The organism is Polycladomyces abyssicola, assembly GCF_018326425.1.
Lineage (GTDB): Bacteria > Bacillota > Bacilli > Thermoactinomycetales > JIR-001 > Polycladomyces > Polycladomyces abyssicola.
In genome coordinates this window covers 3,123,895-3,181,565 of the sequence record NZ_AP024601.1, presented here as the reverse complement: position 1 = coordinate 3,181,565, position 57,671 = coordinate 3,123,895, and the positions used below count along the sequence as shown (strand labels likewise).

Here is a 57,671-nt window from a genome sequence, read left to right as displayed (position 1 = left end):
TGGATCACCCTTCAGCCCGTCCGGACGGATTTGAGAGCGGAACGCCTAACACACCCGGGATCGCCGGATTGGAGGCCGGGGTACGTTTTGTCACCCAAACCGGCTTGGACACCATTCACCGCAAGGAGATGGCCTTGAACGATCGATTGCGGTCGGGCTTACAAGAAATGGACGGGGTCAGGGTATACGGCCCGGAAGATTCCTCATTACCGGTTACCTCCTTCAATTTGGAAGGGGTGGACAGTTTGACGGTGGCTGGTATCTTGGATCAACATTTCGAAATCGCCGTCCGTGCGGGATTTCATTGTGCGGCATTGGCACACCGCAGTTTGGGAACGGATAAAACCGGAACGGTCCGTGTCAGCCCAGGATACTTCAACTGTGAGAAGGAGATCGATGACCTGCTGGCGGCACTTCGGGAGATCCGAGAGGTGTTGTTGTAAATGAGCATCAACGATGATTTTTCTTGAGAAATGGAAAGGGAATGACAGGAGGATTTCACCATGCTGGAACGTTGGATCGGGTGGATTCATCAGGATCCTGCCACATGGATCATGGGTGTATTGATTGGACAAGTGGTATTGTTCCTTTTATTGTTGATAGGATGGATTCGTTTGTCACTTCAAAAGCGCAGATGGCGTAAACTGTCCCGTTATTTCCAACAGACCGATTCTATTTCTGGCCTGTTGGAATCCGGTGAGATGGATGCGGAACAGTTGCTGCTCTATCTCAAACGGATCGATCAGACACTCGCTTCTCTCAAGGGACGTATGGGATTGGTACGTTATAATGCCATAGGAGAGAGTGCGACCGACATGAGCTTTTCGTTGGCCATGTTGGATGAACAGGGAAACGGTGTGGTGATCAGCAGTTTATTCAACCGTCATAATCCGTCCTATATTTACGCGAAGCCGATCGTAGAAGGGGAGTCCTCTTATCCACTTTCTTCCGAAGAGCGACAAGCAATCCATCGTGCGCTCAATGGAAATCAAGATGGAGACACCACTGTGTTAACAGGAAAAAAAGTCAACGATGGAAAATGAGGATCAAAGGAAAAACCATCTGTACCCGTCTGGTGAAGGGTACAGATGGTTTTTTAACAACAGTTCCAAATCACGAACCACATGACGGGCCAAAGCGTATATATCAGGTTATTGACATAGTCCGCGGGCTCCGATTCCCCGTCTCCGCTCCGTACTAACAGCTAGAGTCGCTCGACGGGAAATTCGGACCCGCTACCCGATTAGAGGGTAGCCGTTTTCCCACGAGCGACCTTTGAGCTAGCGAAACAGGAGCGAGAGGGAAAATGGCGCACCCGGAAGCGCGAGTGGTTCAACACTTTGTCAGCAGTCTCATATATGTTTCTCTTTTTGATGATTGAGGCCCAGATGGTGATGGATGAGACAGTCCACAATTTCGTTGACAGAGCCGGCCCAATATTATTCCATTTGGGTTCAACGAGGCAAGGTGTGGTATTGACGCACGGCCAACTGTACTGCATCGGCGATCACTTCCGCCATTTTCATGACGACACCCAATCGAGTGTTTTGTAAAACGAAATATTCCATAAATCCAGCTACATTGACTATTCCCGTAACATGCACTTGGCCTACTTCGGGAAGATTTTTGTTCACTCCTGCACCAGGCTTTAACGGTCCCAAACCCAATTGAATCCATCCGACACTTTTCAATTGTCCCAAACAGGCGTCCACGGCGATGATGAACGGATGATGCAGCTCCTGATGGATGCGGTACAGTGTGGAACGCAGATTGACGGCATGAACAGGCTCGTCCAATGTACCGAAAATATGCAGGGAAGGTGGTGCGTGTTTCTCTAATAACGTTCCGACCAGCGGACCGAGCGCATCCCCGGTGGATCGGTCGGTTCCAATACAAACGCAAGCCAAATGGGTGAATGATCCGCTTGTGCGCAGGACTTGATGCAACCGCTCAGCGCATTCCTGTGCGGCATAAGGCTGTGTGTACTGTACGCGATACGGATAGGAGTAAGGTGATCCGGGTCTGGGAACCAGCTCGCGCATGGCAGTCGACCTCCGATATTTTTGATCCTTACCAGTATACGGATTAGAAGGTTGAAATATACATATAGGGACAACCCGCGACAAGCCTGGGAGGCGATTGGTGTGTGGGCATCTGTTTGGCGCTCAGTCAAAATCAGCATGACCATTGTAGGTACGACGATTGGCGCGGGTTTTGCGTCGGGTCGAGAAATATGGGAATTTTTCGGCGCTTACGGTGATAACAGCAGGTGGGGGATCGTATTGTCCATGGTATTGTTTTTTTTGGCCACTGTAACGATGCTTCAAATCTGTTGGTATCGCCGGACCCAGCATTACTCGGAAATGTTGATGCAATTGATGGATGGCCGGCTAGCCCGTTTTTTTGACGGGGTGATTCTGTTGTTTTTGTTGACTGGGACATTGGTGATGGTGGCGGGGAGTGGTGCGACGTTTGAGCAATGGAACGGATCTTACATACTTGGCGGATTGGTGCTGTGTACAGCCGTTTTTTTGGTGCTGTTGTTTGATCTGCGAGGGGTGATGACGGTCAATGCGCTACTGATGCCGGTTTTGACCCTTATCTTGCTGTTGGTGTGCAGTCACTTTCTGCAAACCGATGCCAAGGAGCCGGTGTCGGTTTGGCATCTGTCCACCATTACTCACCAAACCCCGTTATGGTCGTCGGCGATTACCTATGCGGCGTTTAACATCATTTCATTGTTGGCGGTATTATCCACGTTGGGGTCGGAAATTCGCCGCTCATCGGAAATTTGGCTCGCTGCTGTCATTAGTTCGGTTTGCCTGGGAGCAGTGGCGTATCTGTACAATATGGCTCTGCTTCAAGTGGCGCATTTGGTCCCTCAGTATGATATTCCCCTGTTTGCCTTGATGCGCCACTATTCCCCATGGTGGATGGGAGTGGTTTCCCTGGTGCTGTGGCTGGCCATTTTCACAACCGCCGTCAGCAATGTGCATGGTTTAATCTCTCGCTTGTCCGATCGGCTTCCGTTGCCCCGCTGGATGATCGGGGCGATGGTCTTAATCGTGATGATCCCGCTCAGCCGCCTGGGTTTTGCCGCCTTGATCCACATTTTGTATCCTTTGTATGGTGTATTGAATCTGTTTATTTTAATGATATTGCTGTTGCATCCGATCCGGCAACGGTTGATTTGATGCCGACGGGTGCCGGAAACAAAAAAAGACCGGTTCCTTCTGCCATGGGGCACAGGAATACGGTCCCGTTCCGTAGGGTTTCGGTAATATGTATCAGTCCTTGCAATCGATCAAGCCGATCCATCGAACCCATACTCACTTGATTACCCATTGCGGCTGAGGGTGGCCGATGATTGCGGAAAAATCGGGGGTTCTTTTTTTGTTGCCCTTTGGTTCCACCTTGATTCCCATCCGTTTGAGCCGCTCGACAATCATCTGCTCCCGCTGTTTGTCCAGCTCGCCGCGCTCCATGCGCTTGTCCCCCTTTTAATCGCTCTCACCATTATTATACGTGATTTGCTCCGCTTGGTGCATCTCCTGGGCAAATGCATGTGACAGCTTTTCGAAGTGCTCGGAGTGGTTTTCCTCTGCCAGGATGTCCGGGCTCAGTGTGAGCAAGAAAACATAATTCCCGCCTTTGATGCGGATGGTTTTGGTTAAATATACTCGTCCCTGCTTGTCGCTATTCCCATCATGCAAAAACGTGTAAAACCGGTCTTTCATCATGATACCCCGTAAAATACCGGTTCGCTTTCGGGTGTTGATTTTCCTTCTGGTTTCGGGATCGATAAACAGATCGAAATTGATTTTGGTCTCCAGGAGGTCGAGTGCGAGCTGGACGAATGCATACCGGATGGCCGTGCGATCGTCGATGCCATCCTTTCCTTCAATCTCCGGTTGATACTGCTGGATAAAATCCAACAGCGGATCAAAACGGTCTACTTCAAATGCCCGTACCGCCTGCTCAAATTGCTGGAACAACCGCGTGTCCACCTCATAGTATGCCTGCACCATCGCATTGAGGTCGATGTTTTCCCATACATAACCGTCCAAGTGGTTGATTTTGAAGACCACTTTCCGCCTTTCCCGCTTGACGGTGTATTCGTACAACTGGACGGCGAGCACGTACGGTTCGTTACGGGTGAACCGTTTCATGGCATGCAACAGACGCGCCCGCCATTTGAAATCCTTCAGCTCGTCATAGGCCTGCAGCAACATGCGGGCGTTGTCTGCCAAATCCTCCTTATATTCGCGGATTTGCTCGCGAAAATAGATATAAACAGACGAAAACAGCAGTGCCACGATGATGATTGGCAGTTTCCATTTAAAGATGAAGGCAAAATACCGATCGTACAGTGTTTGGGAATCATTTTCCGTCCACAAGTTGATCAGGAATGCAAAAACGGCGATGAAGGTAATCTCCGCCGGCACTTTAAGGCTTTTCCGTTTCATGCACCACTTCCCCTTTTTTCCTTCCCGACGGCTGCCAAATTCTACCCAATCTGCGGATCATGAGCCGGATCCTATACGCAAAAAACAAGAGGTTCGCCCATGATTGATCATGATTGAAATGGGGAATCTCCTTTTAATATTCTATCATTTCTAAATTGTAGCATCCACGCAGAGAAATCCGGTCGTTGACCGGTTTTTTCATATTCTACAGACGTGTTCTTCCAACGAAATCTTGGGTGCGCCAAATACGAAAAGTGAAATCTGCTTCCCGTCCAAACCCGGGCCGGAGAGTCTCAGTCTGATACAACCTTTTGGACCAGAATATGACTTCGAACAAGAGTGGCTTCATATTTCGGGAATCATTTCACATATCCAGCTGCTTGAGCGCGTCTGGTAAATCCGTGAAGGAGCAAATACTTTCCCAGGTGAGCTTTTGGGGGATCTGTTTTGTTGCAGGATTGATCAGATCGGTTATACTGGAATACGAGCAGATGACCGAGCCGACAGGCTATGAGCAGGAGCGTGATGGATGGTGTTGCAACGGAAAGAGTTCGCTTTGGGGGACATCGTAGAGATGAAAAAACCCCACCCGTGCGGAACCAATGCGTGGAAAGTGATTCGCATGGGGATGGATATTCGGATCAAGTGTACCGGTTGCGGCCACAGCGTGCTCTTGCCCCGGTCGCAGTTTGAAAAGAAAATGAAAAAAGTGCTGATACAAGCAGCCGAACAAGAAAGCAAGGAATGAACGTTCCGCCTGAAAAGGCGGATTTTCATGTGAACGAAAGATGGGAGCGATTTGATCCCGATCAGGGGGAGATGACAGTATGCCATTGACGACGGGGATTGTAGGCTTGCCCAATGTGGGGAAATCGACACTGTTTAACGCCATCACACGGGCGGGGGCCGAATCGGCCAACTACCCGTTTTGTACAATCGATCCCAATGTGGGCGTAGTGGACGTGCCGGACGAACGGCTGGACCGTCTGGCCGAGATGGTGAAGCCCCAGCGGGTGGTACCGACACACTTTCAGTTTACGGACATCGCTGGTTTGGTGAAGGGGGCCAGCAAGGGTGAAGGATTGGGAAACCAGTTTTTGTCCCACATTCGCGAAGTGGACGCGATCATTCACGTCGTCCGCTGTTTCGAGGATGAAAACATCACCCATGTGGCGGGCAAAGTGGATCCGGCCAGCGACATCGAAACGATCAATCTGGAGTTGATCCTTGCCGATCTGGAGTCGGTGGAGCGCCGGTTGGAGCGTGTCAGCCGGCAGAAAAAAAGCGGGGACAAGATGGCCACGTTGCAACATGCGGCATTGACCAAGCTGAAGGAAGCCCTGACGGAGGGAATTCCTGCGCGCCAGGTGGAGCTGTCCGATGAGGAGCGGGAGGCGATTAAGGGAACGCTCAATTTGTTGACGGCAAAAAAAGTGCTGTATGCCGCCAATGTGGGGGAAGAGGATGCGGCTGATCCGTGGTCCAATCCGTATGTGCAGGAAGTGAAACGGATCGCGGACGGAGAAGGGGCTGAGGTGGTCCCGATCAGTGCCCAGCTGGAAGCGGAGATTGCCGAGTTGGAAGGGGAGGAACGTCGGCAATTCCTTGCGGAGTTGGGTTTGGAGCAATCCGGGCTTGATCGGTTGGTGGCGGCCGCGTATCAATTGTTGGGACTGATCACCTATTTCACCGCAGGAGAAAAAGAGGTGCGGGCCTGGACGATTCGCCGCGGAACCAAAGCACCGCAGGCAGCCGGTGTCATTCACAGCGATTTTGAACGGGGTTTCATCCGCGCCGAGGTGATTGGCTATGAGGACCTGATGGCGGCAGGTTCACTCGCGGCGGCTCGGGAAAAAGGGTTGTTGCGACTGGAAGGCAAGGATTACGTCGTACGTGACGGTGATATCATGCATTTCCGGTTTAATGTATAAATCGTTTGGACAGGACTTCTTGCCACCATCCATAGATTCTGTTAGAATGTAGAATTGTGGTTTTGTGTATATCCACTCCTTGTTCCTGCCGACGGGCAGGGACCGTCAAAGTCCAAAAGGAGGTGTAAAGGATGCGGAAATACGAGCTGATGTACATCGTGCGTCCGGATCTGGACGATGAGAACCTTCGCGCAACGCGGGAAAAGGTGCATTCGGTGATCACCAACAACGGCGGTGAAATCATCGAAGTGAACGAAATGGGCAAACGTCGTCTTGCCTATGAGATCAAGAAGTTCCGTGACGGCGTGTACACCGTGGTGACGTTCAACGCCACCCCGGAAGTCGTCAATGAACTGGATCGCACCATCAAGATCAACGACAATGTGATCCGCCACATGATCATCAACCTGGAAGAGAAATAAGGGTAGGTCGTTTGAGAGAGGAATCGGCGAACAAAGGAGAGTTGTTACATGCTGAATCGGGTGGTTCTGATCGGTCGGTTGACCCGGGATCCCGAACTCCGTTACACGCCGAGCGGTGTCGCTGTGGCTTCCTTCACCATCGCTGTGGACCGTCGGTTCACCAATCAGCAAGGGGAACGGGAGACTGACTTCATCCCGATTGTCACATGGCGCCAGTTGGCGGAGAACTGCGCCAACTACCTGAAAAAAGGCCGCCTGGTCGGGGTGGACGGTCGTTTGCAAGTCCGCAGTTACGAGAATAATGAAGGACGCAGGGTTTGGGTGACGGAAGTGGTAGCTGACGATGTCCGTTTCCTCGAACCGGCAGGAGGTGCGTCCCGGAATCCCGGCATGGAGGGGGATTCCCAGCGCTTCTCGCCGAAGAGCAACAACGATTTCGACGACCCGTTTGCGGATGATGGAAAGCCGATCGATATCTCTGACGACGATCTGCCCTTCTGATACGGAATCGTTTTTTGAAATCCCGCTTACGCGAAAGGAGGATGGAACATGGCTCGCCGTCGTGGACACAAACGCCGCAAAGTATGTTACTTTACGGTGAACAAGATCGATTACATCGATTATAAAGACGTGGACCTGCTGAAGAAGTTCATCAGCGAGCGCGGGAAAATCCTGCCGCGTCGGGTAACTGGAACTTCTTCCAAATACCAACGGCAATTGACCCGTGCGATCAAACGAGCCCGCCAAATGGCGTTGTTGCCGTACACGACCGACTAATGCGACAGGGGCGCAATAGCCCCTGTTTTTTTGCATCAGGCGGTGGAGAAGGATGGAAAAGCAGGAAAAGGCGCGTGGCATGTTGAAATCACTCCTCAAAGTTCCCAAAGGAGTGTTTGCCATGAGCCGGCCGGAGCAACATGTACAGATTGCCAAAAGTGTGAAAGTGATCGATTGGTTGAAGACGGAGATGCTGGATCAGCAGGCCAATCTGTTCAAAGGGTTGCATCATGCCAATCAGCACATCATCCTTGACAGTCTGGCCAGTCTGGTTATGGCGACATATGTCATGGCGCGCCGTTTGGGCTACTCATACAGGGAAATCGATCAGGTTGTCATACATAAATTGCGCGAGCACATTCGTGAAGGACATCAATTGGAAGAATGGTACGGGGATCTTTCCGCACTGGACGACTATATCAACAAGAGGTGACGCGGTTTTGACGGGACCAACTGATCGGGTACGGGACGGGTTTTGGTTATGCGCGGCATTCATCCTGCTGTTCGCCTCGCTCTTTACCCCGTTCTCTTTTTTCACCATCTGGCTTTTTCCCCTTCCATTTTTCATTCACACCGCCAAACGCTCGTGGAATTTCACAGTTGGATTTGCGTCAGTGTTGGGATTGCTTCTTTTACTGCTTTTTCATCCGGTTGTGCTTTCGCTGGCGCTGTTCGGTATGGCTACGGGGATCGTAATGGGCGAGCTATACCGACGGCCGCGCATGCGTGCCGTGGACGTCGTGCTGGGCGGCTGGGTCGTGTCCGTGTTGCTCCTGCTATTGACATTGGTAATCGCCGAACAATCATTCCATATCATAGAAGCGTTTCAGTCCGAGTGGAAAAAACAACTGATGGAAACTGAGCGATTGATGAAGGGATACGATATCAACTACGTGATGCCGGAACTGCCACTTTCGCTCTTCCTGCCTGTAACCTTGGGCACTGTGACGTTCGGTGTTGTGTCAGTCAGTTTCCTCATTGGCAGAAGGTGGCTTGTCAAACGGGGATTGCCGGGTAAATCCCTTCCGTCTTTTGATCGGTGGCGGTTTCCCCGGTCTTTCTTTGTAGTCTATCTGGGACTGATCCTGCTCACCCTGTTGAGCAAGTACGGCATCGGTGAACTGGCTCCGGCATTACCTGTCTTTACGCTGCTCATCCTGATCCAGGGCTTTAGCTTCTTGGCGTTTATCTTTCGTCGTCGCGGATGGAGTCGATGGTGGGTTGTTGCCTTCGCTGTCCTTTCCTTTCCGTTCCCGCTTTTGTTGATGGGTATTCACCTGATCGGCATGATGGATATGGGATTTGATTTACGCGGAAAAATAAAGGCCAACGATGAGTGAACCGGAAAAGCGCGAGGAGCGAATTGCGGGTTAATACTGCGCCCTGAAAGGAAGCAGGTCATGGCCGCTCCGACCTGGAGCGCAGGATGCGGGCAAAGTGCGCTTCGCTTAGAAGAAGTTGCCCGCGATTTCATTCCTGCCCTTTCCGAGTCGTCGCTCTTTGAACTCGGTTTGTTTTAGGGCGTTGAAAACCGTTTTTTGCTTTTCCGGCGCTTTTGGTAAAATAGAACCAAACTGCGCGGAATAAGGTTAAGAACATACAGGAAGAGCGGGTCGAGGGGATGTGACGATGCCGAAATTTATCACTCAGCGCTGGCACGGGTTACACATGGTGCTGTCCATGTGTTTCAGCCTGATTTTGATCGCGCTTCTCTCCATCTACCGTTGGGAATACGGCGTAATGGGGCTCACCCTCTTTTTTTTCATCGCGCTGATGTTGGTGCGGGCGGAACGTGTGTTCCGACAAGAGTTTTCACAGTATGTGTTGACGTTGTCGAAACGGGTGAAGGGAGCCACCCAGGAAGCGATCGATCATTTGCCGGTGGGTATTTTGCTGTATGACCGCGAACGTCGCATTGAGTGGCACAATCCGTTTGTACGACACATGATCCAAAAAGAGGAATTGATCGGGACATCATTGGACGAGTTGTTACCTGTCCTCAAGTCAGCTGAAAAAAAAGAAGAGGAGCCTTTCACCGTCGAGATCGGCGACCGGACGTTCGAGGTGATCCACCGTCGGAAAGAGAGACTCTATTATTTCCGCGACGTGACAGAGTTGGCACGACTGCAGGAACGATACGAACAGGAACGGGTCGTCATCGGGTTGATGCATCTCGACAACTTCGATGAAGCGGGTCAAGGTATGAACGATCAGGAGCGGACCCTGCTGCTGACGGAAGTGACAGGTGCGATTTCCCGATGGGCGCTCAAGCACGACATCAGTTTACGCCGTTATGATACCGACCGGTTTTTGCTCATCTTGGAACAGCGCGGATTAAATCAACTGATGAAAAGCCGGTTTGACATTCTGGATGAAGTGCGGGAGAAGACGCGACAAAACAAGATCCCCATCACGCTCAGCATCGGGCTGGCCGTCACGGGCGACACGATGATCGAACGGACGCAAAACGCCCAAGCCGCGCTGGATATCGCTCTGGCGCGCGGAGGCGACCAAGCGGCCGTGCACAATGGTGAACGCATCGTCTTTTTCGGCGGCAAGACCAATGCCGTGGAAAAACGGACCCGAGTCCGTGCGCGGGTGATTTCGCATGCGCTTGGCAATTTGATCCGCGACAGTGAACGGGTGTTGATCATGGGACATACCGAGCCGGACATGGACGCCTTGGGGGCAGCGATCGGCGTCTTGCGCGCAGTCCGGCAAAATGACCGAACCGGTTACATCGTATTGGATGAGGACGACCACAACCCGGGGATCGAGCGGTTGTTGGAAGCGATTGAGAAACACGATTATCTGCGTGAACGGATCGTCACACCCGAGCGAGCGTTGCAAATGGTGAACGATACCACGCTCGTCATATTGGTGGATACCCACAAGCCCTCACTCGCAATCGAACCGCGACTGTTGGACAGAGCGGAGCGAGTGGTAGTGATTGACCACCACCGGCGCGGGGAAGAGTTCGTGCGAGATCCGGTATTGGTTTACTTGGAGCCCTACGCGTCTTCCACTTGCGAGTTGGTGACCGAGCTCCTGCAGTACCAGAAAGACCGGACCGTCATGGACACGCTAGAAGCGACAGCGCTGTTTGCCGGTATCGTCGTCGACACCAAAAGTTTCGCATTCCGGTCTGGCTCACGTACGTTTGAGGCCGCTTCATTCCTCCGGCAGCATGGAGCGGACCTGGCAATGGTGCAGACATTGCTCAAGGAAGACTTGGATCGCTTTGTCAAACGGGCGGAGATTGTCAAAAATACGGAAGTGGTATACGATAAAATTGCGATTGCAACGGGTGAGGAAGGCGAACGTTACGACCAGATTCTAATCGCCCAGTCGGCTGACACCTTGCTCAACATGCACGGGATTCGTGCCGCATTCGTCGTATGCGAACGGGATGATGGTAAAGTGGCCATCAGCGCCCGATCGCAGGGAGATATTAATGTACAGGTCGTCATGGAAGAGATGGGTGGCGGCGGTCACTTGACCAATGCCGCCGTTCAACTGGAAAACGTGACGATATCGGAAGCGCGCGAGCGTTTGCTCAAGATCTTGGAGAAGGTGCACGAAGAAGGGAGCGACGCTGAATGAAAGTCATATTCCAGCAAGATGTCAAAGGTCAAGGAAAAAAAGGGGAGATCAAGGAAGTCTCCGAAGGATATGCGCGCAATTTCCTGTTTCCACGGAAGCTGGCCGTGGAAGCGACCGAGGGCAATCTGAGAGCCTGGAAAGATCAGAAACGACGGGAAGAAGCCCGACAACAACAAGAACGGCAACAAGCCCAAGCGTTGGCTGAAAAATTAAAGGATCTTCAAGTCACCATCCGCGCCAAAGCGGGGGAAGGCGGCCGGCTGTTCGGTGCCGTGACTTCCAAGCAAATCAGTGAACAATTGAAACAGGCACACGGACTGAAAGTAGATAAGAAAAAGATCCTGCTGGAAGAACCGATTCGTTCGCTCGGCGTCACACGGGTTCCGGTGAAACTGCATCCGGAAGTGACGGCGACCGTGGCCGTCCACGTGGTGGAAGAATGAACCGTGCCGATCAGTGCTCCACGCGCGGGTGGGGCGTTTTTTTATGGCAGCGGCTGGAGGATGATGGAACATGAGTGAGTTGTTTGCAGACCGTCTCCCTCCTCACAATCTTGAGGCGGAACAGGCTGTTCTGGGTGCCATCTTGATTGATCCATCCTCGTTGGTGACGGTGACGGAGCGGCTTCGGCCCGAGGATTTTTACAGACAGGGGCATCAACGGCTGTTTCAGGTGATGATTGAGCTGTCGGAACGGGGAGAACCGCTCGATCTGGTGACGATCACATCCGAGCTGCAGGACCGGAAGCTGTTGGAAGAAGTGGGTGGTGTCAGCTATCTGACCGAGCTGGCCGAAGTCGTGCCCACATCTGCCAACGTGGAATACTATTCGCGCATTGTGGAGGAAAAATCGATTCTTCGCCGGCTGATTCGGACGGCGACGCAGATCGCTTCCGCAGGGTATTCCGGTGGTGCGGAAGTGGCCGAGATTCTCGATGAGGCGGAAAAACAGATCCTGGACATCTCCCAAAGACGTCACCGCAATGGATTCGTGCCGATCCACGACATCCTGATGGAGACGTATGAACACATTGAGAAATTGCATTACAAAAAAGGGGAATTGACCGGGATTCCCACCGGATATACTGATTTAGACCGGATGACATCCGGTTTGCAACCGTCCGATCTGATCATCATCGCCGCCCGACCCAGTATGGGAAAGACAGCGTTTGCCCTCAACCTCGCACAAAATGTGGCGATTCGCTCCAAACTGCCCGTCGCTATTTTCAATCTGGAGATGTCGGCACCCCAATTGGTGATGCGGATGCTCGCAGCGGAGGGCAATATCGACGCCCAGGCATTCCGGACGGGCAATCTGACGGAGGAGGATTGGGAAAAGCTGACGATGGCGATCAGCACATTATCGGAAGCGCCCATCTTCATCGATGATACGCCTGGGGTGACTGTGTTCGATATCCGTTCCAAACTGCGTCGGTTGCAGGCGGAACATGGACTGGGTCTGGTACTGATCGACTATTTGCAGTTGATCTCCGGTCGAGGAGGGGAAAGCCGGCAACAGGAAATCTCCGAAATCTCCCGCTCTCTCAAGTTGATGGCACGGGAATTGAATGTGCCGGTTATTGCACTGTCCCAGTTGTCGCGTGCGGTGGAACAGCGTCAGGACAAGCGACCGATGCTGTCCGACCTCAGGGAATCCGGTTCGATCGAGCAGGATGCGGACGTGGTGGCGTTTTTGTACCGGGACGATTATTACAACGAGGACTCCGAGAAGAAAAACATCTTGGAAGTCATTATCGGTAAACAACGGAACGGCCCCGTCGGCAAGGTGGAATTGCTGTTCCTCAAAAACTACAACAAATTTCTCAGCCTGGATCTGCGCCACGGCGAGCCGTCGATCTAGGATATGGCTCATCTACTACGTTCGTATGTATTTCCCCGAATATATTACTTTTATTGCGATTGGAATGTTCGGTTTTGAGATTGACACTCTGACTTGTATTGGGATAGACTATGTATTGTGTTCGGAAAACTGGTGGAAACCGCCGCGAAGGAGGAATGACCCATGTCGACGGTGGTCGTGGTCGGCACGCAGTGGGGAGATGAAGGGAAAGGAAAAATCACCGATTTCCTCGCTGAGAAAGCCGAAGTAGTGGCACGATACCAAGGCGGTAACAATGCGGGACACACCATTGTGTTCGGAGGAAAACGTTACAAACTGCACTTGATCCCTTCCGGCATTTTTTACTCGGACAAAATTTGTGTGCTGGGTAACGGAATGGTGCTCAATCCCGAAGCGTTAGTGGAGGAGCTGGATTATCTGCACCAAAATGGCGTGTCCACGGACAATTTGCGCATCTCCGATCGCGCGCACGTGATCATGCCGTACCATCTCAAATTGGATAAGGCCGAGGAAACGCGGAAAGGTGCGGGTAAAATCGGCACCACCGGTAAAGGGATCGGTCCTGCTTACATGGACAAAGCGGCGCGGATCGGCATTCGCGTAGCCGATCTGTTGGACAAAGACATTTTTGCCGAGAAGCTGAAACGGAATTTGGAAGAGAAAAACCGCTTGCTGGAGCGGTTCTACGATATGACCGGCTTTGATTTCGATGAGGTGTACCAACGGTATCTCGCCTGTGCGGATCGGATTCGTCCGTATGTGACGGATACATCGGTTGTATTGAATGATGCGATCGATCAAGGGCGTCGTGTGCTGTTTGAAGGGGCACAAGGTGTCATGCTGGATATCGACCAAGGGACGTATCCTTTCGTGACTTCGTCCAACCCTGTGGCGGGCGGTGTTTGCATCGGCTCCGGAGTGGGTCCGACCAAGATCCATCAGGTGATCGGGGTAGCCAAGGCGTATACCACCCGCGTGGGTGACGGCCCGTTCCCGACGGAATTGCACAATGAGATCGGTGATCGCATCCGGGAGATCGGGCGCGAATACGGAACCACCACCGGGCGTCCGCGTCGGGTGGGTTGGTTTGACAGTGTTGTGGTCCGTCATGCACGCCGCGTCAGCGGCATTACCGGACTGTCGCTCAATTCGATCGACGTGCTCACCGGTTTGGAAACAGTGAAAATCTGTAAGGCCTATCGATACAAAGGGAAAATCATCGAAAACTATCCGGCCAATCTGGAAGTATTGAAGGATTGCGAACCGGTCTATGAGGAATTGCCTGGCTGGAAAGAGGATATCACCAAAGTGCGCAGTTACCATGAACTTCCGCTGGCTGCTCAACACTACGTGGAACGGATTACCCAATTGACCGGAATTCCGCTGGCTATCTTCTCGGTGGGACCGGATCGGGATCAGACGATTCAGGTGCGACCCGTCTATGCGTGAACGCCTTCGGGCGTTCTTTTTTCATTTGTGATACGTCTCTCCCCGGCTGATTTTGAACGCGCGGTAAATCTGCTCCAACAAAATCAAGCGCATGAGTTGGTGGGGAAAGGTCATCTTGGAGAAGGAAAGGAGCAGGTCGGCGCGCTGAAGCACTTCCCCGGATAACCCGTAAGATCCACCGATGACGAAAGCGATCCGGTTGGTTCCGTAGGTACCCAACCGATCGAGATGGGCGGACAATTGCTCGGAGGACATCGATTTCCCATCGATGGCCAGCGCAATCACATAGGCATCGGGATGAATTCGTTTCAGAATGCGCTCTCCTTCCTTGTTCTTGATGATTTCCGCTTCCGCTTCACTGACCGGATCGCGGGCATGTTCCTCCGCCACTTCCACCATGTCCAGTTTGGCGTAGGCGGACAGGCGTTTGGCATACTCATCAATCCCTTGTTTGAGGTAACGTTCTTTCAGTTTCCCCACGGCGATGATTTGAATGTTCACCGATGTAGCTCCTCTCCTTCAAAAAGTTCCTTTCTCTCTCATGTCGAGGGTGTTTATGAATCTGTTGTCCAAGTCAGTACATAGTCGGCCGATTTGCCACACCAGTGGCACACAGCGGGGGATTCCGTACGGACAGTTTGATCCGGCCAAGGTAAAATGGTGGGTGCGACTGCGAAATCATCGACGATTCCGTCGATCACCACATCCATGTGTGCTTCGCAGGCAAATCGATATGAGGATTCCGGCAAGGGTTTCACCTCCGAGACATACTTATCCACAAGTTATCCAGAAGTTATCCACATTATCCACAGTATCCACATGCAAAACCCCTGCCGCCACACAGGGTTGACAGGGGTTGTTTGACATTACGGTGCGGGTTGCTCTGACAAACGGACCGTAGCCGACTGTTTGCTGTTGCCGCGGTAGTACGTGACTGTGATCGTGTCGCCCACCTTTTTGTTGGTGTAGAGGTATTTCCGGAATGCCGCAGCGGTACGTACCGGTTTGCCATCTACGGCCACGATGACATCGTGTGGTTCCAATCCCGCCTGGTCAGCCGGTGTTCCCGGTTGTACATCCCGGATCAGGATGCCCGATTTCACGTCGTCGGGCAGTTGCAGTTCCGCCCAATATTCCTCGGGCAAGGCATCCAAATCCATGAGGCTGATCCCCAGGTAAGGGCGAATCACCCGGCCATGTTGGATCAGATCCTGAATGATCGGCTTGGCTTCATTGATCGGAATGGCGAAACCGAGCCCCTCCACACCCTGTTCCGCGATTTTCAGTGTATTGATACCGATCACCTGCCCCGCTACGTTGACGAGGGCGCCCCCGCTGTTGCCGGGGTTGATGGCCGCGTCGGTTTGGATCACGTCGATTGCCGTCGTTTCATTTACTTGAATCGAGCGTTTGGTGGAGCTGATAACCCCCACGGTGACCGATTGGGAAAAGTCGAGTCCCAAGGGGTTGCCGATCGCAATGGCCGGTTCCCCGGGTTGTAACGTGTCGGAATTGCCCAGCGTCGCAATGGTTTTGATCCCGCGTGCCGGAATTTCCAACACCGCCAGATCCGTGACCGGATCGGCCCCCAGTATCTTGGCCGTCAATTTGGCGCCACCGTTGTCCTTGGGCAGAACCACCTGCACTTTTTGTGCGCCTTCAATCACATGGTTGTTGGTGATAATGCGCACCTTGCCGCCGACTTTTTCGAAGATGATCCCCGATCCCGTTCCTTTTTGCACGGTTCCCGGGTTGAATGGATCACCGGTTTCTTGCAGGTTGACCACACCCACCACCGCCGGGCGCACTTTTTTGGCGGCATTGATGATGTCTGAGTTGACGCGTACGCTGACATTTTTCTGTGTCCCTGGAACGTTTTGCAATTGCCGGTCATTGGCAGCATACGGAGACAGCCAGCCGCTTTGCGCCAGAGCCGGCATCAATAACAACACCAGCAAACCGCCGATCAACCCGGACACAAGGGCGATCAGCCAAATGGATGCCCGCCGCGGCCCGTTCCCCCGATTCCCTGATCCACCGTTTCCGGCAGGGGGTGGTGGTTCCGGCGGTTGCGGCCCGCCACCGTGGTTCATCGACTCGGACGACCTGTTCCCGCCTTGGGGTGGGGGATTGAACGAAAACTGCGGACGAAACGATGTTTCTGGATCATTCGACTGACCTGGGCCCTGTGAATATTGTCGAAAGTCCAACGAAATCCCCGCCTCCTCACTGATTTCTCGCGATCGTTTTCATTATGCGAATGGTGCAATCATATTATACTAACCGGGAACTTGCGTTAGGAAGCGCCCGCTCGGTGGGTGATGAGATGTAGTTTTTTTGTCATATTGAGTTTATACCATGTTGTCGGAGGTATAAACTGAAAAAATGATGAAACTACAGGCAAAAGGAGCCGACAACCGCTGTGTTTGCAGCTGGCCCTGTTTTTATGAAGAAACAATCCGCCGGCAGAACCGGTCTGGCCATGAAGAATAGGAGGGAAATGAGAGATGTCTCACGAGCAACGACCGCCTTTTACGCTGGAGAATCGGCGGTGGGCGGAATGGAGCCTGGGGGCGGAGCTGGCTGATGTCAAACAAATGATCTATCATGATTCTCTGTTGATTACGGCATTGATCGAGGAACTGATTGACAAACGGGTGATCACGCGGGAAGAACTGGTTGAACGTACTTGCCGTCTGGATCAGGAGTTGTTGTCTCCCCGGCAACAGAATGAGGGAAGATGAACCGGGGAGATTAAGACCGTTTTTTCAACACGGGGCGGAGCGGAGTGGGTTGATCGTGACGGGTTTCCCACAGCCGTACATGACGCCCGACGGTAAATTCGGCTTCCTCCAACATTTGCTTCACTGTCATATGGGCCAATTCCGTCAGATTGTTGTCCCGACTCAAATGTGCCAGATATACGTCCTCTCCATTCCCCGTCAAGATGTCCGCCAACGCTTCGCCCGCGTCTTCGTTGGACAGATGGCCGACGTCACTCAATATCCGGCGTTTCACATTCCACGGATATGCGCCCATCCGCAGCATCTCCACGTCGTGATTGCTTTCGAAGATCAGGACGTCCGACCCAGACACGACATCCTTGATGCGCTGGTTGACGTATCCGGTATCAGTCACCAGGGCCAACACGTGACCGGCATGCTCAAAACGAAAGCCGACCGGTTCGGCGGCATCGTGGGACACGGGGAAGGTGTGGATGGTCAGGTTGCCGATTCCCCATGTGGTACCGGTTTCGAACACGCGACGGTTACGTTCGTCGATCGACCCCACGCTGGAAGGCAGGGCCTGCCAAGTGGGTTCATTCATATATACTGGTATGTTGTATCGACGGGAAAACACCCCCAGCCCTTTCACATGATCGATGTGTTCATGTGAGACAAGCAGGGCTTGGATGGAAGCGGGGTCTACACCGATGGTTTTCAGGTGTTGTTCCAGTTGTTTGCCGCTGAGTCCCGCATCTACCAGCAAACGGATTTCATCCGTTTCCACATACACGGCGTTGCCGGTGCTCCCGCTGGCCAGTATGCTAAACCGCATATGTATTCTCCTTTTACTTTTTACGTTTTTTCGAGTCGTCTGCATCGTTTTCCGGCTCTCTCCCCCTGCGCCCTCGAAAGGGAGCGGGGAGGCGCAGGCACGGGCAGGAAATGGCCCGTGTCCTGCGCTTTCAGGATCGATGCACAGTCGGAAGTGTAGACGCTCGTACCTGGGAGATCGCCCTAGTCGAGCGATTCGACGGCCCCCGTCATTGCGTTGACGTAGTAGGTTTTGGGAGATTTGTTTTTGTCCTGAACCACCACGCGCCATACGGGGGACAGCACCATTGATTCCGCATCGTATTGCTGCCCGTGGTATCCCAACTCGATGATGGGGATGCGGGCTTCCGCGGGTATCTTTCCGCTTTCGATCAGATTCAGTAGGGCGATATAGGCCGGTGTCACCCGTTGTCGGGTATCTTCCGCATGAATGGACAGCGGCGTCCATTGAATGGTCAACCGGCCGTTATCCAGATAGGCTTCCACCTTTCCCTCAAACAGGGGGTATCCTTCCCATGTTTGATAATAAACGCGTTTACCCGATTGCAGCAACACCGTGTCGGTGCGATAGGTGGAAAAGTTTTCGATCTCCCGTCCGAGTAATCGGTTCAAATCGTCAGGTCGGGATACTGACGGAAAGGTATAAAACTGTTTGGTATAAGCCCCATCCGTCCGTTTCCATCCGTCTCCCGGCTGCTCCAAGTGGGCTTCCAACAGCGGGATGGTGGGTTGTTCTTCAGGGATGGACCGCCGGAGTTGAATCTTCTTGTTGGCCATCAATTGCTTCAGGTCATTCATCGTGGATTGCGCCACGTTCAGCGATTCGCTCCGTTCTTGCTGGATTTCCAGCAACTGAACGGTCAAAAAGGCGTTCAGACAGAGGAAGGCGAGTATCAGCACTGTTTTGGCTCGATTCCAATCCATGACGCGTCACCCCGTAGGCAAGATGTGAGGATCGCCGTTGGCTCGCATGACGATCCACACCGGTTTCAGTTTGACGTGCTCGTTGCCCATTATTTCCGTTTGGTAACCCAAAAAGAGGTCACGGACGTCAGTCGGCGCGATGTGATTTCGGTTCAGCAGGTTGAGCACGCCGTCCTTGTTGGGGAGGCGGACCGCATTCACTTCCTGCGGATCGGATGACAGGTACAACAACGAACGCTGATACATCGACACTTCTTCTTCGGTACTTTCCAATTCGATTCCAAACGGGTCGAGATCCGGGTTTTTGGATTGGATGGAAGTTGGCCAGTAAACCGGCAAACCGTCGACGATCAGGCGGAAGTGATAATGATTGGTGGCATTTTCACTGTTTTGTGTGATGCGATCCAACAAGTAATTTCCGGTCCATCCGCTGTGTTTTTTTACAAAACGGTTGATTCGATCCAGTTCCAGTGACGGAGATGCAGGTTCCGTTGCCTTGGCGGAAGACGTATACTTCATCTCCTGTTTTTGGTTGTCGTACTGCAAAAGACGCGCACTGTCGGTATAGACGACCGAACGGTTCTGGGTCGTAAATCGGCTGATGAGCGTCGGATCGTTAAACAGCCAACTCTTCATGGCATCGATCTGAATCTTTTTCAACCCATACACTCTTTCCGTCGCTGGTACCGATTCTTTCGGCAGATAAAAGGCATGCGGAAACTTGGGAACCGGAGAGGCGGTGTCCAACGGGAACTTGTCGGTTGTATAAAACGGGTCGACGGGTTCCATCTTCTGGCGAGCAATTTCGCCCAATACACTGTGAAAGCGTGCGATGGTCGTTTGTGCTTGCATCACTTTTTGTTCACTGTCTGAAATGATCCAAGTGATAATCTGGTTATTTTGGATGAACACCCAGATCCGGCTGACCCATTTCAGTTGGGACAAATCGATGTCATCCAGGTAAAAGGCGCTGATCACTTCCGACGGCACATCGCGGAAATAGCGCAGTTCCACTCCCGTTGCCTGCTGATACAGTTGGTTCCACTGTTCGGCAGTGGGAGTGATGAGGTGCAGGTTTTCCAGTTTGCAGGCGTGCAAGCTTTTGATCAGATTGTCGTAGCCGTTTCGCTCCGGTAGAATCCATGCCGTGGCACCGCCGTGGTGCCAGATGATCTGGTGGGGGGCGACCAGTTCGTACATCTGCTTTTTGTTGTATTTCTCACTTCCAATCTGCGGGCGGGTGACATACAGCTGTTTGTTGCCCTCATAAGAGGGGGAGCTGTACCATAACAACCCTGTCTGTACAAAACTGAGCAGGATGAGGAAAGTCAACAATGCTGTTTTGACATGCTCTTTCATCGCACCACCTCGGGTTCGCAGGGCGGGAGAGAAAAGTAAACGGTGGTTCCGCGCTGGTATTCGCTGTCAATCCCGATTTGCCCGCCGTGTGCCTGTACGATTTCCTTGGCGATGGACAAACCTAAACCGGTACCGCCCATGCTGCGCGAGCGGGCTTTGTCCACTCGGTAGAAACGTTCAAAAATCCGGGCGAGATCCTTTTTGGGGATGCCGATCCCGGTATCCGAAACCGACACTTCCGCCGAACCGTCTGAGCGCCGTCGTGCACGAACCGTGATGGTTCCGCCTTCCGGCGTGTACTTCACGGCATTGGACAGCAGGTTGTCCATCACTTGATCCATTTGGTCCCGGTCCACATACACCCGCGGTAACGGTTCGATTATTTGGAGCTTGAGGTTGATCTCTTTTTGTTGGCATGGGACGGAGAAACGCTCAACCACTTTTTCCAGCATGCAGCGCAAATCAGTCGGTTTTTTGTTGAACCGGGTCTGTTTCGCATCCAGTCGGGACAGATGCAACAGATCCTGGATCAGACGCGCCATTCGATCTGCTTCCTGCAGGGTGACGGAGAGAAACCGTTTGGCCAGTTCCGGTTCGTTCATCGCACCGTCGTCCAGCGCTTCCAGATAACTCTTGATGGTGGTGAGCGGCGTACGCAATTCATGCGACACGTTGGCGACGAATTCTTTGCGCCTGCGATCCAGTTTCTCCTCTTCGGTCACATCCTGCAAAACGGCGATCAACCCGACCATTTTTTGCCCGGAACGTTGAATGGGTGTCAGCGTGATCTTGATGATCTGCATTTCTTCCGTATCGTCAGGGTTCATCTCCAGATAAGTGACCCGTTCCTCTTCCAGCGGCAATGCGATCGGGTCGGACAGCGGCAACACATCGTTGATCGGCTGTCCCAGTGGAATCGGTTTGCCGAGCATTTCCTCTGCGGGTTGGTTGGAGACGATCGTTTTACCTTCACGGTCAAAAGCCAACACGCCATCGCTCATGTTGGCCAAAACTGATTCCAGTTTCTTTTTTTCTTCCTCGTTTTGCGACAGTGCATCGCGCAGATGTTGAGCCAGATGGTTAAAGGCGGTGGCCAGCTGTCCGATCTCATCGTTGCTTTTGACTTCCACCTGGCGGTTGAAATCCCCCTCGGCCATGGCGGTTGCTTGTTGGGTGATCGCCTTTACAGGACTGGAGATGGTGCGGGCAATGATAATCCACAACAACGAAGTAATCGACATCGTGGCGAGCGGAATTTTGATCAGCGTGATGCTGATCCTGTTGATCGTGTCGTACATTTCCTCCATGGAGACCTCAAGATAGACGGCTCCCACGATCCGTCTGTCCCGCTGGATGGGCACGGCGACCACCTTCATTCGGAATCCCGTGGCTGGATCGATGCGGACGCCCCCATATCGCCGCCCGCTTTCCAGCGCTTGTGTCGCTTTAAGGTTCTTTTGACCGATCACACTTTTGTTGTCCCCCGTCGTGCTGACCACGATGCCGTCTTTGTCCACCACTTGGACGGTGGCCTGTCCCTTGTTGTAGGTGAACAACTGTTGGACGAGCTGATTGAGCTCGTTGATCTCTTTTTGGTTGTCCACTCCCTTGCTGAGCAGCTCCGACAGATCGGGTGGCGTTGTCAGCACGCGGATCTGCTTTTCCAGTGTCTTGTTGAATTCGTCGAAATAATATTTTTCCAGCGACCGAAACAAGTAGACACCGGTTAATTGCATCGCGATGAGGATCAGCGAAAGATAGATAACGACCAGTTTCCATTGGATGCTTTGAAACATGCGAAACCAACGTTTCATAGCCTCACCGCTCCACGGAGGGATCCCGCATCGTGTATCCGATGCCCCGACGTGTGATGATGTATTTCGGCTGGCTGGGATCATCCTCCACCTTTTCCCTCAGTCGACGGATCGTGACGTCCACGGTGCGTACGTCACCGAAATAGTCGTAACCCCACACCGATTGCAGCAGGTGTTCGCGCGTAAGCACCTGATTGACATGTTTGGCCATATACAGGAGCAGCTCGAATTCCCGGTGTGTCAGGTCGATCGGCTTGGCATGCTTGGTCACCGAGTAACTGACGGGATCGATTGTCAAATCCCCGATCCGTATACGGGAATCCTCCTCATCCTGCTTCTGCTCGGACTTATTTTGCTGAAACCTGCGCAAATTGGCTTTGATCCGGGCCAGCAGTTCCCGGTTGCTAAACGGTTTGGTTACATAGTCGTCTGCACCGATTTCCAAACCCAGCACTTTGTCCACTTCCGAATCCTTGGCAGTCAGCATGATGATCGGAAACTGGTATTTTTGCCGCACCTGACGGCACACTTCGATCCCGTCTGTTCCGGGCAGCATCAAATCCAGCAACATCAGGTCCGGCGGGGAGGCGAACACCCGCTTCAGTGCGCTGTCCCCGTCGTATACGCATTCGACTTTGTATCCTTCTTTGCTCAGATTAAATTGCAAAATATCGGCGATGGGACGTTCATCTTCCACGACTAAGATCTTCGCACCCAAACGCAAAACCTCCCGATCGTCCTTATCCGCTTACTGTTTGTTTCAACCACTGATCAAACGATTGCTCGACAGGTCGGCCGAAACATTGCCGCCATGCATCAGCAAAAGGGACGCCCTCGGCCAACATGTGTTGTAAGCGGTCTATCCGCTTGCGCCCCTCCGTTTGCACCATGTATCGGAAGAACAAAAAGCTTTCCCGGTAAGCCAATGCCTGATTGGGCAGGCGGTCAAACGACCGGTCCAATTCACGATAAGAATACGGCTGGTGATAGCGCAAATTGTTGGCTTTCGTTTTCCACTCGTAACCGAGTGCCTGGTATTCCACCCATTGGGCGAATGCTTCGGTGTACCATCTGGGGAAATTGCCCCTCGTTAACTGATCCAGGTACAAATGGGCGAATTCATGGTGCAACGGACCCTGAGAATGGAAAATCCGCCGCCACTTCCACGGGTTTTCCTTGAGAGAAGCTGTTTGGTTCATCCAGCAGTCGGGATTGAGCAAATAGATGGTGCCAGCATAGTAGACGCCGGATGCTGAGACTCCCGGTTCCCATCCGAACCGTTCCCGTAACGATGCTCTGTCCGGAAACAAATAGATGTGAACCGGTTGTTCGATTTGCCATCCCCAGTATGTTTGAAAATCACGTGCTGTCTTCTCTGCTTCGTCGACAATGACGGCTGCCTGATCAGCCAATTGGGGCGGATAGGTCAGTATAACAGACGGTTTGCGGATAGTGGCCCACTGATGAAAACGAAGCTCATCCAACAGTTGGTTTCCCTCATACATGACGGGTTGCGCCCATGAGATTCCCTGTCTGCTGAAAAATAAGAAAACCGCCACCCATAGAAGGAAACGAATCCATCGTGCGGTTGTTTTCATTTTCGCACATTCCTTTCCTTGAAACAATGGGGGTTCAGCAGAGTGACACCCGTGTGATTTCTACCAGTTTAACACATTTTTGTAGATAGAAGGTTAGTAAGATGGTGGGAAATTTGGGCGAATGAACGATGTTCTGGGTAGACATGGGTGAATATATTGGGTGGCAGAGGAGGGCTTGACATGGAACGAAAAAGACAGGTTCGCCATTATCAACAAATTGCTAGCAAACTCTTAAAAACGCGCGTGTTGGAGAAGACGGAATCACTTCGCCCGTTTTTGCCGGAAACAAGGTGGTATTCGTTGGATGCATTGAAGCAGATGTTAAAACGATACTCGACCGTCTACGTCAAGCCAGACAAGGGTGGGGGCGGCGGTGGAATCCTGCGTGTGCGGAAACGGGAGAATGACAAGTATGAAGTCCGCTTTCGCACACATATCAAAACCACTACCTGGAGTCAATTGGATGCCCAGTTGCGATCCTGTTTCCTCGCCGGAAAGCGGTATTTGATCCAACAGGGGATTGAGCTGGCGACTATTGATGATCGGCCGTTCGACTTCCGCCTGCTGTTGCAACGCCCCAATCAGGATTGGGAACTGACTGGGATTGTCGCCAAAGCCGCCGCTCCCGGCCGTATTGTCACCAACCACTGCAAAGGTGGAAAGCCTGTGGATGCGACCAAGGCGTTGTTGGTGGCGGCGGATGGTGACCCGGAAACCTTAGAGCGGTGGGTAAAAGTGTTGATTTGGCTTGGAATGGGAACGGCTAACGCTCTGCATGACAAATTTACCGGGTTACGGGAGTTGGGAATCGACGTGGGGTTGGATCGAAACGGCCGGTTCTGGATCTTTGAGGTGAATACACGTCCGCAGTTCCGGATGTTCAGGAAAATCGGTCATCGGAGCATGTACCGTAAAATCATGCAGTTTCACCGCAAGATTGTGAAAGGAAATCGGTGGTGACCAAAAGAATACTCTATATCGTAAAATAGGGCGATCATTTCCCTGTTTTTCTTGGCAGGGGAATATTTTATACCTAAACCAAAAATAAAAGAATGGTCTTTTTTTCTCTTTTCCCCTTTTTTCGACAAATCCTCCTGTTGCCATATATCAAAACGACTGATAAACTCAATGGTAATAGAAGGTTTAACATGATGAAAAAAACGGTCGTCGGAAAAACAGTTAGCATGTGTTTATAATTTTCGATCGGAGGTGCCGGGACAATGGCGATTACGGTAGGAGTTTATATCGGTAAGAAGGACCGGCTCATTCGGTATTGGTATGAAATTCTCCCGCGGGGCCAGTTCCCGATCTTGGTGAAGTACTGCATTCAAACTTTCTTGCGTGGTACGTACTTTCCATTGGCGACGGTGTGTGATCGTGAATTGTTAAAAGAGCAAATTTTGGGACGCAAGGATTTGCCGCCGACACAGCGCAATGTCACGTTTACAGAGGAAGACGGACCGGTCTACGAATGGGTGGATCAGTTGATGAGTGGTTATCGCAGCGAAGAAATTAAGAACATTTTGAAACAAACCATCCTACATACCCTGGTTGAATCAGACGCGTTTCATCCGGCAGCTCATCCTTCTCCATCGTCGACCCTGCAGGCAAATCACAGGGAACAAGGGATCTATCCAACGATGCGTGCCCATGGGGATATGGTTGTACCAAAGGCGAACAAGGTCTCTTCCAAACCGGAAAACGTTTCTCCGTATCCGCATACGTATCCTGCAGTTTCATCGGCGCCCGGCGGATATCTCCATAACATGCCGCTCCAATCACTGAAAAAAGATCGGCCGGAAATGGAAGACCCCTACGATTCCTGGGATGAAATTTATCATACGCTGTCCTCGCGAAATCGGAGAGATAGAGAGGAAACCCAGATGGATCGGGATCAAGCCGAGCAGGAATTTCATCGTTTGGTGAATCGATTGGGTTAGTTATATAACGTCCATCCTACCCAGCTCCATCGGGAACTGGGTTTTTGCTTGAAAAAAGCGGAAGCGGGGTAAGGCCGCCTTGAACCGAAGGGCACAAGACGCGGGCAAATCCACTTGGCGGAAATTGCCCGCGAATGAATTCCTGCGCTTATCAGAGGGATGATTTTTTTGCGAGTTGCAATGCTATCCGTACCTGCCCTTCCGCTTGGCGCAGCAGTTGCCGTGCGCACTCTGGTGTTTGGTCCGTCAGCAGCGATATGATCGCCGTCTTCACTTCCTTGTCACATCGGAGCCAGGCAGCCTCTGCTTCCTCGGGCGTAACCCCTGTGATTTGTTGAATGATCCGCCGCGCCCGGTCCTCCAGCTTTCGATTGGAGGGCTGAAGATCTACCATCAGGTTTTGATACACTTTCCCCATTCGCACCATTGTCGCTGTGCTCAGCATGTTGAGAATCATTTTTTGTGCCGTGCCGGATTTCAGTCGAGTGGAACCGACCAACACTTCCGGGCCCACATTGACCTCGATCGGAATGTCCGCTAACTTCCCCAACACTGATCCCGGGTTGCAAGTGATAGCCACCGTACGCGCGCCCATCTGCTTGGCGTACTCCACAGCACCGATCACATACGGTGTTCTGCCGCTGGTGGCCAATCCGACAAGCAAATCCCGAGAGCAAAACCCGCGTTCTTCCAAATCGGTCGCCGCCTGCTGGGGATTATCTTCGGCGCCCTCCACCGCATGGCGCAAAGCGGTGTCCCCGCCCGCGATGATCCCTTGAAACCATGAAGGATCCGCACTGAAGGTGGGCGGGCATTCGGATGCGTCCAGCACGCCAAGCCGGCCGCTGGTGCCCGCACCGATGTAAAAAATATGTCCTCCTTGTTTCAATGTATCCACCATCGCTTCCACCGCTTGCGCCACCTGCGGGAGGACCTCCTCTACGGCGAGTGGAACGCGTCGGTCTTCTTCATTCATCACGCGTACGATTTCGAGGGCAGACATTTGATCCAATTCCCGCGTACGTTCGTTGATCTGTTCGGTAATCAGTCGGGACAAATCCGGTTCCATCATGATTCCTCCTTGCCCTTTCGACGAGAAGCACAACCGTCTTCACGGTGCAGAAGACGGTTGCCATTTAACACGTGAGCAGCTTTTGAGTTTGTGCAAAACAGGAGCACGACTGATTGACGTCAGGTCGTCAATGTCGTTCGGCCTGATGTGGCGGTAGTGGCAGACTGATAATATTGGTCCATCTCTTCCTTGTAACCGAAGAAATAGGTAATGGCAAACCCCGCTGCGTAAGAGATGACGATCCCGATCAGATAGGTGACGATTTGTCCGTGATGGATCAACAAAGCCAAAGGCAATCCTGACACTCCGATGGCAACCGAAGCTACGCCCATTACTGCTTGAAACGCCCCGCCGACGGCCGCACCGAGGCAAGCGGTTACAAACGGGCGTCCCAGTGGCAGTGTGACCCCAAAGATGAGCGGTTCCCCGATCCCGAGGATCCCCACGGGCAGTCCGCCTTTGATGACGTTTTTCAACGTACGATTTTTCGTTTTCAGATAGATGGCGAAAGCGGCACCTACTTGTCCCGCACCTGCCATGGCCAGGATCGGCAACAACGGGTCCAGCCCGGTTTTGGTCAACAATTCCATATGAATCGGTGTCAATCCTTGATGCAACCCGGTCATCACCAGCGGGAGAAACGTGCCTGCCAACACGGCTCCGGCCACGATTCCGCCGTGATCGAGCAAGGAGGTCAATCCCAGCGTGATGCCGTCGGAGATCCGGCCTCCCAGTGGTTGCAGGAACCAATACGTGGCTACCCCTGTCACCAACAAGGCCAGTGTTGGCGTGACGATGATATCGATGGAGGATGGTACCCAACGTCGGATTCGCTTTTCCAACACACTGATGAACCAGGCGGCGAGCAAAGCGCCGATCAACCCGCCGCGGCCGGGAACAAGAGCCTCGCCGAACAATGGGGGGATCTTCTCGATATCCTGCAAAATGATGAGACCGCCCGCGACACCGCCCAAGGCCGGTGTGCCCCCAAATTCACGTGCAGTGTTGATCCCGACGAAGACGGCAAGATACGCGAAAATCACTTTGCTGATCGCGTTCAGCATCGCAACCAGAGCACTTTTCTCATCCAGATGAAGACTGTGGATCATCACATTGTTCAGCCCCATGATCATCCCGCCGGCGACGATGGCCGGGATCAATGGGACGAAGATGTTGGCCAGTCGGCGTAGAAAAAGTTTGAATGGCGTACGGTTTCGATCTTGGAGAGCAGCTCGGAAATCGCGTACCTCCCCCGATGAGATGCCAGTCATTTCGGACAGTTGTGCCGCTACTTTGGTCACTGTTCCGGGTCCCAGAATGATCTGTAGTTGGTCAGTCGAAGTGACGACCCCCAGCACGCCCTCCAGTGAACGAATCTCTTCCAAACGTACCGATTCCGTTTCTTTTGGTGTGACACGCAAACGAGTCATGCAATGACTGAGAGACGAAACATTGTCGGCACCGCCCAAGTGGTCCAAAATGGCCTGGGCCAACGTCTGTTCCTTGGATGCCATATCGTCAATCCCCTTTCGTCGTTTTGCTACATTGTACGGGCCGAGCTGCGAAAACATGCTCTCAGAAAAAGACACCCTCTTTCATTACATTCATTCAATTATCAATATTTCCTCCCTGATCCAAGGTGATATTCGTTGCGACAAAAAGAAGTGTCGATTGTTGAGAACTTTTGTCGAATGAGAGAAATAGGGAAGGAAATGAGGGAAATGAAGGGAAACATAAATGTCTAAAAAGAGAAGCTTCTATCTGATCTTGTCAATCAAAATTTGAACAAGCACCGGACACGCTCCAACCTTGAGGTGGTAGTATGATATTGCTGCACGCGGTGGCGCAAAGAATGTTCTTTTGGATCGGAGAGCCGATTGCGGAGACTTTTCAGCCGTTTGGTTATGTTGCGGGGATTCTGTTGGTCTCTGTCGTGCTGATCGCCTTGTTGCTCATCAAGCAGCAGTGGATCGAGCGATTCCCGCCCCCCGTTTATATCATGGCGGTAATGGCCTGTTTGGTGGCGCTGGATACGTTGACGGGAGATGGTAACAATATATGGCTGTATTTGCTGTGTCAGGGGATTGTCTCCGTACGACTGTCCGGTGAGAAGACAGGATGGACGACCTTATCGTTCCTCCTTTCTTATTTGATGATCTCAGGTTTGAACGGATGGCGGGCGCAACCGTGGTGGTTATTGATCTATCAGGCTCTTGCTTTCGGTATGATCGGATGGATGAGCTCGATGCTGCAAAAAGCCCGTTGGGATGCATCACAGGTCAAACAAGAGAACCGGCGTTTGCTGGTCAAAGTGGAGGAAGCGAACCGGCGTCTGCATGAATACATCCTGGAGCTGGAAGAGACGTCGCGTCGTGATTATTTGACAGGATTGTATAACTTCAGCGGGTTTCAGGAACAGGTGACCCGCAGTTTGGCCCGGTGTGGAGCGGGGCAGTCTTACCATGTCATCTGTGTGGATTTGGTGGATTTTCAACAGGTGAATATGAGAGAGGGCATCGATGCCGGTGATCAGATGCTGGTCATGTTGGCCCGGCAATTGAAGCGAAACCTCCCTCCCTATGCACAGGTGGCCCGCTACGACGGGGATCAGTTCGCGGTGGGATTGATGGGGGATGAACGGGTGTTGCGCCAAAGCCTGGAGACGATCGAAGAGGTGATCAGTGGGTTGCGGGCGGAGCGCACATTGCTCAACTTTTGTCTGGGAACGGCCTCGTATCCGCAGGAAGCGACCAATGCTTCGGAGTTGATCCGCATCGCCGAGAATCGTCTTTCCATTGAGCAGCGTCGCCTGCGGCATCAGGAGGAGGAACGCCAACGCCATCTGGAGAAACTGTCCGCGCTGGGTCAACTGGCTGCGGGACTGGCACACGAGATACGCAACCCACTGACATCCATCCGTGGGTTTATTCAAATTTCCGCCAGGGAATCGGAACAGGTGAAAAAATGGGAATCCATCATATTGCCGGAGATTGATCGGATCAATGATTTGTTGAGACAATTTCTCCATTTGAGCGAATCGCGCCCCGCCCGGTTCACAGTGTTCAATCTGGACCAACTGATGGAGGACGTGCTCCGCCTTCTTCAACCCAAAACGATGTTGATGGGGCATCAGCTGATCGTGCAACCCCCTGTTACTCCGGTTGTGATCGAGGCGGATGCGGAGCAGTTGAAACAAGTGTTGATCAACCTGATCCAAAACGGATTGGAGTCTTTGAGTGAGGGAGGAAAGGTCACCGTTCGGTGGAAAGAAATGCGGGATCGCATTCTCATCCGGGTGGAGGATAACGGCACCGGCATCAAGCCGGAACACATGTCGCGCATTTTCGATCCGTTCTTTACCACCAAAAAAGACGGTACTGGCATGGGGCTGTCCATTTGTCACCGCATCATCTCTGATCACGGTGGGCAAATCCACGTGACCAGTCAGCCGGGCAGAGGGACCACCTTCAACATCCACCTGCCCATCTGTCAGGTTTCCACAGTGAAACAGAGGTCCTCCACCAACAATCAGGATCATTCCGGTACTTCCCAACAAGGGACAAGAAAAGACCAAGCCGAACACTTGGAAGAATGCTCGCTTCCTCTCTCGAAGAGAAGGCTTGCTTTGCATCCCTCCAAACTCCTGCGATAAAATAAGATCGACAGGGGGCGAAGTGGGATGAAAAAAAACAAGTCCGGTTTCAATATCATTCGAAACGATTCCACCACTCACGGTGGATATGCTACGGGTACGCTCAATTTGAGCAATCTCTCTTCCGTGCTGATTGACGGGGATCAAGCCAAGATCGATTTGGGTCTGATTCATGCCAAAAGCGCAGTGGAGCGGGGAATCAAATGGACAACGGATCTCGAACAGGTGCCCAACGGCAAAAAGTACTGGGTCGTTTGGGTAGCGGTGGATCGAAATGAAAAGGGACCGTATTATGCCGGTGTAACCGCGTGTTCCATGGTAATCGACCGGGGAGCGCGGATTGGGTGGAAGATTCTCCCTGAACACGTCAACCATATGGATGCTGCCCTAAAGCGGCGGATCAAGCTGGATGGGTTGAGCGATGTGGAGAAAAAAGCGCTGCGTGATTTGCTGATCAACAACAACGAAGAGATGTGGAATAATTCCGGTGACGAACTGAAACAGGCGTTGGCCACCACAGAAAATTGAACGCTGTGTGAACATTGAGCGGGGCTTATTGCCGCGCTTTTTTTGCAAGGATACACTAATAAATAAGGTAACGGAACCAAAGTTGCTAGGACGCCGAAACAGCGGGGTAGACCCCGCTGTTTCGGTTTTGTTAAGCGTTTTCATCCGGCCCATCCTTTCCCCTGATATTCCCTGCCGCCAATGCGCATCATAGGGGAAAAGGAGGAGGACGAATCTCATGACCCACACCCATGACAATGATCATTTCGTTCGTCACGGTGGTGTTCACTTCGCTACAAACGCTTCGCCGGAGGAGATTAACCGTTTTGTCCGGCAATTGCCGGCCGGAAAACGGGACAGCATGTTTGAGGTATTGCAGGAACTGAATCAGGCCGGTTTGATCTCGATGTACAACGACGGCGTGTGGACCGATGGCGAAGGTAAGATCGGCGGAAGCGACGAGTGCTGAGTGATTGACCAAACACGCTCCAGTCCGTTCGGATCCTCAGATGGGAAACCGGCGCCGCAGACTGGGGCAATCACCTGTACCCCCGCTTGTGTTAGCGGGGGTTTTGTGTTCTCTTATTGAAACCACTGCATGATTCGATCCCAAATGGACGGGGATTCCTGTCCATCCGTCGATGTCGAAGGATGGACGGGGCAAGGTTCTTTCGGTTCCGTCCCGGCCACAAAATACTCCAACACCGGATGCGGACAGGTATCCGTCGCCAATGCGTCCGTATCCGGATCAACGTAGACGCCTTTGACGCCGTTCGGGGGGTGGAACAGGACGGGGGGCCGTTTTTTCAGTGCATCGAGCATATAGGCACCCCAGATGTATTGGGACAGTCGTGCATCGCGGTGGGGCAACGTCCGTTGCCGGTCATATCCCACCCATACCGTGGTGGCTAGCTCGGGGGTGTAACCGGACAGCCATCCGTCCCAATTGGTGCTGCCCGTTTTACCAGCCATTGGACGGGACAACATTTGTTTTACGCGATGGGCGGTGCCTCCGGAATCGAATACGCTCTCCAATAAATGCGTCAGCACAAAGGTCGGTGCGGCCGGAACCGTTTGCGACGGCCGGGGTTGATGCTGATACAACACCTGGCCATTGGCATCCACAATCTTCAGGATCCCGGTCGGTGGGTTGCGCACCCCACCGTTGGCCAACGTGGCATAAACCTGCCCCATCTCAAACGGGGAGACGGCGTAAGTCCCCAATGCGAGGGAAGGAACAGCTCTGAGCGGACTGCGCACACCCAGGCGGCGGGCGGTTTGCACCAAATGATCCAGACCGATGCGGAAATGGGTGGTCACCGCATAGATGTTGTCTGAACGGGCAATCGCTTCCCGCAATGTAATGGGCCGGTTGGCATAAGAACCGCCGAAATTTTGCGGTGCATATGTTTTGCCCTGGTAGGTGAAAGCGGTTGGGCGGCTCTCGATTCGCGTCAGCGGTGTGTATCCATTTTGAAGGGCAGCCAGATACAGGATCGGCTTGAAAGACGATCCGGGTTGTCGTTTGGCGAAGACTCGGTTGTACTGGGATTCACGATAGCTTTTCCCCCCGACCATCGCACGGATGTACCCCGTTTTCGGCTCGATGGAGATCAAAGCCGCTTGAAGCCCTTTTTTGTTGCCCACATATTGTTTAACTGCTTGCTCTGCGGCTTTTTGCATCTTCAGGTTGATCGTCGTGGTGATGGTCAGTCCGCCGTGATGCACCAGTTCTTCGTCCAACCCCAACTGCGTGATTGCCGTTTTGACGATGTAATCGCGGAAATACGGCGCCGACGCGGCATTTTCAGAAGGGGGTTTGCCAGCCAGGACGATCGGCTCCCGTTTGGCTTCTTCCGCCTCCGCCCGCTGAACGAATCCTCTTTTGGCCATGGTGTCGAGAATCGCTCGTTGTCGTCGTTTGGCGCGTTCGGGATGTTCAAACGGGGAGTAAAAGGCCGGGCCGCGGGGAATCCCTGCCAACATGGCGCTTTCTGCCAATGTCAACTGCCCCACCGGTTTGCCGAAATAGATTTTCGCCGCCCGCTGAATGCCGTAAGCCCCATGGCCGTAATAGATTTTGTTGAGATACATCTCCAGAATCTCATTTTTGGAATAATGCAGTTCCAACTGGGCAGTCAAAGCGGCTTCTTTCAATTTGCGCGACCATGTCCGGTCCTGGGTCAGATACAAATTGCGGGCCAGCTGTTGCGTGATGGTGCTGGCCCCCTGTGCCAGCCGGTGTTCCTTCAGATTGATCCAGGCGGCACGGGCGATCCCTTTGAGTGAGAAACCCCAATGACGGTAAAACGATTGATCCTCCGCCGCCAGTGTGGCCGCCACCAATGAGCGTGGGATATGGGACAACCTTATGGGATCCCGATGTTCCCCGTCATCCAGTTGATCGATTACCCGGCCGTTTTCGTCGACGATTTTGGTCGTCATCGAAATTTCCGGCGGCGGGAGCGGTTTGGATTTAAGGTACAGTATGGTAAACAGCAAAAGTGCCGATCCTGTTATCAAAAGCAGGCCGAACCAGCGAAAGACGCGTAACAGCATTCCCATCCACCGCCAAGATTGTTGGTCACGGGACGCGGATCAGCCCCGTGTACCTTCTCTTTTTCTTTAAAAAAGGTAGAAGAAAGGTCCGTATCAGTATGGGAATGGATCAGGAAGAATATACCTGAGGGTCGGGTTGTGATCAGTTATTCGTATGTCCTCTTGGAGAATGCGGTTTGGTAAGAAAACACTTGAAAGATCAATGGAAAAGTAGTCGGGAAAATCGTTGTGTGCTTGACTCACTTCGATTATTCTTATGATGGACCTTTGTGAGACAGAACGGCTCGAAATCAGCCACAGTATGATCAGATGGAAGGGGACAACCATGGATAAATTTGAAACGGAACTCTGGTATACCGAAAAACAAACGCCCAATCATGGGATTACCACCCGGATCAACCGGACGTTGCATCACGAAAAATCCGAGTATCAGTCGATCGATGTGATGGAAACACGTCAGTTCGGCAATATGCTGGTGCTTGACGGTATGGTGATGACAACGGATAAAGATGAGTTTGTCTATCATGAGATGATTACCCATGTCGCCATGAACACCCATCCGGAGCCCAAAAACGTGTTGGTGGTGGGTGGTGGTGACGGCGGTGCGATCCGCGAAATTCTGAAGCACCCGACAGTAGAGACGGCCACATTGGTGGAGATCGACGGGCGCGTGATCGAGGTGTCCAAGCAATTCTTCCCGGAAATCGCAGGCCGTCTGGATGATCCGCGTGTGCAGGTTCGCGTGGAAGACGGTATCAAGCACATCCGGGAGCACCAAAATGCGTACGACGTCATTTTGGTGGACTCTACCGAACCGATCGGCCCGGCAGTGGGGTTGTTCCAAAAACCGTTTTACCAAGGAATTTATGATGCGTTGCGCGAAGACGGCATCATGGTGGCTCAGACGGAATCCCCGTGGTTCAACCGCGATTTGATCCGCCAAGTGTTCCGCGACATCTCGGACATTTTCCCGATCACGCGGCTGTATACGGCCAGCATCCCCACCTACCCGAGCGGTTTGTGGAGCTTCACCATCGGTTCGAAAAAGTTCGATCCGGTAGAGGTGGACGAAAGCAAGCTGCCGCATCTCGATACCCGTTATTATCGTCCGGAGATGCACAAAGCCCTGTTCCAACTGCCGCAATTTGTCCAAGAATTGATCGAAAAGTGAGGGTGAATCGGTATGCGGTTTGACGAAGCCTATTCAGGCAATGTGTTCATCGGTGCGACACAGGATTGGGATGCTGCGCAGGCCGTCATCTATGGCATGCCGATGGATTGGACGGTCAGCTTCCGTCCGGGTTCCCGGTTCGGCCCTGCGCGGGTGCGCGAAGTGTCATTGGTGCTGGAGGAGTTCAGCCCGTATCTTCGTCGTGAGATGGCTGAAGTGAAATATTTCGATGCGGGGGACATCCCGTTGCCTTTCGGCAATCCGGAGAAAAGCGTCGAGAAGATCGGTGCGTTTGTGGATGAGGTGCTCTCCCACGGCAAAATTCCGTTCGGGTTGGGAGGGGAACACCTCGTCACTTGGCCGGTGGTGCGGGAGGTATACCGGCATTTTCCCGATCTGGCTGTGATTCACTTGGATGCCCATGCGGATTTGCGGACCGACTATGAAGGGGAAGCGTTGTCGCATGCCACCCCCCTGCGCAAAATCGCCGAGTTGATCGGGCCGCAAAATGTGTATCAGTTTGGGATTCGATCCGGAACCAAGGAAGAGTTCGAGTATGCGGAGCGATCCGGTATTCACTTTCACCCGTTTGACGTCGTGGAACCGCTCCGAAACGAACTGCCCGGATTGAAAGGGCGGCCGGTGTACGTCACCGTGGACATTGACGTGTTGGACCCCGCGTTTGCGCCGGGAACGGGTACGCCGGAGCCGGGCGGGATCACCTCGCGCGAATTGTTGGAAGCCATCCACTTGATTGCCCGATCGGATGTGCGTGTCGTCGGAGCGGACATTGTCGAGGTGGCGCCCGCTTACGATCCGACGGAGCAGACACCGGTGGCGGCAGCCAAAGTGTTGCGCGAGATGTTGATCGGTTTTGTCAAATAAACCACATTTCCTTGATCATCCAAGCTTCCTTCCCAACGGAGGAAGCTTTGTTCCATATGATATGAACCCGTTTGGCATTTCCCATTTCTAGTGGTAAGATACAAACAATCGGGAAAGGGGCGTAAGCCGTGATCCCTGTTCACTTGCACATTCGATCAACCATTCAGTCTAAAGACGAATGGGATGACGCGATTGAGCAGAACGAAGTGGGAGAATTTGAGGTTCGAGACGGGCAGTGGGTGTTGCGATACTGGGAAAACAAGGGGACCGCGGAGGAAGTGCGTACTGTGGTGAAGGCGGGAGAAAACGAAGTAACCGTCATTCGCCAAGGAGCGATCACTTACCGTCAAACTTATCGCCCCGGACACGAGACGGGCAGCCTCATCCACACCCCAGCGGGGGAAAGCGAAATGCGGGTGAGGACGCTGGATTACCGGCGTGACAAACGAGACAACGGCGGGGTGATTCTCTTCTCTTTCCGGTTGCATATGGGGGAGGAAGAGATGGGACAATATCAACTCCAGATTGAGTGGACGGAGGGTACGGAGCGACCATGAATGTCTTTCAACGCATGAAGGAAACACTGAAAGAGGAGATTCGCCAAGCAGTGATCAGTGCGGGCATCGCGCAGGCCGAACAGATTCCTGAAGTGATGCTGGAAGTGCCGCGCGACCGTTCACATGGGGATTTGGCAACCAACATCGCCATGCAATTGGCGCGGGTGGCCAAGAAAAATCCACGCGAGATTGCTGCGCAAATCGTCAACCACATCAACCGGGAAAAAGCGCATATTCGCGACATCCAAGTGGCCGGTCCCGGCTTCATCAACTTTTTCATCAACCGCTCCTATTTGGCCCAGGTGCTCGTCGAAATTGACGAGGCAAAGGAAGCCTATGGTCGTACTGACGCAGGGCAGGGACAACGCGTCAACGTGGAGTTTGTTAGCGCCAACCCGACGGGGAGCCTGCACCTGGGACATGCACGGGGGGCTGCGGTCGGTGATTCCCTGTGCAATATTCTGGAAGCCGCCGGGTATGAGGTCACGCGGGAATACTACATCAACGACGCCGGCAACCAGATCCGCATGTTGGCTTTGTCTCTGGAAGCCCGTTATCTGCAGGCCTTGGGGCATGAAGCGGAGATCCCCGAAGACGGATACCGGGGACAAGACATTATCGACATCGCCAAGGAATTGGTGGATCGGGACGGGGATCGGTACGTCTCGATGGAGCGCGAAGAACGGCTGGCGTTTTTCCGTGAATATGGATTGAAACGGCTGTTGGACCGCATCCGTGAAGATTTGGAGCGTTTCCGTGTCCGGATGGACGTCTGGTTCAGCGAAACCTCCCTGTACGAATCCGGAGCAGTGGAGGAAACCCTGGCCGAACTGAAAGAAAAAGGGTATACCTATGAAAAAGACGGTGCTCTGTGGTTGAAATCGACCGCATTTGGCGACGACAAGGATCGGGTGTTGATCAAACAGGACGGCTCCTATACCTACTTGACGCCGGACATCGCCTATCACCGCAACAAATACGCACGGGCCGACAAAGTGATCAACATCTGGGGGGCCGACCACCACGGCTACATCCCGCGAATGAAAGCGGCGATGGCAGCGCTTGGACTCGATCCGGAAAAGTTGACCGTCGTGGTTACCCAGATGGTGAAGCTGTATCAGGGTGGCGAGTTGGTCAAGATGTCCAAGCGCACCGGGAAAGCGGTCACCATGGCCGAACTGATGGACGAAGTCGGTGTAGACGCAGCGCGGTACTTCTTCGGCATGCGCAGTCCCGACACGCATATGGATTTCGACATGGACTTGGCCGTTTCCCAATCGACGGACAATCCGGTCTACTACGTGCAATACGCGCACGCTCGGATCAACAGCGTGTTCCGCCAAGCCAAGGAACGGGGCATCCCGTTGGAACTGGATCGCGATTCCCTGAAACGGTTGCAGGATGACCGGGAATTTGACCTGCTGCAAAAGCTGGCCGACTTCCCGTCGGAAATCGTAACGGCGGCAGAACAGCTGGCGCCCAACCGTGTGGTACGCTATCTGTACGAATTGGCCACACAGTTCCACAGCTACTACAACGCTGAACGCGTCATCGGCGACGACGCGGAGCTGACGCGGGCACGGTTGGCGCTGTTTGCCGGCGTAGCCCAGGTGATTCGCAACGGTTTGGCTTTGGTGGGTGTGGAAGCACCGGAAAAGATGTAATACGGATTATAAGCGTGGGTGAAACGACTTGTTTCACCCACGTTTTTGTATGTAAAAATAAGCGGGATTTTGCCCAAATTTGCTTTTGTTTTCGACCGGAATCGTCGAAAGAAACGGGAGGAAAAATCAGGTACTAAACAGAAAGAAGAATAAGGAAATGAAAAAAGAAAGCGGATTACACCAGGGAGGAATGAAATGAGGAAGCCCTTGTGCATGGCCGCGATATTGACAGCCATGAGTTTGCTGTTGAGCGCCTGTGACAGCCTTCTGCCCCAGGTTTCCTCACAGAACCGGATTCATCCAGAGAAGCAGGTGTTGAATCTGACCGTCAACGAAGAACCTGCGACATTGGACAGTGCCGTCGCAATCGATCCGCATTCCGTCAACTTGCTCAACAATGTAATGGAGGGGTTGATGCGGCTGGGCAAAGACAACAAACCGGAACCCGCCATCGCCCAGCAGGTGGAAGTGAGTGCGGACAAGCGCGTGTACACATTTCATCTCAGGGAAGCACGCTGGAGTGACGGCAAGCCAGTGCGGGCCGATGATTTCGCCTATGCGTGGCAGCGGGTACTACACCCCCAAACCCATTCTCGGTCGGCGTATCTGTTTTTTCCCATTCAAGGAGCACAGGATTACCACCGCGGTCGGATCGGTTGGAAACAGGTGGGCATTCGGGTGGTCGACGAGCAAACGCTTCGTATTACGCTGACCCGTCCGATCCCGTATTTTTTGGGGCTGACAACGACATCCGCCTATTTGCCGCAACGGGCGGACATCGTGGAGCGGTTGGGTAGAAGTTACGGCAAAAATGCTGCGGAGTTGGTATATGACGGTCCGTTCCGCATTTCCGGATGGGAGCGGGGAAAAAGTATCATACTCACCCGGAACGAGCAGTACTGGGACAAGGGGGAGGTGTTTTTGGAAACGGTCAGGGCTGCTGTCGTTCGTGACACGGCCGAAGGGATTCAACTCTACCATACAAATCAAACCGATACAGCCCGGGTGGATCAAATCTATGCCGATCTGTACAAAAAGACTTCCGATTGGAAGGAGCAACCCACAGCCAGCGTACAATTCCTCCAGTTCAATCTGCAAAATCCATTGTTTCGCAATCCCCATATTCGGAAAGCATTCAGCTATGCGATTGACCGTGAGGCATTAACCGATGACCTGCTGAAGGATGGTTCAATGCCGGCCAGCTCCGTCATTCCACCTGCCATTTTGCCCATCAACGAACGATCCGGAGAAATAGTTGAAAAACGGCCGGAATTGCATCGGTTCGATCCCCAGCTGGCACATGAATGGTTAAGAAAAGGCATGAATGATCTGAACCTCAAGCGTTTTCCCGAAGAAGTGGTAATGACGGTGCCGGATACAGACAAACAAGTGGCGTTGTTTTTGCAGAATCAATTTCGCCGCAATCTGGGGGTGGAAGTCAAAATCGATCCCAAGCCGCTTCGCGGTTTTCCTCAACAGTTGGATCGCGGAGAATTTGATATCGCAATCAACGAGTGGCGTGCTAGCTATCGTGACCCGGGTGGAGTACTGGTGGCTTTCTCTACGGAGGGACCGTGTAATCCCGGCAAATGGTCCGCTTCGGAATATGATCGATGGTTGGAACAAGCAGCAAGCACAGCGGATGAAGAGAAGCGGATCGGTCTCTACTTGAAAGCGGAGAAAAAATTATTGGAAGATGCCGTAATCAGTCCGCTCGACTTTCAGTCTGAAGCTTTCATTCAGCGAAAATGGGTAAAAAATATGGTTCGCCACCCCTTTGGCGCGGATTTGACGCTGAAGGAAGCTTTTATTGAAGGGAAAAAGTGAATAAGGAATCCACGATGATTTACATTCGAGCAACCCGGGAAGATCTTCAGGGCGATATACTTTTTTGTGATATGGTGGTATACTGACAGGTAAACATGTATGTCCGTGTGCAGAAATATTCTCAGGGTGAAGAAATGAGGCTCTTGTTTGGGAGCCTTTTTTCTGTGGAAAGGGAGAGAGTCATGGACGAAAGCATGGAATCGAAAGCGTTGTCGCCCCTGTTAAGGGTGCTGCTTTTGACTGTCGGAGTGGTGGCGGTGTCTTTTTCCGCCATTTTCATCAAATGGTCTGACGCGCCGGCAGGGGTGCTGGGCATGAACCGGCTGCTGATCACCATGGTGCTGATGCTTCCTTGGGTGTGGAAACGCCGTAGCGATTGGACCACGCTCAGCCGTAAGGAGTGGGGATGGCTTATCTTGTCCGGGGTGTTTCTTGGGCTTCACTTCTGGGGGTGGATTTCCTCATTCCGCTATACCAGTGTGGCCAGCTCGATGGTACTCCTCAACACAGCGCCCTTGTTCACCGCTCTGGGGGCATTTCTGGTTTTTCGTCAGCGGTTCGGCCACGTCGCGCTCAGCGGCATGGGACTGGCTCTGGTGGGGTCTGTAATGGTAGCCGGAGCCGACCTGCAGGTGGGCAAGACGGCTTGGATCGGCGATCTGTTGTCTGCGTTCGGCGCATTGTCAGTCGCCATTCATATGCTGATCGGTGAGCAGCTCAGAAACAAGCTGTCCTCAACGATTTACAGCTTTACTGTGTTCGGCGTTGCCTCTCTTCTCCTGATGGCGATAAATCTGGCTGATGGGGTGCCGCTGTTTGATTGGCCCTACCGGGAGTGGGGGATTTTCCTGCTTCTGTCGCTGGTGCCTACGGTGTTCGGGCATGTACTCTTTAACTGGTTGCTGAAGTTTGTCGGGGCGGTCACGATCGAGACGGCGATCCTGGGTGAGCCGGTGGGAGCGATTTTGCTGGCTTTCTGGCTCTTGGGCGAGCCGGCGACGACGGTTCAGATCCTCGGCTGTGCGTTGACCATTGGTGGTATCGCCTGGTATCTGCGGGGACAGCCGGACCGGGTGTCCCAAGACGCTCAAGGAGTACGCTTCAGATCTACGACACCTGGCTGATTGGTTTGAGGTATAATTCTACCCGTCCGGCAATTGAATGAGAGGGTGTGTTTGGTTGTTCGATCAGGCGGGCGCAAAGAATTCGATCCATTCACCGTCCGGTCCATGAAAGAAGAAATATTTGCTGCCGTTGGGCAACGTGATGATCTCGTCATCAATGAAGGAAATGTCCAATTGTTTCAGTCTGTCCCATTCCTTTTCGATATCGTCCACCGTAAATGCGAGATGGTGGACTTTTCCCTCTTGCGGCAGTTGGTCATTGTAGCCTTGAATCAGTTCCACCTGTGTTTCTTTCGCTCCGGGAAAACCAAGGAAAGCCAATTTCAAGGATTCGTTCGTATGCGTCAATGTCGAAATGAGTTCCAACCCGATCACCTCACGATAAAAGGCGATGGATTTCTCCAGGTCCTTTACCATGATACCCACGTGTTCGATTTTACGTACCGCCATGAATATCCCCCTTTTTTATGAGTCGGGTGGCCTTTTCCTTCTCGCTGACCTCTGGAAAAGGCACACCCGCAGTGTTGTGAATGAGTCAGACATACCTTAGCGGACTTACCATTATCACCAGATATCCGTTACTTCTTCCGCGTTGTTTTTCACATCTTCAGGAACCTGGATTTTCCCAGGGTGTTTACCTTTCCAGGTGGCTTCAAACCGGTGAATGAAGTTTACTTTTGCACTGACACCGTTGTCAGCTTCCAACGGCAAAACGGCATGCAGTTCGTACGTCATTTCCTTGGGTACAAATGTGTTTTTGTCGATGGTGATGGTTTGGGTCAAACTTTTGAAGCGGTGCTCTTTCGCGTCTTCGCCGATTTCCTCTTTCATTTTGTCGATATACGGTTTCACGTCATTCAGATACGCATCTTGTGCGGCCATATCCGCATTTTCGTCCAATTTCAGTTCGATGATGTAGGCTTGATCCGTTTCGGTCATTTGGATCATTTTGCTTTTTTTCCATGCAGCCCATTGTCCGGACAAATCATCCATTTTGTGAAGCGGAAATGCGGGATGGGGGAAAATTCCCCGAGTTGGATTGTCAGAATTATCCATTATTGTTCGCCAATCCTCTTCACTACCCATATAGAGACGTTCTCCATCGTGAAACACTTTGATAGGCTCTTCGTCTTTTTTTTCGTTAAATCCTTCGATGCTTTTGGCGTAAAATGTCCCTTCCGCGTAAAAAGACCGAGGATCATTGCTCATGTCGGTATTGCCCTGAAATTTGAGTGTACTGGAGAACTCTCCATTTTCCTCATGTAAGGCTTTCGGCCCTTTAAAATGCATATTGAGGTAGGTGGAAACTTGATAACGGGCACCGTTTTGATTCAAATGCTGTTCTGCTTTGGACAGCACTTCTTCCATCGTCAGCTTTTTCGGTTGCGGTTTCACGGCAGCCACTTGGGCCACGCCGTTCATGATGGCACTGCATCCCGTGAGCAGAACGACAATCAATGTGAGCGACAGAAGTGTGCGCCACTTGATGTTCATCCGTTTTCTCCTTTCTATGGATAAGTGCTACTTTTCTATCATACTATTATTCTTTCAACTATTACCAGTGAAAACAAAAAGAAAAGTCACACTTTAAGGCATAACTGAACGGATAGAATGGTGATCAAATGGTCAGATATATTAAAATATAGGTAACAGTATGTTGATTATCTATAGTTTTGTTTACTTACACAGAGTAGAGGAGAGCGACCAGATGCTGTCAAGCGAAGTGAAACGAGAGTTGCAGGCAGTGGTGGGACCGGATGACGTACGGGACGATCCTGAGTCCCGCTTGGCATATTCTTATGACGCCACGCCGATGTACCAAGCGATGCCGGACGGGGTGGTATTTCCGGAAAGTACCGAAGAAGTGCAGGCGATCATGAAAATCGCCTCCCGTCATCGCATCCCCATCGTCGGTCGCGGTTCGGGCAGTAATCTGAGTGCGGGAACCGTGCCGGTGGGAGGTGGACTGGTTATGGTGATGACCAAAATGAACCGACTCATCGAAATCGACCAAGATAACTTGACCGCCACATTCCAACCTGGGTTGATTACCAAACAGTTGCATGAAGCGGTGGAACGGATCGGTCTCTTTTACCCGCCCGATCCCGGCAGTATGCACGTATCCACGCTTGGTGGCAATATCGCGGAGTGTGCCGGTGGCTTGCGTGGGTTAAAGTACGGTACGACCAAGGACTACGTGATCGGCCTGGAAGCAGTGTTGCCATCGGGGGACATTCTGCGTACCGGAGGAAAGTTGACCAAGGATGTGGCCGGTTACGATTTGACCAAATTGTTGGTGGGTTCCGAGGGCACATTGGCGATCATCACCGAGGCCACGGTGAAATTGTTGCCTCTTCCCGAAGACCGTCGCGTGATGGTGGCGCATTTCACCGATTTGTACGCAGCTGCGCGGACGGTATCGCAAATCATCGCCGAACGCATCATACCTTGTACGCTGGAGTTTTTGGACCAAGGGACTATTCGAGTTATCGAAGATTACGCCAAGATCGGGCTTCCGGCTGATATGGCTGCCATCCTGCTGATCGAACAGGATGGTCCCACATCGGTTGTGGAACGGGATATTGAGCGGATCGCGGAGATTTGCCGGCAAGCAAAAGCGGCTCATGTGCAGGTGGCGCAGTCGAGGGAGGAAGAGGTGCAGTTGATGTCGGCGCGAAGGAGTGCCTTGTCCGCACTCGCCCGATTGCGTCCGACCACGATCCTGGAGGACGCCACCGTTCCGAGGGCAGCGATCGCGCCGATGGTGGAACAGATCAATCGGATCAAGGAAAAGTACGGATTGCAGATCTGCACATTCGGCCACGCCGGTGACGGCAACCTCCATCCCACTTGTATGACTGATGCACGGGACCGGGAAGAAATCGAACGGGTGGAAAAAGCGTTTGAGGAAATTTTTGATGCGGCGATCCGCTTGGGCGGGACGATCACTGGTGAACACGGGGTGGGACTGGCTAAGGCACCGTTTTTGGAGTGGAAAGTGGGGAAATCCGGGATCGAAGTGATGAAAGGGATCAAACGGGCGTTTGACCCCGACGGATTGCTCAACCCTGGAAAAATGTTCTCCAAAGAGACGCGGAGGAGGGTGGTGATCACGTGAAACCGGTGGGGGAGAAACCAATCGATCGGGAATCGTGGGCACAGGTGGGCGAATATTTGCGAAAGACATTGGATCAGGATGAGTTGACCCATTGCATGCGCTGTGGATTTTGCTTGCCGGCCTGTCCGACATATCGGGAAACAGGATTGGAACAGGCTTCTCCACGCGGCCGCCTCGCCTTGATGAAAGCGGTGGCAGATGGGATGATGGAACCGGATAAGGCATTTGCCGACCAGATGAATTTGTGTCTGGGCTGCCGGGCTTGTGAGACCGCGTGCCCGGCGGGAGTACAGTACGGCCGCGTTCTGGAACAGGCACGAGCCGGCATCGCTCTTCGCGAGCCGTCGTCCCGGATCGTCCGGGGATTGCGGAAGCTGTTTTTCGAGCACCTTTTTCCTTATCAGCATCGACTCCGCACGCTCGGTTGGTGGTTGGCCCTCTACCAGCGTTGGGGAGTTGGGTGGTTGGTACAGCGAAGCGGGTTGATGCGTTTGTTCCCGGAGCACATTCGGGAGATGGAAGCCGTGATGCCGCTTGCATCGTCCAAAGGGGTTCGCGAGCAGTTGGGAGAAATCATCCGACCTGAAGGGACGCCGAAGGGGAGGGTAGGACTGTTCCGCGGTTGTATCATGGATGTGCTTTTTACGGAAACCAATTGCAATACGGCCCGGTTACTGGTCAAGGCGGGTTACGAAGTGGTCATCCCTGATAAACAGCGGTGTTGCGGAGCATTGCATGCCCATGCCGGAGAAGTCGAAACGGCCAAACGATTGGCTTGCGATAACATTGGGGCTTTCCGGGAAGCGAAAGTGGATTGGATCGTCTCCAACGCAGGCGGCTGCGGAGCCATGCTGGTGGAATACGCCCATCATTTTCAGGGGGACGTGCGGATGGAGGAGGATGCCCGATGGTTCTCCGAACGGGTGCGTGACATCAGCCAACTCGTCGCGGATGTGATCGATGATCTCCCGTTGAAGCGATTGCAACGTCGGGTGACCTATCAGGATTCCTGTCACTTGCGAAACGGGATGCATGTCACCCAACCCCGGAATATATTGCGCCGGATACCGGGGATAACGTATGTGGAACTGTTCGAATCGGACCGCTGTTGCGGGTCGGCCGGTATTTATAACCTGACCCAGCCGGAGATGTCAAAACAAATCTTGGACGAAAAAATGACCCATGTCAAAAACACGGAGGCCGATATTCTCGTCACCTCCAATCCGGGATGCCTCCTGCAAATGAAATGGGGAATCCGCCGGGCGGGTCTGGAACAACGCATGCACGCTGTCCATCTGGTGGATTTACTCATGGAGGCGGTGGAATGAAATGAGAAAAATGGCGTCACCTCTCCTTTAAAACCCCCGCTGTTCAAAAAAACCACCCTTTTCCTATCTGCAGTATGGCCACCGTCACCAAACCGGCTACGATCATCGACAGGCTGGAGACGGTGCCTACTTGCTCATCCAGCTCAAACGCCTTGGATGTACCGATGCCGTGTGCGGCTGTACCGATCATCACGCCTTGTGCGATCGGGTTTCGGATGTGCAGCAAGCGGATGAGATATGGGGCACTGACATAGCCGATGACGCCTGTGACGATGACGAATGCCGCAGTGAGAGAGGGTACGCCTCCCACGATCTTAGCCGCTTCCATCGCAATGGGGGTGGTGACGGACCGGGGGATCAGGCTCAGGGTGATCATCCGGTCGATCCTGACTACAACGGACAGGTACAGGGTGGAAATGATGGCGGCAAACGTTCCGACCCCCACACTGGTAATGATCACCCGTCCGTGCTTTTTCAAAATCGGGAGATATCGGTACATGGGGACGGCGAAGGCGACGGTGGCCGGTTGTAACAGGTCGGTCAGCCATTTCGTCCCCTGATGGTATTGTGCGTAGGGGATTCCCCACCCTTTCAGCCATACGATCAGGATGAGCGGTGTCACCACCACCGGTGACAGCCAGATGATCGGCTTGCGGCGATACCCCCATTTGCAAACGGCATAAAGGGCAACAGTACCCAACAGGCCGGCGGCCGTTGTCCAATCGGTCACGATTCTGTCACCTCCCGGTTTCGCCGGTTTAGCCGGTCGGCCAGCAAGCCGGTGCAAGCCATAACGAAAACGGTGCCGACCGCAATCGTGAGCCAGACAGGCCAGCCGTGGATGCTGATCACCTGTGGATATTGCACGATTCCAACGGCGGAAGGGATAAAGAAAAGAAGTAGTTCCGCAAACAGCCAACGGGCGCCCTCCTCCACCCATGACACTTTGATCCACCCCAAACAAAGTGCTGTAAACAGGAAGCCCAATCCGGCCAAATTGCCGGGGATCGGCAGCCCTGATAATTGGATGAATCCTGCTCCCATCAGAAAAAATGAATGTATCAACAAGACTTGTGCCGCAATGCGAATTACTTTCACTGCTGTCACCTCGTCTCCATACAAAAATGAAAAAGCCGACTCCCGAATCGGCGGCGGAATCGGCTCGTGGTTTCCGTGGCAGGCGAATTGGCAAATCGGTATGCTCCTATCGAGCGCGGACATACAGTCAGGCAGGAACTTACGAAAAAAACAACTGATCATCTGATGTATGGAGTGGAAATACTGCTCAGATTGCTTCAGACTTCCGGAGGACGGACGCTTTTTTATTCCATACCGGCATAGTATAAGCTACCAATTCATCGGCAAAAATCAGGCCGAAACGGTCTGTGACGTATACCCGACGATTTTCGTAACGGTAGGTGTCTTTCACGGACAGTTTGATGTTTTTCCCGGCGGTTACAAGGGAGATTTCATCTCCGGGTTGAAGCCAATCCATGGGTTGGCCAGTTTTGGCACCGCCCATCACATATATTCCCCGATAACTTGCCATGGCGACTCCCCTCCTTTATAAAAAATTCGGTCTCATTTCGCTTGAGTGACAAAAACATTACGGTAATATTACACCCTCATTATAATAGATTTTTTTTCGTTGAAAAGGAAAATGATTTGTACAATTTTTGAACAATTCCAGAGGGGGATGTGGGGAAGGACCACTTGTGAATCTGGATGCCCCCGTGGTTACAAGTTCGCGATCGGGTACCCGTAAGGTAGGATCTAGACTAAAATCGAAATGGACGACTTCAGCGTTGGGGATTAATTATCAGAATAATGGATATTGGTTATGAATTCTCTTTATGTTATAATCATAATTGCTTATTAAATGTTATTTAATAAGATTTGGTTTCAATTTGTGTGTGCAAAGTGGATTTAGGATATTTTCTAGTGTTCGAAGAACGAGTTAGATACCATTTTAGAGGATTTATTTAATGATATTTGAAAAGAAGTGTAGGTGTTATAGATTGAGGGGAGACCATCGTCTGGTCAAACAAGTGAATCAGACACAAATCCTCGATTATATCCGCAAGAACGGACCGGTCTCGATTGCGCAAATCGCAGAGCGAACTCAGCTGACGTTCCCTGCAGTCTCCAACATAGTGAAGGAATTGCTACATTCCTCCATTCTTTCCGTTCGTGGTGTGGGGAAATCCAGCGGCGGACGGAAACCGTTGTTGTACAAGCTGAACTCAGAGGCGCTCTATGTCATCGGTGTGGATTTGTCGGTGGATGATATTAAAGCAGCGTTGTTCAACTTTGAGACGCAAATTGTCGCTCAGGCGCGTAGGGATGCGCCTGCAAGCGGAGAACCGGAAGACTATGTGCAATCCGTGGCCGATCTGATTGAATCACTGGTCAAACAAGCGGGGATTGTGTATGACAAAGTCCTCGGTGTGGGGGTATCCGCACCGGGGCCCATCAATGAGGAGACGGGTGAAGTGATTCATCCTCCCAACCTTCCACGGTGGGGCGTGTTTCCTCTCCGACAACGATTGGAAGAGAAACTGCGTGTGCCTGTCAAGCTGGAAAAAGACGCGAATGTGTCGGCGTTGGGGGAAAAGTGGTTCGGCGCTGGACAAGATGTCAATCATTTGATCTACATTTTGGTGGGCGAAGGGATCGGGGGAGGCATACTCATCGGGGGGCAGTTGTACAGGGGGAATCGGTTCGGTGCGGGCGAGATCGGCCATGGCACCATTGATCTGGACGGACCACGTTGTAACTGCGGCAACTATGGTTGCCTGGAAGCAATGGCATCCGGGCTGGCGATGGTCCGCCGGATCGGTGAAGAACTGCGACGGGAGGCGGATTCGTCCTTTTATCCTCAAGACGAACCATTGACACTTTCACTCGTTTTGGAAGCGCTTCAACAAGGAGATCCATTGACTCAGCGTGTGGTGGAGGAGACTTCCCGCATTTTGGGCATTGGGATCAGCGGGATCGTGAACGCTTTTCAACCCCAAAAAGTGATCATCGGCGGAAAAATCCCCCGAGCGTATCCCAAGATGGTGGAGATTGCCGCTGACATCGCTAAACGGCGTGTCATATCCGTTTTCCGGGACCACGTGGCGATCGTGCCTTCCGCCCTTGGTGGGAAGTCGGCGATGACGGGCGCGGCGGCATTGGTGCTGGAAGAGATTTTTACGTTCCAGTTCACATAGAGGAGGGAGCTGTTGTGAAGCGCGTAGGAATCGTCGTGATGGCATTGATGTTGATGCTGTTGCAGGTCGGGTGCACTTCCGGTGCAGTCGACAACGGCAAAGTGGAACTAACGTACTGGCCGGCTGCCAACCCGGTGGAAGTACAATTCGCCAAAGAAGTGGTGAAAGAGTGGAATGCCAAACACCCCAATATTCAGGTCAAAATGCAACCACTTCCGGCCAGCCGGTCTACGGAAGAAGTGTTGCTGACCTCGATCGCGGGAGGAACGACACCGGATGTGTGCTCCAACATCAATCCGGGTGCCATCGGACAATTTGTGGAAGCAGGGGGATTACTGCCGATCGACAGCATTGACGGGGCGATGGAGGAGATTTTGAAGCGGACTCCCAAAGAAACCGTGGAAGCGTTCAAATCCAAGGACGGTCATTTGTATCAAGTTCCTTGGAAAGGCAACCCGATCATGATCCTGTACAATAAACAACATTTTCGCGAAGTCGGTCTGAATCCCGACAAACCGGGTTTGGACACCTACTCCAAGTTCCTCGCGGCTGCCCGCAAGCTGACGCGCGATACGAACGGAGACGGCAAACCTGATATTTGGGCGATCGCTCCCAACGTGGAACAAACTTGGTGGCAGCGGTTCTTTGACTTTTATCCCTGGTATTTGGCCGCAACAGAAGGGAAAACACTCTTGAAAAATGGAAAGGCCGATTTCAACAACCCGAAAGGATTGCAAGTGATGCAATTCTTCCGCACGCTTTTCCAACAAAAAATCGCGCCGCAATCCACCTTCAAAGAAAATCTGTTTGTTCAAGGAAAAGTTTCGATGGTGATTACCGGACCGTGGGCGCTGGCCGATATTGAAAAGCAGGCACCGAAAATGGAAGTAGGGGTCATGTCCATTCCTGTTCCCGACAACATGGCGGGGAAATTGCGCATCACTTACGGGGATCCGAAGAATATTGCCATTTTCCGCTCGACCCAGCATCCGAAAGAGGCTTGGGAGTTCACCAAATTTTTGATCAGTAAACAGAATGACGTCAAGTTTTTGAAAATGACGCAGCAAATTCCGTTCCGCAAGGACCTGGCCGAAGATCCTTCCGTTCAACAGTACCTGGGTCAAAAGCCCGTTCTTGACTCGTTTGTCCGACAAGCCCCGTACACGCGGGCGATTGACGATTCGGACAAAATCACCGATGTGTTTGACGCTTTGTCATTGGAATACCAGCAAGCGGCTGTCATGGGGAAAAAAGATCCCCGGAAAGCATTGTCCGATGCGGAAAGAAAGGTGAACGAAATCCTGCAACGATCCCGATAAACTTGCATTCCGGGGCGAAGGGGAATCCCCTCCTTTGCCCCTGTAAAAAGGGGGTGAAATCGTGAAAGGAAAGAGGGCCGGTTACTGGTTAGTCCTCCCGTATGTGGTCTTTTTGCTCGTGTTTATGGCTTACCCCGTCCTATTTTCCGTGTGGCTGACCTTTCACGATTGGAATATCGTGTCTCCGGACATACCCTTCGTCGGTTTGGAGAACTATGAGCGGCTGTTGAACGATGACTTGTTTTTCAAAGCGTTGTGGAACACGTTGCGCTTCATTCTCATCAATATTCCGCTACAGATCGGGTTGGCGTTAATCTTGGCGGTAGCGCTGAATCAACCGTTGAAAGGAAGAGGTTTCTTCCGAGGTGCCTATTTCCTGCCGGTCGTCACCTCCGGGGTAGTTATTTCGTTTTTGTGGGCCTGGATGTTGTCCACCGATGATGGTTTGATCAACGGGCTGTTGCAAAAAGCGGGTCTTCACCCGGTCCCCTGGCTCACCAGTGAAACATGGGCGATACCGTCGATAGCCTGGGTGGCCGCATGGAAAAACCTCGGATACTACGTCGTTATCTTTTTGGCCGGATTGCAGAGCATACCGAAACAATTGTACGAAGCAGCGCGGATCGACGGAGCCACACCGTTGCAATGTTTTTTCCGGATCACGATTCCCATGTTGAACCCGGCCATGTTGTTGGTAGTGATTTTGTCGACGATCAACGGGTTCCAATTGTTCACCGAACCGTACATTATGACGGGTGGAGGACCGGCTAACAGTTCGTTGTCCGTCGTGATGTACATATACAAAAACGCTTTTCAAAGTCTGGATATGGGGTATGCGGCCACAATCGGATTGGTGCTGGCTCTCATCATCCTGAGCGTGTCGATGATTCAAAAGCGTTTGTTGGAAAAAGACGTAACGTATTGAAGACAGGATGGGCCGGCGTGGCATGCATCATCGGAAGGGGGAGGCGATATGGGCCGAAAAATCGGCGATATGATCAAAAAAGGATGCTTATATACCGTGTTGGTGGCCGGAGCGGTGATGTTTGTTTTCCCGTTTTATTGGATGGTGTTGGCGTCATTGAAAACACCGGAAGAAGTGTTCCGTCTCGATTTGATTCCTTCCCGCGTCACGCTGGACAGTTACCGCTACATGTTCGAGCGGATCCCAGTTTGGAAAGGGTTGTACAACAGTTTCGTATTTGCAGGGAGCGTAACGCTGATCACATTGATTTTCACCTCGATGGCCGGCTATGCCTTGGCGCGTCTGAAGTTTCGGGGAAGGGATATGCTGTTTTCCATCATGTTGTTAACAATGATGATTCCGTTTCAACTGCTCATGATCCCGCTGTACATTATCGTGGTGAAACTGCATTGGATGAATTCATTTGCCGGTCTGATCCTGCCCGTTTCCGTGAACGCATTGGGGGTTTTTATCTTTCGTCAATTTTTCCTCACCGTCCCTCAAGAGCTGATTGACGCTGCCCGGATCGATGGGGCGGGTGAGTGGCGCATTCTGTTCCAGATCATGATGCCCATATCCAAACCGGCCGTGGTCACCGTTGCCATTCTCACATTTATGGGGCCTTGGAACGACCTGCTCTGGCCGCTTTTGGTCATGCGGGATCAGCAATTGATGCCTCTGGCGCAAATGGCCACTTTGTTCGGTTTGGAAGGGCAGGGAGGACAATGGGGCAGTATCATGGCAGTGAATACCATGTTGGCTTTGCCCGTGATCGCGTTGTATCTCTTTTTTCAACGCTACTTTATTGAGAGTGTCGGAAGTTCCGGTATGAAGGGATAAACGATCAAGGAGTTGAGCCGGGAATTGACCATGAAAGGTTTATGTGTGGGGATTGATTTGGGTGGCACCAAAATTGCCGGGGCATTGGTGGATCAAGACGGTTCCATATTGCGCCGCATCCGGTTGGAGACACGGGTGGAACAAGGCCCGCAAGCGGTGATCGACAGACTGGTCGAGGCAATTGTCCAGTTGACCGACGGTGTGCGCTCCTCCGTAGAAGGAGTCGGAGTGGCTGCGCCCGGTCCACTGGATTCCCGTTCAGGTGTCGTGTTTTCTCCCCCCAATCTGCCCGGATGGGTGGATGTTCCATTGCGTCAGGTGCTGGAGGATCGTTTGGGCGTACCTGTGAAGCTGGAGAATGACGCCAACGCCGCGGCGTGGGGAGAGTATTGGTTCGGGGCCGGTCAAAGGAAGGGCTCGATGATTTACTTGACCGTGAGCACGGGCGTGGGCAGCGGTTTGGTATTGGACGGCCGGCTGTTTCGCGGCGAAAATACGTTTGCCGGAGAGATTGGTCATACGATTGTCGATCCGGAAGGTCCGCCTTGTGGGTGTGGTAGACAAGGGTGTCTGGAGTCGCTGGTGTCGGGTACGGCCATTGCAAAATTTGGTCAAACGACGGATCCGTCGTCGTTGATTCATTCACTGGCCGCGAAAGATGGTGGGGTGATCCGCGCGGAACACGTGTTTGAAGCGTATCGGATGGGAGATGCCCACGCCGAAAAAATCGTTCGTCAAACGGTACGTTACTTGGCAATCGGACTGTCTAACCTGATCCACATTTTCAATCCGGGGAAAATAGTCGTGGGCGGCGGTGTCAGTCGTGCAGGTGATGTGCTGTTTCCCTTGTTGCAGGAGCAGTTGGACAGTTATTTGATGGCACCGTTCCGAGGAACGTGCGAAGCGGTGCCAGCTGCATTGGGAGAGGATGCCGGCGTATTGGGTGCTGCGGCACTTTGGACGGATCGCAGGCAGCAAGTCGGCACAGGGGACTCGTCATAAACAACGAAAGACGGCATTCATTTCGAATGCCGTCTCAAATTGTCGTTTATAGCAGTAATCATTGTTTACCCAGATTTTGATTGATCCTCTCTTCTACCTGTTGCCGCCCTCGTTTCGCCCTGTCTTCCATCCGTTTTTCGAAGGCGTCGATTTCATTAGTCAGACGCATCTCTTCATTTAAACGGTAAGCATCCAGCTTATTTATCCGATCCAAGATGGGATCATTACAGAAGTTACTGTGATCCCAAAGGTGCGTTGTTGCCATGGGTACGAATCGACAGTAGACCTTAGTAGTCTCAAAAACGATCGTTTTTGAGACTCTCCGCCCAAGCCCCTTGTGTTGCCGCTAAACAGGCTTTCTTTCGGTCTCAAAACTCAGTATCAAAATCAAAGTCTCAATAGTGACCGTTTCGATGAGTTATGAGACAATGAGAGTTTCATCTCTTCCCAACACCCCTAGGAACCTGCAAAAAAAGAAACTTTGCCCGTCTCGAAAAATTTCGCAACCTCTGACATATCTCTTTATCGAAACAAACACTACAAAAGTACCATTATACTAGGTATGAAGACCTATGTATTTAACAAATGTTTCCTTATTTCCTGATGGGGCGATAGAGATGAAGGCCCAAAAACCAGAGAAAGCCTCATTCTAGGGGGTTCACCAATAATGCGAAGTCAAAAAAAATTACTGCCTGTTCTTTTTAAAGAATCAAAATCAGGGCAAAATTCTTATTACATATGGCTTTATGAAGGAAGCCACTTAAACAGTCCCATTATTTTGATGCAGCGCGAAGGCACCACGTGGTCTCTTTTTCAAATTTGTGTGTTCAGAGAAGGAAAAAAAGTGATTAGTGATATCGTGAAGATCACTCAAGGGATTACATCGGAACAAAAAGCACGACGATACGCCATGGAGACCTTGTTAAGAATGGGTAAAGGATATAAGCGTATCTTAACGGGATAATTGGGAAGACAACACGACGAGTGCGGATTTTTCCCATAAAAGCCATTTCACTTTACTACAGGAAAAATGTATTAAGGACCTTTAATGGGAGGAAATTTGTTTTGTTACTCCAAATGATAAGAAAATCATATTTGCAACAGAAAGCGATCACCATTACATATCAAACAAAGAAAGGCAAGGAACAATATACCGGATACGTCGTCGATGTTCTCCCTTTTGAACAACTGCTAGTTATGCGGGTCAGAAAGAAGATGAAAATATTTTTGTTGCAAAGCATTACTGAAGTAAGAGAATAAAAGGCGCCATAGGAATCATCGTCTTTAAAAAGCAACCCCCAGCATATCTTCTTTGTAAGATAAAAAATAAAGCCTTAGCTCCCACAACAAATGGTTAAACGGCGCGGACGTTCCGTGCCTTTTTCTTTTGTCTCAGTGAATGGTAGAGGCGGAGTGTATCAATAGGGTATACCCTATTGGGACACCGCTCGAGCAACGTAATAATCGTTTTATCAATAGTCCCATTTACGCATCCCAAAAATAGGTGTGGAAACATGATCTACGATTTAGCTAGTGAACACAAAATTGGCTCTCACTACGAAAGATTAGTTGTGGAGGGGGTGTATTTATATAAAACAAAGTCGATCCCATTCCCGGTCGGTCTTTTTCTCCGAGGTAATACCAGCAAAGCTGTCACCAGGTGTAGGTGAGTTTTCCCTATTTGGCGTGGCAAGAAGGACAACTCGAATTTAATAAGCCGGGGGTGTGTTTATGGCAATTAGAATCCGTCCGGGGACGCTCAATGACTGTTCTGCTATTGCAAAAGTTCATGTCGATAGCTGGCGTACCACTTACAACTCCATTGTTCCAAATGAATATGTAATCAACATGTCTTATTCCGACAGTGAGAAGAGATGGATTAAACGGCTACAACACATCAACACAAATTGTATGTTGCGGAAAATGAGTTCGGGACAATTGTTGGATTCACAGGTGAAGGACGTGAACGTTCTGGCGAACCCGGTTACGACGGTGAATTGTACGCTATATATCTGCTAAAAGAGTTTCAATGCCAAGGCATTGGTTCTGAGTCAGGGAAGGGATTTGCCGCTTTCAAGAAGTGGCGTTTTTTATTGTAATATTCTTTGCCGACTATCCGGCATGCTATTATATGTAGTATATTTTTTCTAGTTGAATTCAGAAGGTTATTGATTAATCGGGGGTTTAGAGATAAGAAAAAGTGAATGTGTGTACCAAGAGCCTTAAGTGGTACTTTTTTGTTCAATTCTAGGGGGGTCATCGAAACCGTGAATGTGGAGTGGGTGAATAAATGATGAAAAGGTTGATATGAGAGGAGAGTTAAAATGGATCGAAAATTTTTTTCTGTGGTTTGAAGGTGGTATTAGTAGTTGGAATCCTTATTTTTATCATTCCGCTTCTCTGGTCATTTGTTTACTCTACTATAGGTGACAAGATCTGGGGTGAGCTTATCGATAACCAGAATGAAATCCCACTTCCAGTGAAGTTGCACTGTTTAAATCTCATTTATCTTTGTCCTCTATCATCTACGGAATATCCATAGTACTAGCTATCGTCCTTGCAATTTGGGGTATCAAGCGGCTTTGAAAATGTCGTCAGAGGCATAGTAGATTCCATAAAAAGTAAAACCCTCAATAGAGGGTTTTACTTTTTATGGAATCTATAAGTGGAGACCTTTTTCCAGAGTACTACAATGAAAGGGAGGTGTACCCTTCCCGAGTAAATGGATATGGCACTGGCCTGTTACAATGTTAAGATAGTAGGTAGAAGGGATTGGACGCAACATTGTGGATTTTGCCCAGTTTTTATGCTGGGTTCTTTTCTTTCACCATGGCAAGTTTGTCACATCACTCACAAAAAAGAGAGGGTTTCCCCTCTCCCCAACACCTTAATATTGCTTCTTATATACAGCTTTTTTAGCATCCTTTTCGCTCCAAAAAAACACCCTTTGTTCTATAGGAATATCCTTGTATTGATCAGGTTCTACGTCACCCAGTTCGCTCCTTCTTTTCTAACGGAATGGCATCCGGACCGAAGGCGGTTTTAAACCTAAAATAGACAGAAAAGGAAACACCTGATATAAACAAGAATACAGCGGTGAAGAGGTTTAGGGGTGCACGTAGATCCTCAATTCCAATTGAGCGTACAAACATCTCAATATATCCCAAGATGCTAGCCACAAGAAAGCTAACTCCAATATAATAGACGAGTTTATTGGTTTTCCATTTGACACAATAGCAAGCCAATAGGTAAAAAGGACAGTGTATAAAAACAAAGTAAAAACCTGAACCAATAAGGAAAGGAGCCATTACGATGTTACCGAAAAAAGGAGGAATATCTTTGAATTTAGTACTAGCTGAATAAATAAAAATAGAGACCTCCGTTATGAGGAAACTGGTTAGACAAGATAAAAAAGCAAGATAAAAAAAGGACAGAACTTCGATAGCAAATTTCTTAAAAAAGATGCGCATGTTATCCCCCCATGAACCTTCGGAAGCTCAATTTCAAATCTCTGCAACGGTCATGTAAAGGTTTTTTCAATAAGGAGCCTTCACCACTCTTTCTATTTTTCACCTGGTGACAGCTTCGCTGCTATTACCCCAATATGCACGCGGTTGATGGGCTGAGAGTATATTAGGCCATAAAGAACCCAGCATAAAAGCTGGGCAAAATCCACAATGTGGTGTCCAATCCCTTCTAATCTTAACATTGTAACAGGGTGCCTGTTACCTTACTGTAGCGGTACAGTTTTCCCTAAGTCTTTTAGGAAACCGATCATGTTGAGAAAGGACGGGTTTTGTAGCACCTATGTCATTATCAGCCCCTTAAAATTGGGTCCGATATCAACCATCGTGAGTGATTCGCTCGTCAAATCATTGATGAGCATGCATGGATTCCGAATGCTCAATCCCGAAAAACCAAGAACAGTTGTAGTGATACTCTAATTCGGGGAACGCAAACTACTTTTCATGTTGCAATACACGTGTTGTTCGGAGTTGTCCATACCGTTTTGAATCGATTCAATAAAACAGTTGTATACGGGCGTTCGCGTGAGCGAACTGATTAACATCAAGCTGACCGACATTGATTTTCAGCGCTGCCAGATCCAGGTAAATCAAGGTAAATGATAGCGAATAATTTTACTCACTTCTCTATAACCTTGTTCCTGATGTTCCCAATCAATCAAAAAGCGAAGTAATCACCCTCCAAATTCCTCTAAAGACCCAAGCGATTCCTTGAAAAATCCATTTGATAAACTGCAATAAGTTCAACCAGTCCTTAATCGCCTTAATAGCATCATAGGGCATGAAGATAAAATCTAATACCCTTTCCCATAATGGCTCTTTTTCTTCCTCTTCTTTCTTCTCCTTATCCTGAGTATCTTTTTTCTTCTCCTTATCCTGAGTATCTTTTTGATCCGAAACCGTTTGTGACACTGGCCTTCACCCTCCTTTTCATCGAGAAAATAGGTATTTTCAGTATACTTCAACCCATGTCGTTTCAACAAGGTTTAATCGGTTTCTTATAGATTTTCAAAAAGGAAATGTCAGGTGTAGATACTCTCACTGGATATGTCGTAAAAAAATAAAACAGCTCATGTGCAGGAACATACCAAGTAAGATTTTTATATGTAACGGTTTGACTTGTTTTGCCTCTCACCCGGGAAAACCAGATCAGACAAATACGCTATGGACGCCAAATTTCCGGCAGTTTAAAATGAAAATGACGAATTTTCGGCATATTCACCCCTTTGGAAGGCGGTGTTAAACATGACGCATGGGGCGATGTCGGAAAAGATGATGCACGAGGTGTTGCGTTGTATCGATGAAGGTATTCATGTGGTGGGACTGGACGGGATTACGCTGTTTTACAACCCCGTAGCCGCCCGGTTGGACGGAATGGATGTCGAGGAAGTGATCGGCATGCACGTACTGGACACTTTCCCTTCGTTGACGCGAAAAACGAGTACTCTGTTGAAAGTGATCGATACCGGCCAACCGATCTACAATCAGCAACAAACGTACCACAATCGCTACGGGAAGCGGATCGTGACGATCAACACGACATTGCCGTTGCGCGTCAACGGGCATCTGGTTGGCGCGGTCGAGGTATCGAAAGACATCACGCGCATCAAAGAACTGTCTGAAACCGTCATCGAATTGCAAAC

Annotated in this window: 58 protein-coding genes (2 of these 58 only partly in view); 36 read left to right on the top strand and 22 right to left on the bottom strand. The window is 51.5% G+C overall.

From position 1 onward, the window contains the following. Together KI215_RS15760 and KI215_RS15755 are read left to right on the top strand one after the other, a co-directional pair. Positions 1-443, top strand: partial view of an aminotransferase class V-fold PLP-dependent enzyme gene (locus KI215_RS15760; RefSeq protein WP_212773620.1) — the final stretch only. The gene continues 700 nt to the left of window position 1, outside the view; the window shows 443 of its 1,143 coding nt (coding positions 701-1,143); the start codon falls outside the window, past its left edge; the stop codon is at positions 441-443. Positions 444-503: 60 nt separating this feature from the next. Then, positions 504-1,043, top strand: a complete 540-nt coding sequence (locus tag KI215_RS15755; RefSeq protein WP_212773619.1) for a DUF4446 family protein — start codon at positions 504-506, stop codon at positions 1,041-1,043. A 411-nt stretch (positions 1,044-1,454) separates the two neighbouring features. Here KI215_RS15755 and yyaC read toward each other — a convergent pair whose 3' ends face one another. After that, a complete protein-coding gene (yyaC, locus tag KI215_RS15750) occupies positions 1,455-2,042 on the bottom strand; it encodes a spore protease YyaC (RefSeq protein ID WP_212773618.1) in 588 nt (195 codons plus the stop codon). 102 nt (positions 2,043-2,144) lie between these two features. Here yyaC and KI215_RS15745 point away from each other — a divergent pair, with 102 nt between their 5' ends. Then, complete coding sequence (locus KI215_RS15745; protein WP_212773617.1) at positions 2,145-3,194, top strand: YkvI family membrane protein; 1,050 nt, start codon at positions 2,145-2,147, stop codon at positions 3,192-3,194. Positions 3,195-3,329: 135 nt separating this feature from the next. Here the strand turns inward: KI215_RS15745 and KI215_RS15740 are convergent, their stop codons facing one another. Continuing rightward, complete coding sequence (locus KI215_RS15740) at positions 3,330-3,485, bottom strand: hypothetical protein (protein ID WP_212773616.1); 156 nt, start codon at positions 3,483-3,485, stop codon at positions 3,330-3,332. 15 nt (positions 3,486-3,500) lie between these two features. Beyond that, entirely contained in the window at positions 3,501-4,466 is a 966-nt protein-coding gene (locus KI215_RS15735) for a hypothetical protein (RefSeq protein ID WP_212773615.1), read from the bottom strand. A gap of 535 nt (positions 4,467-5,001) precedes the next feature. On the opposite strand from KI215_RS15735, the gene KI215_RS15730 reads away from it, so the two are divergent. From KI215_RS15730 to KI215_RS15680, 11 genes are all read left to right on the top strand, one after another. Further along, positions 5,002-5,214, top strand: coding sequence for a DUF951 domain-containing protein (locus KI215_RS15730; RefSeq protein ID WP_212775246.1), 213 nt, complete (start codon positions 5,002-5,004; stop codon positions 5,212-5,214). Between the two features lie 79 nt (positions 5,215-5,293). Then, complete coding sequence (gene ychF / locus KI215_RS15725) at positions 5,294-6,397, top strand: redox-regulated ATPase YchF (protein ID WP_212773614.1); 1,104 nt, start codon at positions 5,294-5,296, stop codon at positions 6,395-6,397. Positions 6,398-6,528: 131 nt separating this feature from the next. Further along, entirely contained in the window at positions 6,529-6,819 is a 291-nt protein-coding gene (gene rpsF / locus KI215_RS15720) for a 30S ribosomal protein S6 (RefSeq protein ID WP_205492316.1), read from the top strand. Positions 6,820-6,867: 48 nt separating this feature from the next. After that, positions 6,868-7,320, top strand: a complete 453-nt coding sequence (gene ssb / locus KI215_RS15715; protein ID WP_212773613.1) for a single-stranded DNA-binding protein — start codon at positions 6,868-6,870, stop codon at positions 7,318-7,320. A 48-nt stretch (positions 7,321-7,368) separates the two neighbouring features. Next, positions 7,369-7,596 (top strand): 30S ribosomal protein S18, encoded by a 228-nt coding sequence (rpsR, locus tag KI215_RS15710; RefSeq protein ID WP_205492314.1) that lies wholly within the window; start codon positions 7,369-7,371, stop codon positions 7,594-7,596. A gap of 52 nt (positions 7,597-7,648) precedes the next feature. Continuing rightward, positions 7,649-8,029 (top strand): MazG-like family protein, encoded by a 381-nt coding sequence (locus KI215_RS15705; protein ID WP_246512146.1) that lies wholly within the window; start codon positions 7,649-7,651, stop codon positions 8,027-8,029. A 7-nt stretch (positions 8,030-8,036) separates the two neighbouring features. Beyond that, a complete protein-coding gene (locus KI215_RS15700) occupies positions 8,037-8,936 on the top strand; it encodes a DUF2232 domain-containing protein (protein ID WP_212773612.1) in 900 nt (299 codons plus the stop codon). A 289-nt stretch (positions 8,937-9,225) separates the two neighbouring features. After that, a complete protein-coding gene (locus KI215_RS15695) occupies positions 9,226-11,199 on the top strand; it encodes a DHH family phosphoesterase (RefSeq protein WP_212773611.1) in 1,974 nt (657 codons plus the stop codon). Next, positions 11,196-11,642, top strand: coding sequence for a 50S ribosomal protein L9 (gene rplI, locus KI215_RS15690; protein WP_212773610.1), 447 nt, complete (start codon positions 11,196-11,198; stop codon positions 11,640-11,642). The genes KI215_RS15695 and rplI overlap by 4 nt, the downstream gene beginning before the upstream one ends. 70 nt (positions 11,643-11,712) lie before the next feature. After that, a complete protein-coding gene (gene dnaB / locus KI215_RS15685; RefSeq protein WP_212773609.1) occupies positions 11,713-13,059 on the top strand; it encodes a replicative DNA helicase in 1,347 nt (448 codons plus the stop codon). Between the two features lie 162 nt (positions 13,060-13,221). Further along, entirely contained in the window at positions 13,222-14,508 is a 1,287-nt protein-coding gene (locus KI215_RS15680; protein ID WP_212773608.1) for an adenylosuccinate synthase, read from the top strand. Between the two features lie 21 nt (positions 14,509-14,529). On the opposite strand, the gene rlmH is transcribed toward KI215_RS15680, so the two are convergent. The 3 genes from rlmH to KI215_RS15665 all read right to left on the bottom strand — a co-directional run bounded on the left by rlmH (position 14,530) and on the right by KI215_RS15665 (position 16,601). Further along, positions 14,530-15,009 (bottom strand): 23S rRNA (pseudouridine(1915)-N(3))-methyltransferase RlmH, encoded by a 480-nt coding sequence (gene rlmH / locus KI215_RS15675; protein WP_212773607.1) that lies wholly within the window; start codon positions 15,007-15,009, stop codon positions 14,530-14,532. A gap of 53 nt (positions 15,010-15,062) precedes the next feature. Then, positions 15,063-15,257, bottom strand: a complete 195-nt coding sequence (locus tag KI215_RS15670; protein WP_212773606.1) for a CxxH/CxxC protein — start codon at positions 15,255-15,257, stop codon at positions 15,063-15,065. Positions 15,258-15,374: 117 nt separating this feature from the next. After that, complete coding sequence (locus tag KI215_RS15665; protein WP_212773605.1) at positions 15,375-16,601, bottom strand: S1C family serine protease; 1,227 nt, start codon at positions 16,599-16,601, stop codon at positions 15,375-15,377. 414 nt (positions 16,602-17,015) lie between these two features. Here KI215_RS15665 and KI215_RS15660 point away from each other — a divergent pair, with 414 nt between their 5' ends. Further along, on the top strand, positions 17,016-17,252 hold the full coding sequence (locus KI215_RS15660) for a hypothetical protein (protein WP_212773604.1): 237 nt from the start codon (positions 17,016-17,018) through the stop codon (positions 17,250-17,252). A gap of 10 nt (positions 17,253-17,262) precedes the next feature. On the opposite strand, the gene KI215_RS15655 is transcribed toward KI215_RS15660, so the two are convergent. From KI215_RS15655 to KI215_RS15630, 6 genes are all read right to left on the bottom strand, one after another. Further along, positions 17,263-18,066, bottom strand: coding sequence for an MBL fold metallo-hydrolase (locus KI215_RS15655; protein WP_212773603.1), 804 nt, complete (start codon positions 18,064-18,066; stop codon positions 17,263-17,265). Between the two features lie 182 nt (positions 18,067-18,248). Then, positions 18,249-18,989 carry a two-component system regulatory protein YycI gene (gene yycI, locus KI215_RS15650; RefSeq protein WP_212773602.1) on the bottom strand — a complete coding sequence of 247 codons (741 nt, stop codon included), beginning with the start codon at positions 18,987-18,989 and terminating at the stop codon, positions 18,249-18,251. A 6-nt stretch (positions 18,990-18,995) separates the two neighbouring features. Then, positions 18,996-20,348, bottom strand: coding sequence for a YycH family regulatory protein (locus KI215_RS15645; protein WP_212773601.1), 1,353 nt, complete (start codon positions 20,346-20,348; stop codon positions 18,996-18,998). Beyond that, on the bottom strand, positions 20,345-22,162 hold the full coding sequence (locus KI215_RS15640; RefSeq protein WP_212773600.1) for an ATP-binding protein: 1,818 nt from the start codon (positions 22,160-22,162) through the stop codon (positions 20,345-20,347). Before KI215_RS15640 ends, KI215_RS15645 begins: the two co-directional genes overlap by 4 nt. A gap of 4 nt (positions 22,163-22,166) precedes the next feature. Then, positions 22,167-22,880, bottom strand: a complete 714-nt coding sequence (yycF, locus tag KI215_RS15635; RefSeq protein ID WP_212773599.1) for a response regulator YycF — start codon at positions 22,878-22,880, stop codon at positions 22,167-22,169. Positions 22,881-22,902: 22 nt separating this feature from the next. After that, positions 22,903-23,760: a peptidase MA family metallohydrolase gene (locus KI215_RS15630; RefSeq protein WP_212773598.1), complete on the bottom strand. Its 858-nt coding sequence runs from the start codon at positions 23,758-23,760 to the stop codon at positions 22,903-22,905. Between the two features lie 180 nt (positions 23,761-23,940). Between KI215_RS15630 and KI215_RS15625 the strand changes: the two genes are divergently transcribed. After that, a complete protein-coding gene (locus KI215_RS15625; protein WP_212773597.1) occupies positions 23,941-24,720 on the top strand; it encodes a YheC/YheD family protein in 780 nt (259 codons plus the stop codon). A 260-nt stretch (positions 24,721-24,980) separates the two neighbouring features. Then, complete coding sequence (locus KI215_RS15620) at positions 24,981-25,700, top strand: hypothetical protein (RefSeq protein WP_212773596.1); 720 nt, start codon at positions 24,981-24,983, stop codon at positions 25,698-25,700. Between the two features lie 151 nt (positions 25,701-25,851). Here the strand turns inward: KI215_RS15620 and murQ are convergent, their stop codons facing one another. Together murQ and KI215_RS15610 are read right to left on the bottom strand one after the other, a co-directional pair. Beyond that, positions 25,852-26,772, bottom strand: a complete 921-nt coding sequence (gene murQ, locus KI215_RS15615; RefSeq protein WP_420830153.1) for an N-acetylmuramic acid 6-phosphate etherase — start codon at positions 26,770-26,772, stop codon at positions 25,852-25,854. Positions 26,773-26,891: 119 nt separating this feature from the next. Continuing rightward, a complete protein-coding gene (locus KI215_RS15610) occupies positions 26,892-28,286 on the bottom strand; it encodes a PTS transporter subunit EIIC (protein WP_212773594.1) in 1,395 nt (464 codons plus the stop codon). A gap of 338 nt (positions 28,287-28,624) precedes the next feature. On the opposite strand from KI215_RS15610, the gene KI215_RS15605 reads away from it, so the two are divergent. The 3 genes from KI215_RS15605 to KI215_RS15595 all read left to right on the top strand — a co-directional run bounded on the left by KI215_RS15605 (position 28,625) and on the right by KI215_RS15595 (position 31,400). After that, a complete protein-coding gene (locus KI215_RS15605; protein WP_212773593.1) occupies positions 28,625-30,424 on the top strand; it encodes a sensor histidine kinase in 1,800 nt (599 codons plus the stop codon). 27 nt (positions 30,425-30,451) lie between these two features. Then, positions 30,452-30,952 (top strand): YwhD family protein, encoded by a 501-nt coding sequence (locus KI215_RS15600; RefSeq protein WP_212773592.1) that lies wholly within the window; start codon positions 30,452-30,454, stop codon positions 30,950-30,952. Between the two features lie 217 nt (positions 30,953-31,169). Beyond that, on the top strand, positions 31,170-31,400 hold the full coding sequence (locus tag KI215_RS15595) for a hypothetical protein (RefSeq protein WP_212773591.1): 231 nt from the start codon (positions 31,170-31,172) through the stop codon (positions 31,398-31,400). A gap of 113 nt (positions 31,401-31,513) precedes the next feature. On the opposite strand, the gene KI215_RS15590 is transcribed toward KI215_RS15595, so the two are convergent. Continuing rightward, a complete protein-coding gene (locus KI215_RS15590; protein WP_212773590.1) occupies positions 31,514-33,490 on the bottom strand; it encodes a transglycosylase domain-containing protein in 1,977 nt (658 codons plus the stop codon). 325 nt (positions 33,491-33,815) lie between these two features. Here KI215_RS15590 and speE point away from each other — a divergent pair, with 325 nt between their 5' ends. The 6 genes from speE to KI215_RS15560 all read left to right on the top strand — a co-directional run bounded on the left by speE (position 33,816) and on the right by KI215_RS15560 (position 40,718). After that, positions 33,816-34,661: a polyamine aminopropyltransferase gene (gene speE / locus KI215_RS15585; protein ID WP_212773589.1), complete on the top strand. Its 846-nt coding sequence runs from the start codon at positions 33,816-33,818 to the stop codon at positions 34,659-34,661. Positions 34,662-34,673: 12 nt separating this feature from the next. Further along, positions 34,674-35,546: an agmatinase gene (speB, locus tag KI215_RS15580; RefSeq protein ID WP_212773588.1), complete on the top strand. Its 873-nt coding sequence runs from the start codon at positions 34,674-34,676 to the stop codon at positions 35,544-35,546. Positions 35,547-35,674: 128 nt separating this feature from the next. Then, a complete protein-coding gene (locus KI215_RS15575; protein ID WP_212773587.1) occupies positions 35,675-36,103 on the top strand; it encodes a YwiB family protein in 429 nt (142 codons plus the stop codon). Next, positions 36,100-37,767, top strand: coding sequence for an arginine--tRNA ligase (gene argS, locus KI215_RS15570; RefSeq protein WP_212773586.1), 1,668 nt, complete (start codon positions 36,100-36,102; stop codon positions 37,765-37,767). Before KI215_RS15575 ends, argS begins: the two co-directional genes overlap by 4 nt. Before the next feature lie 195 nt (positions 37,768-37,962). Further along, complete coding sequence (locus KI215_RS15565; protein ID WP_212773585.1) at positions 37,963-39,594, top strand: peptide ABC transporter substrate-binding protein; 1,632 nt, start codon at positions 37,963-37,965, stop codon at positions 39,592-39,594. A 182-nt stretch (positions 39,595-39,776) separates the two neighbouring features. Then, a complete protein-coding gene (locus tag KI215_RS15560; RefSeq protein ID WP_212773584.1) occupies positions 39,777-40,718 on the top strand; it encodes a DMT family transporter in 942 nt (313 codons plus the stop codon). A 63-nt stretch (positions 40,719-40,781) separates the two neighbouring features. On the opposite strand, the gene KI215_RS15555 is transcribed toward KI215_RS15560, so the two are convergent. Together KI215_RS15555 and KI215_RS15550 are read right to left on the bottom strand one after the other, a co-directional pair. Then, positions 40,782-41,168: a VOC family protein gene (locus KI215_RS15555; protein WP_212773583.1), complete on the bottom strand. Its 387-nt coding sequence runs from the start codon at positions 41,166-41,168 to the stop codon at positions 40,782-40,784. Between the two features lie 114 nt (positions 41,169-41,282). Then, a complete protein-coding gene (locus KI215_RS15550) occupies positions 41,283-42,212 on the bottom strand; it encodes a DUF6612 family protein (RefSeq protein WP_212773582.1) in 930 nt (309 codons plus the stop codon). A gap of 214 nt (positions 42,213-42,426) precedes the next feature. Between KI215_RS15550 and KI215_RS15545 the strand changes: the two genes are divergently transcribed. Both KI215_RS15545 and KI215_RS15540 read left to right on the top strand, forming a co-directional pair. Continuing rightward, positions 42,427-43,836, top strand: a complete 1,410-nt coding sequence (locus KI215_RS15545; RefSeq protein WP_212773581.1) for an FAD-binding oxidoreductase — start codon at positions 42,427-42,429, stop codon at positions 43,834-43,836. Next, positions 43,833-45,164, top strand: coding sequence for a (Fe-S)-binding protein (locus KI215_RS15540; protein ID WP_246512145.1), 1,332 nt, complete (start codon positions 43,833-43,835; stop codon positions 45,162-45,164). The genes KI215_RS15545 and KI215_RS15540 overlap by 4 nt, the downstream gene beginning before the upstream one ends. 43 nt (positions 45,165-45,207) lie before the next feature. Here the strand turns inward: KI215_RS15540 and KI215_RS15535 are convergent, their stop codons facing one another. From KI215_RS15535 to KI215_RS15525, 3 genes are all read right to left on the bottom strand, one after another. After that, the gene (locus KI215_RS15535) at positions 45,208-45,894 is read right to left on the bottom strand and encodes an LrgB family protein (protein ID WP_246512144.1); all 687 of its coding nucleotides are present in this window, start codon (positions 45,892-45,894) and stop codon (positions 45,208-45,210) included. Further along, positions 45,891-46,262: a CidA/LrgA family protein gene (locus KI215_RS15530; protein ID WP_212773580.1), complete on the bottom strand. Its 372-nt coding sequence runs from the start codon at positions 46,260-46,262 to the stop codon at positions 45,891-45,893. Before KI215_RS15530 ends, KI215_RS15535 begins: the two co-directional genes overlap by 4 nt. Positions 46,263-46,449: 187 nt before the next feature. Next, positions 46,450-46,713, bottom strand: coding sequence for a hypothetical protein (locus KI215_RS15525; RefSeq protein WP_212773579.1), 264 nt, complete (start codon positions 46,711-46,713; stop codon positions 46,450-46,452). A 469-nt stretch (positions 46,714-47,182) separates the two neighbouring features. On the opposite strand from KI215_RS15525, the gene KI215_RS15520 reads away from it, so the two are divergent. The 7 genes from KI215_RS15520 to KI215_RS16405 all read left to right on the top strand — a co-directional run bounded on the left by KI215_RS15520 (position 47,183) and on the right by KI215_RS16405 (position 54,603). Then, positions 47,183-48,379, top strand: a complete 1,197-nt coding sequence (locus KI215_RS15520; RefSeq protein ID WP_212773578.1) for an ROK family transcriptional regulator — start codon at positions 47,183-47,185, stop codon at positions 48,377-48,379. Positions 48,380-48,393: 14 nt separating this feature from the next. Then, positions 48,394-49,698, top strand: a complete 1,305-nt coding sequence (locus KI215_RS15515) for an ABC transporter substrate-binding protein (RefSeq protein ID WP_212773577.1) — start codon at positions 48,394-48,396, stop codon at positions 49,696-49,698. 61 nt (positions 49,699-49,759) lie between these two features. Beyond that, complete coding sequence (locus KI215_RS15510) at positions 49,760-50,623, top strand: carbohydrate ABC transporter permease (RefSeq protein ID WP_212773576.1); 864 nt, start codon at positions 49,760-49,762, stop codon at positions 50,621-50,623. 48 nt (positions 50,624-50,671) lie between these two features. Beyond that, a complete protein-coding gene (locus tag KI215_RS15505) occupies positions 50,672-51,502 on the top strand; it encodes a carbohydrate ABC transporter permease (protein ID WP_212773575.1) in 831 nt (276 codons plus the stop codon). Positions 51,503-51,532: 30 nt separating this feature from the next. Continuing rightward, on the top strand, positions 51,533-52,504 hold the full coding sequence (locus tag KI215_RS15500) for an ROK family protein (RefSeq protein WP_212775242.1): 972 nt from the start codon (positions 51,533-51,535) through the stop codon (positions 52,502-52,504). A 667-nt stretch (positions 52,505-53,171) separates the two neighbouring features. After that, positions 53,172-53,468: a hypothetical protein gene (locus KI215_RS15495; protein WP_212773574.1), complete on the top strand. Its 297-nt coding sequence runs from the start codon at positions 53,172-53,174 to the stop codon at positions 53,466-53,468. Positions 53,469-54,411: 943 nt separating this feature from the next. Further along, the gene (locus tag KI215_RS16405; protein ID WP_420830152.1) at positions 54,412-54,603 is read left to right on the top strand and encodes a GNAT family N-acetyltransferase; all 192 of its coding nucleotides are present in this window, start codon (positions 54,412-54,414) and stop codon (positions 54,601-54,603) included. Positions 54,604-55,491: 888 nt separating this feature from the next. Here KI215_RS16405 and KI215_RS15490 read toward each other — a convergent pair. Beyond that, a complete protein-coding gene (locus tag KI215_RS15490; RefSeq protein ID WP_212773573.1) occupies positions 55,492-55,974 on the bottom strand; it encodes a hypothetical protein in 483 nt (160 codons plus the stop codon). Between the two features lie 708 nt (positions 55,975-56,682). Next, positions 56,683-56,940: a hypothetical protein gene (locus KI215_RS15485; protein ID WP_212773572.1), complete on the bottom strand. Its 258-nt coding sequence runs from the start codon at positions 56,938-56,940 to the stop codon at positions 56,683-56,685. Positions 56,941-57,273: 333 nt separating this feature from the next. Here KI215_RS15485 and KI215_RS15480 point away from each other — a divergent pair, with 333 nt between their 5' ends. Further along, positions 57,274-57,671, top strand: the beginning of a protein-coding gene (locus tag KI215_RS15480; protein ID WP_212773571.1) for a sigma-54 interaction domain-containing protein. 1,012 nt of this gene lie beyond the right edge of the window; 398 of the gene's 1,410 nt are visible here — the first part of the coding sequence; it begins with the start codon at positions 57,274-57,276; the stop codon falls past the right edge of the window.

Bases quoted from the DNA above. Each gene is read 5' to 3' on its own strand.
- KI215_RS15755 (WP_212773619.1), top strand. From the start codon at position 504: ATGCTGGAACGTTGGATCGGGTGGATTCATCAGGATCCTGCCACATGG.
- yyaC (WP_212773618.1), bottom strand. From the start codon at position 2,042: ATGCGCGAGCTGGTTCCCAGACCCGGATCACCTTACTCCTATCCGTAT.
- KI215_RS15740 (WP_212773616.1), bottom strand. From the start codon at position 3,485: ATGGAGCGCGGCGAGCTGGACAAACAGCGGGAGCAGATGATTGTCGAG.
- KI215_RS15735 (WP_212773615.1), bottom strand. From the start codon at position 4,466: ATGAAACGGAAAAGCCTTAAAGTGCCGGCGGAGATTACCTTCATCGCC.
- ychF (WP_212773614.1), top strand. From the start codon at position 5,294: ATGCCATTGACGACGGGGATTGTAGGCTTGCCCAATGTGGGGAAATCG.
- rpsF (WP_205492316.1), top strand. From the start codon at position 6,529: ATGCGGAAATACGAGCTGATGTACATCGTGCGTCCGGATCTGGACGAT.
- ssb (WP_212773613.1), top strand. From the start codon at position 6,868: ATGCTGAATCGGGTGGTTCTGATCGGTCGGTTGACCCGGGATCCCGAA.
- rpsR (WP_205492314.1), top strand. From the start codon at position 7,369: ATGGCTCGCCGTCGTGGACACAAACGCCGCAAAGTATGTTACTTTACG.
- KI215_RS15705 (WP_246512146.1), top strand. From the start codon at position 7,649: ATGGAAAAGCAGGAAAAGGCGCGTGGCATGTTGAAATCACTCCTCAAA.
- KI215_RS15695 (WP_212773611.1), top strand. From the start codon at position 9,226: ATGCCGAAATTTATCACTCAGCGCTGGCACGGGTTACACATGGTGCTG.
- rplI (WP_212773610.1), top strand. From the start codon at position 11,196: ATGAAAGTCATATTCCAGCAAGATGTCAAAGGTCAAGGAAAAAAAGGG.
- dnaB (WP_212773609.1), top strand. From the start codon at position 11,713: ATGAGTGAGTTGTTTGCAGACCGTCTCCCTCCTCACAATCTTGAGGCG.
- KI215_RS15680 (WP_212773608.1), top strand. From the start codon at position 13,222: ATGTCGACGGTGGTCGTGGTCGGCACGCAGTGGGGAGATGAAGGGAAA.
- KI215_RS15665 (WP_212773605.1), bottom strand. From the start codon at position 16,601: ATGAACCACGGTGGCGGGCCGCAACCGCCGGAACCACCACCCCCTGCC.
- KI215_RS15660 (WP_212773604.1), top strand. From the start codon at position 17,016: ATGTCTCACGAGCAACGACCGCCTTTTACGCTGGAGAATCGGCGGTGG.
- KI215_RS15655 (WP_212773603.1), bottom strand. From the start codon at position 18,066: ATGCGGTTTAGCATACTGGCCAGCGGGAGCACCGGCAACGCCGTGTAT.
- yycI (WP_212773602.1), bottom strand. From the start codon at position 18,989: ATGGATTGGAATCGAGCCAAAACAGTGCTGATACTCGCCTTCCTCTGT.
- KI215_RS15645 (WP_212773601.1), bottom strand. From the start codon at position 20,348: ATGAAAGAGCATGTCAAAACAGCATTGTTGACTTTCCTCATCCTGCTC.
- KI215_RS15640 (WP_212773600.1), bottom strand. From the start codon at position 22,162: ATGAAACGTTGGTTTCGCATGTTTCAAAGCATCCAATGGAAACTGGTC.
- KI215_RS15630 (WP_212773598.1), bottom strand. From the start codon at position 23,760: ATGAAAACAACCGCACGATGGATTCGTTTCCTTCTATGGGTGGCGGTT.
- KI215_RS15625 (WP_212773597.1), top strand. From the start codon at position 23,941: ATGGAACGAAAAAGACAGGTTCGCCATTATCAACAAATTGCTAGCAAA.
- KI215_RS15620 (WP_212773596.1), top strand. From the start codon at position 24,981: ATGGCGATTACGGTAGGAGTTTATATCGGTAAGAAGGACCGGCTCATT.
- murQ (WP_420830153.1), bottom strand. From the start codon at position 26,772: ATGATGGAACCGGATTTGTCCCGACTGATTACCGAACAGATCAACGAA.
- KI215_RS15610 (WP_212773594.1), bottom strand. From the start codon at position 28,286: ATGGCATCCAAGGAACAGACGTTGGCCCAGGCCATTTTGGACCACTTG.
- KI215_RS15605 (WP_212773593.1), top strand. From the start codon at position 28,625: ATGTTCTTTTGGATCGGAGAGCCGATTGCGGAGACTTTTCAGCCGTTT.
- KI215_RS15600 (WP_212773592.1), top strand. From the start codon at position 30,452: ATGAAAAAAAACAAGTCCGGTTTCAATATCATTCGAAACGATTCCACC.
- KI215_RS15595 (WP_212773591.1), top strand. From the start codon at position 31,170: ATGACCCACACCCATGACAATGATCATTTCGTTCGTCACGGTGGTGTT.
- KI215_RS15590 (WP_212773590.1), bottom strand. From the start codon at position 33,490: ATGCTGTTACGCGTCTTTCGCTGGTTCGGCCTGCTTTTGATAACAGGA.
- speE (WP_212773589.1), top strand. From the start codon at position 33,816: ATGGATAAATTTGAAACGGAACTCTGGTATACCGAAAAACAAACGCCC.
- speB (WP_212773588.1), top strand. From the start codon at position 34,674: ATGCGGTTTGACGAAGCCTATTCAGGCAATGTGTTCATCGGTGCGACA.
- argS (WP_212773586.1), top strand. From the start codon at position 36,100: ATGAATGTCTTTCAACGCATGAAGGAAACACTGAAAGAGGAGATTCGC.
- KI215_RS15565 (WP_212773585.1), top strand. From the start codon at position 37,963: ATGAGGAAGCCCTTGTGCATGGCCGCGATATTGACAGCCATGAGTTTG.
- KI215_RS15560 (WP_212773584.1), top strand. From the start codon at position 39,777: ATGGACGAAAGCATGGAATCGAAAGCGTTGTCGCCCCTGTTAAGGGTG.
- KI215_RS15555 (WP_212773583.1), bottom strand. From the start codon at position 41,168: ATGGCGGTACGTAAAATCGAACACGTGGGTATCATGGTAAAGGACCTG.
- KI215_RS15550 (WP_212773582.1), bottom strand. From the start codon at position 42,212: ATGAACATCAAGTGGCGCACACTTCTGTCGCTCACATTGATTGTCGTT.
- KI215_RS15545 (WP_212773581.1), top strand. From the start codon at position 42,427: ATGCTGTCAAGCGAAGTGAAACGAGAGTTGCAGGCAGTGGTGGGACCG.
- KI215_RS15525 (WP_212773579.1), bottom strand. From the start codon at position 46,713: ATGGCAAGTTATCGGGGAATATATGTGATGGGCGGTGCCAAAACTGGC.
- KI215_RS15505 (WP_212773575.1), top strand. From the start codon at position 50,672: ATGGGCCGAAAAATCGGCGATATGATCAAAAAAGGATGCTTATATACC.
- KI215_RS15500 (WP_212775242.1), top strand. From the start codon at position 51,533: ATGAAAGGTTTATGTGTGGGGATTGATTTGGGTGGCACCAAAATTGCC.
- KI215_RS15495 (WP_212773574.1), top strand. From the start codon at position 53,172: ATGCGAAGTCAAAAAAAATTACTGCCTGTTCTTTTTAAAGAATCAAAA.
- KI215_RS15490 (WP_212773573.1), bottom strand. From the start codon at position 55,974: ATGCGCATCTTTTTTAAGAAATTTGCTATCGAAGTTCTGTCCTTTTTT.